This is a genomic window from Gardnerella sp. c23Ub_4 (assembly GCF_055804115.1).
The window spans coordinates 1-56793 of the sequence record NZ_JANUYO010000001.1 but is presented as its reverse complement, the minus strand read 5'-3'; the positions used below and the strand labels follow the sequence as shown (position 1 = coordinate 56793).

The window sequence follows — 56793 nt, the reverse complement described above, 5'->3', positions numbered from 1 at the left end:
TTTCAGGGAGCCCACGGATTATGAGTAGAGTATCTTCTATAAACCAAGAAGATATAAAGCTCGAAACACAATAGAGAAAAGGTACGATTGTGAAGACTTTCACACCGAAACCAGCAGATTTAACTCATGACTGGTACATTATCGACGCCACTGATGTGGTGCTTGGTCGCTTGGCTTCCCAGGTAGCTATTTTGCTTCGTGGCAAGAATAAGCCAACGTATGCTCCTCACGCCGATTCTGGCAATCACGTTATTATTATTAACGCAGATAAGATTGCTTTGACTGGCAATAAGTTGAGCAAGGAATTGTATTCCCACTCTGGCCGTCCAGGCGGACTTCGCCGCGATAGCTATGCTGAGCTTTTGGAGAAGAATCCAAAGCGCATCATTGTTTCCGCTGTTAGGGGAATGCTTCCAAAGAATCGTCTTGCTAAGGTTCAGCTTGATCGCCTTCGTGTGTTCACTGGCGCTGAGCATCCTCATATTTCGCAAAAGCCACAGGTCTTCGAGATCTCTCAGGTTAGCCAGCAGGCTAAGTGAATCGTAAGGAGAATATGATTATGGTAGATAACAACAACTCCGCGGTTCTTGAGAACGAAGAAGAACTGACTAGCTACACCACCGAAACCAACGCTGGTGCAGGCACTGGTACTTCCGCTATCGCTCCAGGCTATGGCACTGGTCGTCGTAAGGAAGCCGTTGCTCGCGTTCGCTTGGTTCCAGGTTCTGGTAAGTGGACTATTAATGGCCGCACTCTTGAGGAATACTTCCCATCTCGCTTATTGCAGCGTGAAGTTAATTCCCCAATCGTGCTTCTAAAGCTTGAAGGTAAGTTCGACGTTGTCGTTTTGGTAGACGGCGGCGGCACCACTGGTCAGGCTGGCGCAATCCGCTTGGGCGTTGCCCGCGCTTTGAACGCTATTGACCGCGATGCAAACCGTGCTTCCTTGAAGAAGGCTGGCTTCTTGACTCGCGACGCTCGCGTTGTGGAACGCAAGAAGGCTGGTTTGCACAAGGCACGTCGTGCACCTCAGTTCTCGAAGCGTTAAGCTGCGAAGAATTACAACTTCAATGGCTCCTGGCTTATGCTGGGAGCCATTTTTTATTCGTGTGTAATCTAGAATCAAGTTAAATGTTATTAATCGTTTGTAAGTAACAGCTAAATCTAACATTCTAGAAAATTTTTCAGCAAATCGCACATAAATCATTACAAATAAGAACAAATAACGAACATTAGGGGATAAACCTCGCTCATAAATAGCGCAACTCGCTGCAAACTCAAAATAGTACAGTAATTCAAGTAAATTGTGAAATGTATCACATACCAGCATTATGATGCGTCTTTCATAGAAGATTATGCATGTAAATGTTGATGTGCCAAAAGCGTAGAAGTACGTAAGGAATCTAAAGATCAAGGAGGACCAAATGGCGCAAGCGCAAGAAACAGCGCAAGAAAATGTGCTCGATGAAAAAGAGCAAGCGGCATTAGTTGCAAAGCAAGAAGTTGACGAGTTAGCTAAAAAAGCAAAAGTCGCTTTAGATGAATTTGAAAAGTTAAATCAAACTCAAGTAGACCGAATCGTAGCAAAAGCATCGATTGCAGCTCTAAACAAGCATTTAGTCTTAGCAAAAATGGCTGTTGAAGAAACAGGCAGAGGATTAGTTGAAGATAAAGCTACAAAAAACATCTTTGCATGCGAACATATTACGCATTATCTTGCAGGCCAGCGCACAGTAGGCATTATTAGAGAAGACGACGTTCTTGGAATCGACGAAATCGCTGAGCCAGTTGGCATTGTAGCAGGCGTTACGCCAGTCACAAATCCAACGTCTACAGCCATTTTTAAGTCGCTAATCGCGCTTAAAACTCGTTGCCCAATTATTTTTGGCTTCCATCCATTTGCCCAAAAGTGCTCTGCAGAAGCGGCAAGAATTGTGCGCGATGCTGCAATAGAAGCAGGAGCGCCAGAAAATTGCATTCAGTGGATTGAGCATCCATCAATCGAAGCTACGGGAGCTTTAATGAAGCACCCAGATGTTGCAACAATTCTTGCAACGGGTGGTCCTGGAATGGTTAAAGCTGCTTATTCTTCTGGTAAGCCAGCATTGGGCGTTGGTGCAGGAAACGCTCCAGCATATGTTGATGCAGACGTAGATGTTGAGCGCGCTGCAAACGATTTAGTGCTTTCAAAGCATTTTGACTACGGCATGATTTGTGCAACAGAGCAGGCGATTATTGCTCATAAAGACGTATACGATCCTTTGAAGCTCGAATTAAAGCGCCGTAAAGCTTACTTTGTAAACGAAGAAGAAAAAGCAAAGCTCGAGAAGTACATGTTTGGTTGCACGTCTTATAGTGGCCAAACTCCAAAGCTTAATTCTGTTGTTCCTGGAAAGTCGCCTCAATTTATTGCGCAACAGGCTGGATTTGAGATTCCAGAAGATGCTGTGATTCTTATTGCTGAGTGCAAAGAAGTTGGCGAGATGGAGCCTCTAACAATGGAAAAGTTGGCTCCTGTTCACGCTTTACTGCGCGCAGATAACAAGGAACAAGGCTTTGAAATGTGCGAGAAGATGCTTGTGCACGGAGCTGGTCACACTGCTGTGATTCATACCAACAATCAGCAGCTTGCTCGCGAATATGGTAGCCGCATGCATGCTTGCCGAATCATTTGGAACTCTCCAGGATCTTTGGGTGGCGTTGGAGACATCTACAACGCAATCGCGCCTTCTTTAACTTTGGGATGCGGTTCTTATGGTGGAAACTCTGTTTCTGGAAACGTTCAAGCGGTAAATCTTATTAATATAAAGCGCATAGCGCGAAGGAATAACAATATGCAATGGTTCAAGATTCCGGCCAAAACGTATTTTGAGCCGAATGCTGTTCGCTATTTGCGAGACATGTATGGCATTGAGCGCGCAGTTATTGTGTGCGATAAAGTGATGGAACAGCTTGGCATTATAGACAAGGTGATTGATCAGCTTCGTGCTAGAGACAACCGCGTAACGTTTAGGATTATTGATTACGTTGAGCCAGAGCCAAGCGTTGAAACTGTTGAGCGCGGCGCGGAAATGATGCGCGAAGAGTTCCAGCCAGACACGATTATTGCTGTTGGCGGCGGATCTCCTATGGATGCTGCAAAGATTATGTGGCTTCTTTACGAGCATCCAGAAATTTCCTTCGCTGATTTGCGCGAAAAGTTCTTCGATATTAGAAAGCGCGCGTTTAAGATTCCGCCTCTTGGCAAAAAAGCTTGCTTGATTTGCGTACCAACGTCTTCTGGAACAGGATCGGAAGTTACTCCGTTTGCTGTTATTACAGACCATAAGACTGGCTATAAGTACCCGATTACGGATTACGCGATTACGCCTTCGGTTGCAATCGTGGATCCAGTTTTGGCGCGTACGCAGCCTAGAAAGCTTGCTTGCGATTCTGGTTTTGACGCTTTGACGCACTCTATGGAAGCTTTTGCTTCTGTTTATGCTAACGACTTTACGGACGCAATGGCATTGCATGCAGCAAAGTTGATTTGGGAGAATCTTAACGATTCTGTGAACGCTAATGACCCTGAGCGCAAGATTCAAGCTCAAGAGAAGATGCATAATGCAGCTACGATGGCTGGAATGGCGTTTGGCTCGGCGTTCCTTGGAATGTGCCACGCAATGGCACATACAATCGGGGCTTTGTGCCACGTTGCGCACGGCCACACAAATGCGATTTTGCTTCCATATGTAATTCGCTACAATGGTCAAATTCCACAAGAGCCTACAAGCTGGCCAAAGTACAATCGCTATATCGCTCCAGAGCGCTACCAGCAGCTTGCTAAGAATCTTGGTGTAAATCCTGGTAAAACTCCTCAAGAGGGCGTAGAGAATTTGGCGCGCGCTGTTGAAAACTACAGGGATAATCTTCTTGGCATGGACGCATCGTTTAAGGCGTGCGGTGTGGACGAGGAATACTATTGGTCTTTGTTGGATCAGATTGGCATGCGTGCTTACGAAGATCAGTGCGCTCCTGCAAATCCGCGTATTCCTCAAATCGAAGATATGAAGGATATTGCGATTGCAGCGTATTATGGTGTTTCTCAAGAAGAAGGACATCGTATGCGCCTACAGCGTGAATCGAAGTAGAATTTAAGCAAAATTTATTGCATGATTATTTGAGTGGTTATCTAAGTGGTTATCTAAGTGATTATCTAGGTAATTATTGAATGATTATTGCATATTTAGTTACAAATGGCAGAGGCTGCACTAGCTGTAGTTTCTGCCATTTTTCGTTGGAAAATAGCCGACACGCCCGATTTTTGTTAATCCAAGGTTGATGGTTTAATTACTTAGTTGCCTGTTTTTAAGGCTCGCATATTGTAATTCAAAAAAGCGAGCGCAGAAGCAGAAATCGCAGTTTTTTGTTGATTTTTGTAGGCTGCGCACTGATGTGGAATGGCCTTTAGTGTCTATTCTCCCGGTGCCCTTTGATACAGGTTGGTAAACAGTAAACGAATCGCTAGAAAGGGCGGACGGCAATGGCGGGACAGAAAATCCGCATCAGGCTTAAGTCCTATGACCATGAGGTCATCGACCAATCGGCGAAGAAAATCGTCGAGACGGTGACGAACGCGGGCGCCACAGTAGTGGGTCCGGTTCCTCTGCCGACCGAGAAGAACGTGTTTGTTGTTATCCGTTCTCCTCATAAATATAAGGATTCTCGCGAGCATTTCGAGATGCGCACTCATAAGCGCCTCATTGACATCGTTGATCCAACGCCAAAGGCTGTGGATTCTTTGATGCACATTGACCTGCCTGCGGATGTAAATATCGAGATTAAGCTGTAGGAAGGGGGGTAAATAATGTCGCAAAATAAGAATCGCACTGCTTTGCTCGGCCGTAAGCTGGGCATGAGCCAGGTTTGGGATGAAAACGGCCTTTTTGTCCCCGTAACTCTGGTTGAGGTTGCTACCAACGTAGTTACCGCTGTTAAGACCGAAGAAACTGACGGTTATTGCGCCGTACAGCTCGGTTATGGCCAGATTGATCCTACCAAGGTTACCAAGCCATTGGCTGGTCACTTTGCAAAGGCTGGCGTGACTCCTCGTCGTCACCTCGCTGAGGTGCGCACTGAAAATGCAGCAGATTACAAGCCAGGTCAGGAATTGACCGCTGAAGTATTTGCTGAAGGTGCAGAAGTTGACGTAACGGGTACTACAAAGGGTAAAGGCTTTGCTGGCACAATCAAGCGTTGGGGCTTCAAGTCTTACCGTCGTACTCACGGCTCGCACAAGAATGAACGTCGTCCAGGTTCTGTGGGCGCATGTGCAACTCCAAGCCGCATTTTGAAGGGCAAGCGTATGGCTGGTCGCATGGGTCATGTGACTTCTACTGCGCTCAACCTCACAATCGTTTCTTCGGATGTTGAGAACGGTATTTTAGCTATCAAGGGTGCTATTCCAGGACCTAAGGGTGCTATCGTTCTAGTCCGTTCGGCAGTGAAGGGAGCCTGATTTAAATGGCAAACGTAACTCTGAACGTAACTGACACCAAGGGTAATGCAAACGGTACTGTTGAAGCTCCTGCCGAGATTTTCGGCATCTCCAACGAAGACGTTTTGGCTCACGGCCCATTGGTTCATCAGGTCGTTATTGCTCAGCTTGCTGCTGCTCGCCAGGGTACTCACGCGGTTAAGAATCGCGCTAACGTATCTGGTGGCGGTAAGAAGCCATGGAAGCAAAAGGGCACTGGTCGTGCTCGTCAAGGCTCCATTCGTGCTCCACAGTGGGTACATGGTGGCGTTGTACACGGTCCAGTTCCTCGCAAGTACGATCAGCGTACTCCAAAGAAGATGAAGGCAGCTGCTCTTCGTTATGCTCTTTCGGATCGTGCAAATGCTGGTCGCATTGCAATTGTGGACTTTGGCATTAAGGATGTTCCATCCACAAAGGCAGCTGTTGCAGCACTTACACCAGTAACTAAGGATCAGTTCACCACTGTTGTTCTCTCTCGCGAGAACATCAACGAGTGGATGTCTGTTCGTAACATTCCTACGGTGCATGTGATCTTCGCTGATCAGCTCAACACCTACGATGTCATCACCGCTCAGTACGTCGTCTTCTCCAAGGAAGGTTTCGAAGCCTTCGTTGCAGCTAAGACCGAGCCTGAAGTTAAGGAGGCCTGATTCAAATGGTCGCAGTCCATAACCCAGCACATGACATCATCTTAAAGCCAGTTGTTTCTGAAAAAAGCTATGCAGCTTCCGATCGTGGCCAGTACACCTTCGTCGTAGCTCCAAACGCTAACAAGGTTCAGATCAAGCAGGCTATCGAAGAAATCTTCAAAGTCAAGGTAACGAATGTTAACACCTTGAATCGCGCTGGCAAGCTCAAGCGCTCTCGCACCGGCTTCGGTCGTCGTGTGAATCAAAAGCGCGCTATTGTCACCGTGGCACAAGGCCAGACAATCGATATCTTTGGTAACTGAAGGCTAGCCGAGAAAAGTAAAGGAATACTATATTATGGCTATCCGCGTTTATAAGCCTACGACTGCAGGACGTCGTAACGCTTCGGTTTCGGACTTCTCCGAGATTACGCGTTCTACTCCTGAAAAGTCGTTGGTACGCAAACTCAGCAAAACTGGCGGTCGTAACTCTTACGGTCGCATGACTTCCCGCCATCGCGGCGGCGGACACAAGCGTCAGTATCGTCTCATCGATTTTAAGCGTTGGGACAAGGATGGCGTGCCAGCAAAGGTCGCTCATATTGAGTATGACCCTAATCGTTCCGCTCGCATCGCATTGTTGCATTATGCAGATGGTGAGAAGCGCTACATTATCGCTCCTGAAGGCATTTCCCAGGGAGATGTTATTGAGACTGGCGCCCAGGCTGATATTAAGCCAGGCAACAACTTGCCTCTTAAGAACATCCCAACTGGTACCGTGGTTCACGCAATCGAGCTTCGTCCACTTGGTGGCGCAAAGATTGCACGCTCCGCAGGTGCTGCCGTTCAGCTCGTAGCTAAGGATGGCGCTTACGCCCAGTTGCGTATGCCATCTGGCGAAATTCGTAACGTGGACGCTCGTTGCCGCGCTACAATCGGCGAGGTTGGCAACTCCGACCACGCTAACATCGAGCTTGGTAAGGCAGGTCGTGCTCGTTGGCTTGGTCGCAGGCCAATCACCCGAGGCGAATCTATGAACCCTGTTGATCACCCTCATGGTGGTCGTACCCGTGGTGGTAAACCACCTGTTTCTCCATGGGGCAAGGGCGAGGTTCGTACCCGCCGTCCGAAGAAGGCTTCGAACAAGATGATTGTTCGTCGTCGTCCGAATGGTAAGAACCGCAAGTAAGGGAGTGTCGAACAGATGACTCGTAGCATCAAGAAGGGCCCTTTCGTCGACGCCCACTTACAGAAGAAAGTCGATGAACAAAACGACAAGGGCACGCATAACGTCATCAAGACGTGGTCGCGTCGTTCGATGATCACTCCTGATTTCATTGGACACACCTTTGCCGTACACGATGGCCGCAAGCATGTGCCGGTATTCGTTACCGAAGCAATGGTTGGTCATAAGCTCGGTGAATTCGCCCCAACCAAGACCTTCAAGGGTCATGTGAAGGACGACAAGAAAGCACGCCGCTAAAGGAGAGTTAGGACACATGGAAGCTAAAGCAATCGCTCGTCACGTACGTGTGACGCCGCGCAAGGCTCGCCGCATGGTCGACCTCATCCGAGGCAAGCGTGCAAGCGAAGCCATTACCATTTTGAAGTTTGCTCCTCAAGACGCATCGTTGCCGGTGCGCAAGGTTCTTGAAAGCGCGATTGCTAATGCTCGCGTTAAGGCTGAGAAAGCTGGAGAACCATTCCGCGAGCAAAACTTGGTCATCAAGGAAACTTATGTGGATGAGGGTGTAACGCTTAAGCGTTTCCGCGCTCGTGCACAGGGTCGCGCTGCGCGCATTAACAAGCGCACAAGCCATATCACTGTTATCGTCTCGCTTAAGGAAGGGGATCGCTAAAGATGGGTCAGAAGATCAATCCTTTCGGCTATCGCCTGGGCATTACCGAGAATCATCGCTCTAGGTGGTTCTCCGATTCTACTAAAGCCGGCGAGCGTTACCGTGACTTCGTCCTTGAGGATGACAAGATTCGCAAGGAAATGAGCCATGACCTCGAACGTGCAGGCGTGTCCCGCATTGTTATCGAGCGTACCCGTGACCGCGTTCGTGTGGATATTCACACCGCTCGTCCAGGTATTATTATCGGTCGTCGTGGCGCAGAAGCCGAGCGTGTTCGTGCAAAGCTTGAGAAGCTCACTGGTAAGCAAGTACAGCTCAACATCTTTGAAGTAAAGAACGCTGCACTTGACGCTCAATTAGTTGCTCAGGGAATTGCGGAACAGTTGACTAACCGCGTTACATTCCGTCGCGCTATGCGTAAGGCACAGCAAGACGCAATGCGCGCAGGTGCCAAGGGTATCCGTATTAAGCTCTCTGGTCGCCTTGGTGGCGCCGAAATGAGCCGTTCTGAGTTCTACCGCGAAGGTCGCGTTCCACTGCAGACCTTGCGCGCCCTTATTGATTACGGCTTCTTTGAAGCCAAGACCACTTACGGCCGTATTGGCGTAAAGGTTTGGATTTACAAGGGCGATATGACTGAGCGTGAGTTTGAAGAGCAGCAGGCTCAGCAGGGTAAGCGTGAAGGTCGCCGTGGCGATCGTCGTCCACGTCGTGGCGCACGCTCTGCCAATCAGCAGAAGGCTACCGAGGCACAGGCCGAAAAGCCAGCCGAGGCTGTAGCTGCTGAAGCTCCTGCCGCAACGGAAACGAAGGAGTGAGCAGATGCTTATCCCAAAAAGGACTAAATATCGCAAGCAGCACCGTCCTACCCGTAGCGGCATGTCTAAGGGTGGAACCGCTATCGCTTTCGGCGATTTCGGTATTCAGGCGCTGGCTCCGGCGTACATCACTAACCGTCAGATCGAGGCAGCCCGTATCGCAATGACCCGCTATATTAAGCGTGGTGGTCGCGTGTGGATTACGGTTTTCCCTGATCGTCCATTAACCAAGCACCCGCTTGGTGCACGAATGGGTTCCGGTAAAGGTGCTCCAGAATTCTGGATTGCCAACATTCACCCAGGTCGTGTAATGTTCGAGATCGGTGGTGTTTCTGAGGACGTCGCTCGCGAGGCTTTGCGCCGCGCTATCGACAAGCTCCCAATGAAATGCCGTGTTATTGCGCGTGAAGGCGGTGACATCTGATGCCAGTCGGAACTGCAGACTACACCATCAAGAATTTAAACGAGAAGACTAATGCTGAAATCGAAGGCTTCTTAAAGAAGTCTAAGGAAGAGCTTTTTAACTTGCGCTTCCAGGCAGCAACTGGTCAACTTGAAAACAGCGCTCGCCTCAAGGCGGTCAAGCACGACATAGCCAGGATGTATACTATCCTGCGTGAGCGTGAACTCGGCATCAGCCAAGAGCCTGGCGCCACTGAGGTCAAGGAGAAGTAAGCATGGCTGAGAACCAAGAGCGCAACTTCCGCAAGGTTCGTCGCGGCTACGTCGTGTCCGAGGCCATGGACAAGACGATTGCCGTGGAGTTGGAGCAGCGTTCGACACACCCACTTTACGGTAAAGTCGTCCGCTCCACCCGCAAGGTCAAGGCCCATGATGAACACAATGAGGCGCATATTGGCGACCTCGTGAGTATTATGGAAACTCGGCCTTTGAGCAAGACCAAGCGTTGGCGTCTCGACTCGATTATCGAGCGCGCCAAGTAAACAAGTTCAGCAAGGCTCCGCGCTTCACCTGTGCTGCTTATTTGAGCGGTACGGGTGAGCGGGGAGAACCAGCTCGACTAAGGAGAATCAATGATTCAGCAGGAAACGCGGCTTCATGTCGCCGACAACACGGGTGCTAAGGAATTACTTGCCATCCGCGTGCTCGGTGGATCGAAGCGACGCTATGCCGGCATCGGCGACATCATCGTCGCCTCCGTTAAGGATGCTATTCCTGGCGGGTCGGTCAAGAAAGGCGACGTAGTTAAGGCTGTCGTCGTCCGTACTGTCAAGGAACATCGTCGTGTTGATGGTTCCTATATTAAGTTCGACGAGAACGCCGCTGTTATTCTCGGCTCCGGCCGTGAACCAAAGGGCACTCGTATCTTTGGACCAGTCGGTCGTGAATTGCGCGATAAGCGCTTCATGAAGATTGTGTCCCTCGCCCCGGAGGTGATCTGAGATGGTAGCCAAGATTAAGTCCGGCGACCAGGTAAAGGTTATCCGCGGCAAGGATCGCGGTAAGGAAGGCAAAGTACTTCGTGTACTCGCCGAAGACCGTTTGATCGTCGAGGGTGTTCAGGTTGTTAAGAAGCACGTGCGTGCTACCCAGCAGGGTCAGCAGGCAGGCATCGTCTCTGTTGAGGCTCCAATTCACCGTTCTAACGTTATGGTGATTGACCCAGAGACCAAGCAACCAACCCGCGTGGGCGTGATTGTTAAGCAAGAAGCTCGCGACGGCAAAGTAAAGACCGTGCGCGTGCGTGTAGCTAAGAAGTCCGGAAAGGAGCTGGCATGACCGATACTACAGTTGAAGCGCCGGCAACTCCGCGCTTAAAGCAACAATACAATGATCAAATCGTTCCAGCTTTGGAAAAGGAATTTGGCCACACTAATCCTATGCAGGTGGCTCGTTTGCAGAAGGTCGTCGTCTCTATGGGCGTTGGCGCTGCAGCTCGCGATTCCAAGCTTATCGAAGGTGCGATTAAGGATCTCACTTTAATCACTGGTCAGAAGCCAAAGGTTACTAAGGCTAAGAAGTCTGTTGCGCAGTTCCATTTGCGCGAAGGCCAGGCTATTGGCGCTTACGTAACTCTTCGTGGTGATCGTATGTGGGAATTCTTGGATCGTTTGCTCACTCTGGCTTTGCCACGTATCCGCGATTTCCGTGGTATTAATGGCAACCAGTTCGACGGTCAGGGTAACTACAACTTCGGTCTTACGGAGCAGTCAATGTTCCACGAGATTGATCCTGATTCGATTGATCATCAGCGTGGTATGGACATCACCGTGGTGACCACCACCAAGGACGATGTGGAAGCGAAGTCGCTACTTAAGCACCTCGGTTTCCCATTCAAGGAGAACTGATATGGCAAAAACCGCTCTGAAAAACAAGGCGGCCGCTAAGCCGAAGTTCAAGGTGCGCGCTTATACGCGTTGCCAGGTTTGTGGTCGTCCTCACTCCGTGTATCGCAAGTTCGGTCTGTGCCGTGTATGCCTTCGTGAAAAGGCACATCGCGGTGAGTTGCCGGGTGTTACGAAGTCCAGTTGGTAAATATCGACGCTGAAGGTCCACTGCTTTATAAATAACAAACAGGCGGTGGAAACCACGGCGAGAAAGGGCGTTAGCCCAACATGACAATGACAGATCCTATCGCAGACATGTTGACACGTCTGCGTAATGCGAGCGCGGCAAAGCACGATATCGTGGAAATGCCGTACTCCAAATTCAAGGCGAATATCGCCGAGATTCTTAAGCGCGAAGGCTACATTAAAGACTTTGCTGCTAAAGAAGCTAAGGTTGGACAGACTTTGGAAGTTACGTTAAAGTACGGCTCCAATGGTCAGCGTTCCATCCAGGGCATTAAGCGCATCTCTAAGCCAGGCTTGCGTCGTTACGCAAAGTCTGATTCTTTGCCTATGCCTCTTGGCGGTCTCGGTATCGCTATTATCTCGACCAGCTCGGGATTGTTGACTCAGAAGGAATGCCTCGATCGAGGCATTGGCGGCGAAATCGTCGCCTACGTATGGTGAGAAAGGAGAGCTGAAAATGGCATCGCATATTGGTAAGCTCCCCGTCGACATTCCTGCAGGCGTGGAAGTTAAGATTGAAGGTCAGTCCTTTAGCGCTAAGGGTGCTAAGGGCTCTGATTCCTATGTAATTCCAGAAGGTATTACCGCTGAAGTTGCTGATGGCAAGATCGTTTTGACCCCAGTTGACGATTTGCGTCCAACTCGTGCAAAGCACGGCTTGGCTCGCGCAATCGTGGCGTCTATGGTTAAGGGTGTGCACGAAGGCTACGCCAAGACTCTAGACATTGTTGGAACTGGTTATCGTGCTGTAATGAAGGGCAAGGGCATTGAGTTCTCGCTCGGCTATTCGCACACTATTACCGTTCAGCCACCTGAGGGCATTGAGTTTGAATTGCCAAACGCAAATCAGGTAATCGTCAAGGGTACTGACAAGCAGGCCGTTGGTCAGGCTGCCGCTAACATTCGCAAGCTTCGTGCTCCAGAACCTTATAAGGGCAAGGGCATTAAGTACAGCGATGAGCGTATTTTGCGCAAGGCTGGAAAGGCTGGTAAGTGATATGAGCGTTAAGATTTTCGGTAAGGGTACCAAAGTCGCACGTTTGCGTCGTCACGCCCGCCTTCGTAAGCGCATCTCTGGCACTCCAGAGCGCCCACGTTTGGTAGTTTCTCGTTCTAACCGTCACATGGTTGCTCAGATTGTGGATGACACTAAGGGTCTTACCCTTGTAAGCGCTTCCACCTTGACTTCTGACTTCGCTGGTTTTACTGGTACGAAGACTGAAGCTGCTACCAAGGTTGGCGAGTTAATCGCAGCCAAGGCGAAGGAAGCGGGAATCACCGCTGTTATCTTCGATCGTGGCGGTAATAAGTATCATGGTCGCGTCGCAGCCGTAGCTGAAGGCGCCCGTCAGGGAGGTCTAGCACTGTGAGCGATAACGAAAAGGAAACCCAAGTGGCTGAAGAAACTCAGAACACTCAGGCATCCGCTGAGGAGCGTACCGACGATCGTCGTTCCCGTCGTTCTAAGGGCGAAGGTAAGCGTAGCGAACGTCGTAGCCGTCGTGAAGAAAACCGCGGCGAAGAGCTTTTGGATCGTGTAGTTACTATTAACCGTGTTTCCAAGACCCACAAGGGTGGCCGTACCTTTAGCTTTGCAGCACTTGTTGTTGTTGGCGACGGTAAGGGCACTGTTGGTGTTGGTTACGGTAAGTCTCGCGAAGTTCCAGCAGCTATCGCTAAGGGTCAGCTTGACGCTAAGAAGCATATGTTTACTGTTCCACGCATTCGTGGTACCGTGACTCACCCTGTGTTGGGTCACGATGCTGCTGGTACAGTTTTGCTTCGTCCAGCTGCTCCAGGTACTGGTGTAATCGCTGGTGGCGCTGTGCGTGCTGTTATGGAGTGCGCTGGCATTACCGATATCCTCACCAAGTCCATGGGCTCCGCAACCGCTGTTAACGTGGTTCGCGCTACTGTGGATGCTTTGAAGAAGCTTGAAGAGCCAGAAGAAATTTGCGCTCGTCGTGGACTTTCCCTCGAGGAAGTTGCACCAGACGCATTGCTTCGTGAGCGCGCTGCTGGCATTGCCGAAGCACGCAAGGCTCGTGAAGAAGCTCAGGCTGCTAAGGCTGCCCAGGCAAAGGATGGTGAGTGATGGCTAACTTAAAGATCACTCTGGTGCACGGTTTGGTTCATTCCACCGAGCGTCAGCGCGCTAACGTTAAGACTCTTGGCCTTCACAAGATTGGTCAAAGCGTTGTTCGCGAGGACAATTCAGTCAATCGTGGCTTGGTTATGGCCGTTCGCCACTTGCTGAGCGTTGAGGAGGTTGACTGATTATGGCTAATGAAGAACCAATGTTGCACATGCACACGTTGCGTCCAGCTCCAGGAGCTAAGAAGGATCGCATCCGCGTGGGTCGTGGTGAAGGCTCTAAGGGTAAGACTTCGGGTCGTGGAGACAAAGGTACAAAGAAGCGTTACCAAGTTCGTCCAGGCTTTGAAGGCGGCCAGCTTCCACTTTACATGCGCTTGCCTAAGCTTCGTGGCTTTAAGAGCCCATTCAAGAAGGAGTTCCAGGTTGTTAATGTTGCAGCCCTTGCAGAACTCTTCCCAAAGGGTGGCGAAGTCACTGTTGCTGATTTGGTAGTTAAGGGCGCTGTGCGTGATGGTTACCCAGTTAAGGTTTTGGGCGATGGCGATCTTAAGGTTGCTTTGACTCTTAAGGGAGTTAAGGCTTCTGCATCCGCTAAAGCCAAGATCGAAGCTGCTGGTGGCTCTGTTAGCGAAGAGTAGTAATAAGTAGTAATACTTAAGCTAGTAATGCTAATTAACGCAGTGATTTAACTGTTTAATAATCCCCCTAGTTTGCACTGGGGGGATTATTTTATTGCAAAACTCACTCAATTATTGTTTCAGTATGTACCGTGATATAAACTATTGCCTCAGAGTTTGTTTTTTTACTGGTGCGCCTAGATCGTAGCGCAAAAAAGGGAGGAAGACCCAGGTGAAAACGTTAATCCAGGCCTTCAAGACGAAGGAGTTGAGGAATAAGATCCTCTTCGTCTTCGCAATGATTATTATCTACCGAATCGGCTCATTTATTCCGATTCCTGGAGTTGACTACAAAGTTATTCGAGCTTGCACCGCTAAGCTGGCTTCTTCTAGCGAGAACTTTATTGGGTTGGTGAATCTGTTCTCTGGCGGTTCTCTTTTGCAGCTTTCGATTTTTGCATTAGGCGTTATGCCATACATTACGGCGTCCATTGTTATTCAGTTGCTTAGAGTTGTGATTCCACGCTTTGAGGCTCTTCACAAAGAAGGTCAGTCTGGAGAAACGAAACTTACTCAGTACACCCGTTACTTAACCATCGGTTTGGCTGTTTTGCAATCAACTACCATTTTGGTTACGGCTCGTTCTGGCGCGCTATTTAACTATCAATGCGGCCAGGTTATTCCAGACGGTTCTATGTGGAGCCTTATTGTAATGGTCTTAATCATGACTGGTGGCACTGGCCTCATAATGTGGATGGCAGAGCTTATTACAGATAAGGGTATTGGCCAGGGTATGTCTGTATTAATCTTTATGTCTATTTGCTCTGGATTCCTTCCAAAGTTGTGGGAAATCGGTTGGGGTACGAATGGCCTTAATGGAGATTGGACTAAGTTCTCCATTGTTGCTGGCGTTTTCCTTGTGATTCTTATTTTCGTTGACTTTGTGGAGCTTGCTCAGCGTAGAATCCCTGTTCAGTACACGCGTCGAATGATTGGCCGCAAAATGTACGGCGGCTCTTCCACATACTTGCCTCTTAAGGTGAATATGAGTGGCGTTATTCCACCAATCTTTGCGTCTTCGATTCTTGCTATTCCAACACTTCTTGCTCAATTTGGAGATAGTCGTAAGGATTGGGTGCGTTGGATTAATGCCAATTTAGCAAACTCTACTTCTGTTTGGTACATAGCGTTGTACACCGTTATGATCGTGTTCTTCTGCTTCTTCTACACCGAGATTACTTTTAATCCAGATGAGACTGCAGACAACATGAAGGAATACGGCGGATTTATTCCTGGTATTCGCGCTGGTAGCGCTACAAGCCGTTATCTTAGCTACGTTATGAATAGGCTTAACACAGTTGGTGCTATTTACTTGCTGTTTGTGGCTTTGATTCCAACGGTTTTGATTATGTCTTTGCATCTTAATATGAAGCTTCCATTTGGTGGTACAACAATTCTGATTATTGCTGGTGTTGGCTTGGATACTTTGCGTCAAGCTAAGGCTCAAACTGAGCAATTCCAGTATGCTGGATTCCTGTTTGATCACAGCAATAATAAGCAGGTTGCTAAGTAGTATTTCAGATAGGTTTTGTTTAATATTTGTATTGGATTTGCATTGGCATAAAACTAGGAGATTAATATGCGATTGTTAATTATGGGTCCGCAAGGAGTAGGTAAAGGCACTCAAGCCGCTTTGCTTGCAGAGCATTACAATATTCCTGCTATTTCTACTGGCGACATTTTCCGTTATAACTTAAAGAATAAAACGGAACTTGGCAAGAAGGTTCAAGGTTATCTCGATAAGGGAGAGCTTGTTCCAGATGAATTGACAAATAGCATTGTTAAAGATCGTCTTGCTCAAGATGATGCAAAGAATGGCTGGATTCTAGATGGCTATCCTCGCAACGCTTCTCAAGTTCAGGCTCTTGATCGCATGTTGGAAGAGCTTGGTACTCCACTAGATCATGTTGTTGCTTTAGAGGCGGAGCGTGAGGTTTTGCTTGAGCGCATGCAAAAGCGTGCTGTAGAGCAGGGTCGTTCCGACGATACTCCAGAAGTTATTGCTAAGCGTTTGGAAACTTACGAGAAGGAAACAGCTCCTTTGCTGGATATTTATGAAAGCCGCGGTCAGCTTGTTGAAGTTGATGGCGTTGGAGATATTGCCGAAATCAACAATCGCATAGTTGAATCCTTGGTATGAGATTTATTTAAGATTTAGATTTTCTCATATTTGTAATGCGCCCTTGCGACACGCCGAGTGTTGTATTGGGCGCATTTACTGTATCATAGAAGATTGGCGTGTCTTCGGATGCGCAAAGTAGTATATCCAAGGAACGGAACGAGGCTCATGGCAAAAGACGGTGTGATTGAAGTCGAAGGCACGGTAGTAGAAGCACTACCTAACGCGATGTTTCGCGTTCAGCTTGAGAACGAGCACATTGTACTGGCTACGATTTCGGGAAAAATGCGTAAGAATTACATTCGCATTCTTCCGCAAGATCGTGTTGTGCTGGAGATGAGTCCTTACGATTTGAACCGCGGACGTATTACGTACCGTTATAAGTAAAGGTACAAGCAAAGGAAAACCATGAAGGTCAGCCCTAGCGTGAAGAGGATCTGCGAAAACTGCCGCGTGATCCGCCGTCACGGTCGCGTCATGGTGATTTGCATCAACCCACGTCATAAGCAGCGTCAGGGCTGAGTGGATCTCCACCGCGAATATAAAGGAATAAGGCGCTAAGTCGCAGCTTAAGCTGAACCCTGGGTGCGCAGGCCCAGGCCGCAAATAATCGATATTATTGCGGGAGACTTGGTGCACGACCTGCGTAATAGTAAAGGAATTACAATGGCACGTCTTGCCGGAGTAGATATTCCCAATGAGAAGCGCATTGAGATTGCCCTCACCTATATTTTTGGTGTAGGTCGTACTCGCGCTAAGGAAACGCTTGCCGCGACCGGTGTTAATCCGGATACCCGCGTCAAGGATCTTACGGATGAACAGTTAATCACTTTGCGTGATTATCTTGAGGCCAACTATAAGATTGAAGGCGATTTGCGTCGTGAAATCGACGCCGACATCCGTCGTAAGATTCAGATCAACTGCTATCAAGGCCAGCGTCATCGCAAGGGTCTTCCTGTGCGTGGTCAGCGTACTAAGACTAATGCTCGTACTCGTAAGGGTCCAAAGCGTACTGTCGCCGGGAAGAAGAAGGCCACCCGATAGTCGGTGGTCGGCTCTAGGCCACGAGTTAATTCTCATCGCCTAGACATACCAACTAATTCGTCATAGGAAACGAGGGTCAATGGCAGCTGCAAAGCAAGCCTCGCGCAAGCCGCGTCGCCGGGACCGCAAGTCGGTACCGGTTGGGCAGGCGCATATTAAATCAACATTCAATAACACGATTATTTCCATCACCGATCCATCGGGTGCAGTCCTCTCTTGGGCTTCTGGTGGCGATGTCGGCTTTAAGGGTTCCCGTAAGTCGACTCCTTACGCTGCAGGTATGGCCGCTGAGTCTGCTGCTCGTAAGGCAATGGAACATGGCCTTAAAAAGGTCGACGTGTTTGTTAAGGGTCCAGGTTCCGGTCGCGAAACCGCTATCCGTTCCCTTCAGTCCGCGGGTCTTGAGGTCGGTTCTATTACCGACGTCACCCCACAAGCGCATAACGGCGTTCGCCCACCAAAGCGTCGCCGCGTCTGAGCACTCTTACGAATCCATCCATCCAACCCGCTTATGGGCGGCGAGTGCACCACCGACCAGAAGCTGAAAGGATACAAAAGTGCTTATCGCACAGCGTCCAACACTTACCGAGGAATCACTGAATCCCCAGCGTTCTCGCTTTACTATTGAGCCGTTGGAACCAGGTTTCGGATACACGCTCGGCAATTCGCTGCGTCGTACCTTGTTGAGCTCCATTCCAGGTGCGGCCGTTACTTCGGTACGCATCTCTGGTGCTTTACATGAGTTCACGACTCTGCCAGGTGTTGAAGAGGATGTCACTGAAATCCTGCTGAACATCAAGGGCATCGTACTTACAAGTGAGTATGACGAGCCAGTAGTGATGTATCTACGCAAGAGCGGCAAGGGTGAGGCAACAGCTGGAGATATTACTCCTCCTGCTGGCGTCACTATTGCCAACCCACAGATGCATATCGCTACACTTGCTGAAGATGGCGAGCTCGAAATTGAGTTCACTGTGGAGCGTGGTCGTGGCTACGTGCCTGCTCAAATGAATAAGCAGGAAAACAGCGAAATCGGTCGCATTCCAGTGGATTCGATCTACTCGCCAGTTTTGAAGGTGAGCTATAAGGTCGAAGCTACCCGCGTGGAACAGCGCACGGACTTCGATAAGCTTATCCTGGATGTGGAAACTAAGCCAGCTATTACACCACGAGACGCAGTTGCGTCCGCAGGTTCGACTTTGGTTGAGCTTTTCGGTCTTTGCCGTGAGCTTAACGTCGATGCTGAAGGTGTTGAAGTTGGTCCAGCTCCAGTCATGGCGGAAGCTGATTCCCAAATGGCCACTCCAATTGAGGATTTGAACCTAACGCAGCGCAGCTACAACTGCTTGAAGCGTGAAGGAATCCACACAGTTGGTGAGCTGGTAGTTCACACTGAGCAGGATTTGCTCGATATTCGTAATTTCGGCATGAAATCCATCGATGAGGTTAAAGAAAAGTTGCAATCCATGGGATTGTCTCTTAAGCCTTCACCGCTTGGCTTTGACGCCAATAATCTCGAAGGTGGCACATTCTTCTCGCCAGAAGACGAGTAAACAACCACCGCAAATCGTCGCGGTTTTTGGATGTTCGGGTTTTTGCCCACCTGAATTCCGCGGCAATAAGGAGTAATAATGCCTACACCGAAACAAGGGCCTCGTCTGGCTTCTAGCCCAGCGCATGAGCGCCTGATGCTGGCCAATATGGCTACAAGCCTCTTCCAGCACGGTCGTATTGTGACTACTTTGCCAAAGGCAAAGCGTCTTCGTCCACTTGCTGAGCGTTTGGTAACATTCGCTAAGCGTGGCGATTTGCATTCGCGCCGCCGCGTGTTGCGCGTAATTCGCAATAAGTCCGTTGTTCACATGCTTTTCACTCAGATTGCTGAGCAGATGAAGCAGCGTGAAGGTGGCTATACTCGCATCGTTAAGATGGCCCCTCGTCGTGGTGATACTGCTCCACAGGCTATTATCGAGCTTGTTGTTGAGCCAGTAAGCCCAAAGAAGGCTGTTGTTAAGGAAGCTGAGTCCGCTACTAAGGTTGCTGCTAAAGAAGAAGCAGCCGAGTAGTTGAGATTAGCATCTTGATGCATCGGTAAGTAAATCTTTTTGCGATTAATCGCAAGTATAAAGGTTTATTAAACGGGTTGGAGATATCTCCAGCCCGTTTTTCTATATCTGACATATATTTTCTATATCTGGTATCAATTATTATTGAACTATGTCAAATATTCTCGATTTACTGAATAATGATTTTACTAATTTTAAAGAGCGAAAATTCAACGCCGTAGATTCGCTTATTTTATGCGAGTTGGCGTATATTTGCATGCCTGAATCGATTCCAAAATATAATGACGATTCTAACTCACTAGCAACCGTTCCTTTAAGCGAATTGCTTCGCGGTGAGGATTTTTCTTCAATGTTTAGCTCTGGTTCTACTAAGGTAGATGAGTTTCGCAAGAATCTACTTTTGGCTGTTGAGTCTAGCCCGCGTTATAGGGGCATGCGTGTTGGTGAGGTTCTTGAACGTTTTGATGAGTCGAATATTGATGACTCTTGCGAACAGCAATTTGCGGCTGTTACTTTTGATTTAACAGATTGCATTGGGTCTAGCTGCTTTGTTGTTGCTTTTAGAGGAACAGATAACACGCTTGTTGGCTGGAAGGAAGACTTTAACATGGCATTTCGCTGCCCAGTGCCAGCGCAGGAGTCGGCGGCGGAGTATTTGCTCTCTATATCTAGGCGCGCATGTAAAGATTCTTGCAAAAGTGGCGGTATTCGTGGGATTTTTAGCAGTGTTGGTGATTATTTTGCGAATTTGTTTAATAAGAAGAGTGATTTTAAGAATAGTGATTTAGATAAGAGCAATCTAGAAAATAGCAATGATTGCGATTTAAATGATTGCGATCTAAGTGATAATCCTAAAATATTTGTTGTGGGCCATTCAAAAGGCGGGAATATGGCTGCATACGCGGCAATGCGATTAGACGCGCAAGATCGAAGCCTTGGAAATCATATTAGTAAAATCTATTCAATGGACGGCCCTAGTTTTGGCTCGGATGTTGTTGATCCAAAGGTTTTTTCTCGCGTTGTTTCCAGAATCGAAAAAGTTGTTCCGCAATCTGCCTTTATTGGATTGATTATGGATACGGGAGTGCCGTATAAGGTTACAGCTGCCGATTCAATTGGATTAATGCAACATCTTGGCATATATTGGCAAGTTAAAGATGGTGATTTTGACTACTGCGATTGTGTAACTCCGCGCGCTCTAGCAGTTTCTAAAGCTGCAAACGAGTGGATGATGAGTTTGCCATTTGAAGAGCGAAAACGCAGAATTGATAGTGTTTACAGCATGTTTAGCAGTTTAGGGTACTCGAATTTCGACGAGATGTCTTCGCATTGGTCGGAGGTTGTTCCTGCATTATTGAAGATTGCAATGCATATGGATTCAAAAACATATGAGTTGATTCGTAGCGTTATGAGTGCTTTTGCGCTCGCTGGCGGTTCAGATAAGAAAAACTAGTGGAAGTCTGTTTGTAAGTCTGTTTGTAAGTCTGTTTGGAAAGGTTTTGAATGCGTCTTCGTTTGGATTTAGCGTATGATGGCGGCGATTTTTATGGTTGGGCAAAGCAACCTACTTTGCGCACCGTTCAAGGTGTTTTAGAAGACGCATTGCACAAGGTTTTGCGCGTGAATAAAAGCGATGCTAGCGAACCTTTGCGCCTTAGCGTTGCTGGCCGCACAGATACGGGCGTTCACGCATCTTACCAAGTTTGCCATTTAGACGTTTCGGAATCCGTTTTGCAAAATTGCGTCGGTCACACAAATCTGACTCCAGTAAAAGCCTTGGAATATAGGCTTTGTGGCGTTTTGCCTAAAGACATTTCGATTCACAGCGTAAGCATTGCGCCAAGCGGTTTTGATGCGCGTTTTTCTGCGTTGGATCGCACATACGTGTATAGGATTAGTGATGCTGCGAATCGCGCGAATTTGGATCCGCGCATGCGTGGCTTTGTGTTGCAGCTTGACTACGACTTAAACGTTGATGCCATGAATCAGGCGGCGTCTTTGATTGTTGGTTTGCACGATTTTGGCTCTTTTGCGCGGCCAAATCCTGGTGGAACTACGATTCGCTGCGTTAAAAAGGCTGTTTGGAATCGCGTTTGCGTGGGGAGCTGTTTATCTAAATCAACTGGAAAAATTCCTTGCATTGAGAACGGTTTGCTTGAGTTTACTATTGTTGCAGACGCGTTTGCGCATAACATGGTTCGTTCGCTTGTTGGGGCGTGCGTGCAAGTTGGGTGTGCAAAGCGTTCTGTTGATTGGTTCAAAAATAAGATTGAAAATCCGATTCGAGAAGGCTCTACTGGGCCGATTGCAGCTAACGGTTTGACTTTGGAATATGTTGAATACCCTAAAGACGAGGAGCTTGGTGTGCGAGCAAACGCGATTCGTGCTAAGCGCACGATCGAGGAGCTTGGGTGAGTGTCAACGCGCCATGCGTCTTATATATTCTAGGGTTGTTTTACAATTGAAAAGTTGCGTTTCTTTTTGCATTTGCGTTTTGCGTATTTGCGATTGGCGCAAAGGATGAATGTCCGAGCGGTCTAAGGAGCACGCCTCGAAAGCGTGTGAGGGCTACACCCTCCGCGAGTTCAAATCTCGCTTCATCCGCAAGCAGGGTTTCTGGCGATTAGCCAGAAGCCCTTTTTACTTACGCGAGTGATTTCATACTTAATGTTGCGCGAGGTTTGAGTATTTCTCTCCTCGCAAATCCCGTCGCTATGCTCCTCTTTTATTGCTCGTAGAGAAATACATCAAACCTTCTGAATAGCTAGAACTTATGCGTATCTTTAATCACTGCATTTGCGTAGTCCTGTAGTGCGATTGTACCTAAAACACGGCGTGTCGTCATACAATCGCACTACAAAAACACGCAGAACTGTAGTGCGTCTGTATCAAAAAATGCCGAAATTCGGTACAATCACACTACACTCTAAGTGCAAGGCAGGTTTTAGCGCATTACATAAATCGCAGTGGGCTATTGCTCAAAAATCATGGAAGAATCGCTAGGATATCCATAAGCATACGCGCTCATAATATGCGAAATAGCAATGTTTGCAAGAATCTCAATAAACTCTTGATTTGTGTTGCTAGAAAGTGCGCTATGATTTACGCTACCGTCTTTGTTTGTAGGGAAAATAGCTTGATTTAGCGCATCTAGTTCTCCTCGCGCACAATCCATATACGCTATTGCAACTATCGGCAACTCTTTTTCACTCGCTGCGTCTTTTGCAACGCCAGAGTCCAGATTCTTTTGCGGTATTTCGTATACTTTTTGTCGCAAGTCGCTTCCGCTTGAAGCAAAGTGCATAAGCATGTTAGCAATCGTAGCTGTAATATCGCTTTGTCTTAAGGAAACATTATCAACATCTTTTGCAGCTAAAGTTTGTAACATAAAAGCTAGTTTGTCTTGTTCTAATGCCGCTTTTGCAAGTGGGTCGTGATTCCAATACAAGTTACTAGTACTATTTGCAAAGTCATACAATTTTTTGTAAACGCTTGATTCCATTTGATTTGCGATTTTAGGGGCGTTTGCTGCTCCACTTTCGTTGCCTTGACTTAAGTTGGCCAATCTCCAGGTGTTTTGCGCGCTAAAAACAACGCCTTGAGCAAATCGTGCGTTGCATTGTATTGCAACGTTTTTCCAAGAATCCGCAGCATTTTGCAAGTTGTTTCTAGTTACGTTTGCTTCTTGTTGATCTACGATTTTTTGATTGTGCTTTGCGCTTTGTAGAACTTGGTAGCACTCATTATTGCTTTTAGATGAACGAACCGCAGTGTTGTTAACGTTATTAAATTGCCCTGATCCCGAGCAAGCGCTAGAAGCCATTAATACAGCAATAAGTGATGCAAATACTAGAACAAACTTTTTTTTGTGCATTGGAACACCTTTTGCTACGCGTTTGATAATATTTTGCACGCCTTGCAAGGCTTTAGAACAAAACAAAACGTGTCTGCATAATCTACTAAAATAGTCCGTGACTGTGACCAATGTTGGCTTGCTTTGTGTCTAACATTTTATGCTTAACATTTTTAATCATAGTCATAAAATTTTGCGCTTTACATACTTGTTAAAATTAGATTTTAGCGTTTTGTTATGCGTAAAACGTATAAAAGAAGAATAAGTTAATTTTATAAGTGAAAATTTATAAATGAATCACAGGAGGACGTGCACGATGGAATTGGATTTGGCGGGAATGCATCAGCTTGCGGCTCAGCAGGGGATTAATGCCGACGAGCTGGACGAGGCACTCGCCGAGGCTTTGCGTCTTGCATACATGAAGACTTCCCACCCAGCAAGGCATGCTCGAGTTGAGCTAGATGAGCGTGCTGGTTGCTTTACTGTATGGGCACGAGATGAGATTCCAGGTGTTCCTACAGAAGATAATCCTCACCCAGCATTTACTTTGGGCGAGGAGTATGACGATACGCCTAGAGATTTTGGACGTCTTGCTGCAGCAACAGCTCGCCAAGTTATTACTCAACTTTTCCGCAAAGTGGAAGATGACCGCGTATTTGGAGCTTTTTCGGGTCAAAAAGGAAAGCTTATTAACGGCATTGTGCAGCAGGATTCTAAAGATCCTTCTAATATTCACGTTGCTGTTGGAGATGTTGAAGCCATTTTGCCTAGAAGAGAGCAAGTTCCTGGCGAAAGGTATCGTCACGGCGAGCGTATTCGCGTTTATGTTGTAAACGTTGCTCGCGGCTTGCGCGGACCAGAAATAGTTGTTTCTAGGTCTCACCCAGATCTTGTTCGCAGACTTTTTGAGCGAGAAGTTCCAGAACTTGTTTCGGGAGCTGTTTCGATTATGGCAATTGCTCGAGAAGCTGGCGCTCGTACTAAGATTGCTGTTCGCGCTAACACAGATGGCGTTAATCCAAAGGGTGCTTTGATTGGTCCTGGTGGTTCGCGCGTTCGTGCTGTATTGGAAAATCTTGGTCAAGAAAAAATCGATATTGTTGATTGGTCGCAAGATCCAGCACAGTTTGTTTCCGCTGCATTGTCTCCAGCAGTAGTAACTGAAGTTCATGTTGTTAGTGAGAAAAGTCAGACTGCTGTTGCTTTTATTCACGATTCTCAGCTTTCGCTTGCAATTGGCAAGGAGGGACAGAACGCGCGACTTGCAGCAAAGTTGACTGGTTGGAAGATTGGAATTGAGTCTGCGGAAGAGCATGCTAAAAAGCAAGAAGCTATGAACGCTGATTCTAATTCGGCGGAATAAGATTTTTGCTAGTATTTAGCAAACTTGCGACACTCCCGAGAATCCAACGTTTCGAGTAAGCTGAAAGCTGCAATCTGGGCTTATTAGCAGCTTTTTGCCTAGGGAACGAGGTACAAAATCATGGTTGAAATCATGGTTACACGATGAGATATCGCATTATGAGATATCTAAATAAAAAGCATAAGAGTAAGAATCTTATAACAATATAAAGTGGTTGCGTTCGTTTTACGCTGCCACAGACTGAGGAGAACACTGAGTGGTAAAAAAGCGCGTATACGAACTGGCCAAAGAATTTGGTGTAGATAGTAAAACCGTATTGGAACGTTTGAAGAGTATGGGCGAATTCGTAAAGTCCGCTTCTTCAACTGTTGAAGCTCCTGTAGTGCGTCGTCTAAAGACGGAATTTGTGCCTGCGGATTCTGCTGCAAAGAGCGAATCGAAGCCTTCTGCGTCTAAGAATGTTGATCATGCGTCTAATAAATCTGCGGATTCTGCGTCTAATAGCAAGCCAGAATCTCATGGTCAAAATGCAGAAAAGAAGGCTAATCAAAAGCCAGAACAAAAGTCTTTTGCAAAGCAGAATTCTGCGCAAAAAGTGCATGAAAATCACGAATCTAAGACTTCTAATGCGCATGCTGCTAACAATGCAACTCCTAAGCCTTCGGCTGGAAACGCAAAGCCTAATAATGCTTCTAGGTCTGGCGATTCAAAGCGCAACGCAGAAAAGCGCAGTGGTGCAGAATCTAAATCTGCTAAGCAAGAGCGTTCTGCGCAAATGCCTCCACGCCCTAGACCACACCAAGGCTCTGGCTCGGGAGCCGCTCCTCGTCCAGGAAACAATCCGTTTAGTCGAAAGCAGGGTATGCGCGCGCCAACACCTGGAGACATTCCACGCCCACATCCAATGTCGCGGCCAGGCGCTGCTGCAGAGAATGCTCGTGGCTCAAAACCAGGATCTGGTAATGGTAATGGCGGCAACGGCGGTGGTCGTGGTCGCGGTGGTCGCGGCGGAAACCGTCAAGGCGGCGGCAATGGCAATGGTGGTAACGGAGCAAATCGTTCCCAATGGCAAGGCTCGCATCGTTCAGGCGGCGGCAATGGTGGCGCAGGATCGCGCCCATCGGCAGAGTCGCGCTTTAACGCAAACCAAGCTGCAAGCTTCCAAGCAGCGGCTGCAGGTGCTCCAAACGCAGGCCCATCCAGGGGTGGTCGTGGTCGCGCAGGAGCTGCAGGTGCATTCGGTCGCCAAGGTGGAAAGTCCTCTAAGGCTCGCAAGAATCGTCTTGCAAAGCGCAGGGAATACGAAGAGCTTAAAGCACCAGTTATTGGCGGCGTGCGTATTCCTTCGGGTAACGGCGCTACGATTCGCCTTCGTCAGGGAGCAACGCTTTCGGATTTGGCAGAAAAGATTGATGTAAATCCAGCAGCTTTGGTTACTGTTTTGTTCCATCTTGGAGAGATGGCAACAGCTACGCAGTCTTTGGATGAAACAACATTCCAGATTCTTGGCGAAGAAATCGGCTGGAATATTAGCCTTGTTTCTGCAGAAGAGGAAGATAAAGAGCTTCTTCAGCAGTTCGATATTGACTTAGACGAAGAAGAGCTTCAAGAAGACGATAATCTTGTAACTCGCCCTCCAGTTGTTACTGTTATGGGCCACGTTGATCACGGTAAAACTCGCTTGCTCGATACAATCCGTAAGTCGAATGTTGTAGCGCGCGAAGCTGGCGGCATTACGCAGCGCATCGGCGCTTACCAAGTTACAGTCACCTTAGACGGCGACAAGCGCAAGATTACGTTCTTGGATACACCAGGCCACGAAGCGTTTACAGCTATGCGTGCTCGTGGTGCGGAGCTTACAGACGTTGCAATTCTTGTTGTTGCAGCAGACGACGGCGTTATGCCTCAGACTGTTGAAGCAATCAACCACGCACAGGCTGCTCACGTGCCTATTGTTGTTGCAGTAAACAAGATTGATGTTGCTGGAGCAAACCCAGATAAGGTGCGCGGTCAGCTTACAGAGTACGGTCTTGTGCCAGAAGAATACGGCGGCGACACCATGTTTGTGAATATTTCCGCAAAGCAGGGGACCAACGTAGATAAGCTTCTTGAGGCTGTTCTTTTGACTACAGATGCGGAGCTTGATCCTAAGGCGAATCCAAACATGGACGCTCGTGGCGCAACTGTTGAAGCTCGCTTGGATAAGGGTCGCGGTGCTGTTGCAACCGTTCTTGTTCAGCAAGGTACGCTTAAAGTCGGAGATTCCATTGTTGCAGGCACGTCTTATGGTCGCGTTCGCGCAATGCTCGACGAAAATGGCAACCACTTGCAAGAGGCAGGTCCTTCCACTCCAGTTCAGGTGCTTGGTTTGACTTCTGTTCCAACTGCAGGCGACTTGTTCTTGGTTACTTCCGACGATCGTTCTGCTCGTCAAATTGCCGAAAAGCGCCAGGCTACAGAACGTGCGGCTCAGCTTGCAAAGCGTCGTAAGGTTGTGTCTCTTGAAAGCCTTAAGGAACAGTTTGCTAAGTCCGAAGTGGATATGCTTAACATTGTTATTAAGGGTGATTCTTCTGGCTCCGTTGAAGCTTTGGAAGACTCCTTAATGAAGATTGAGGTTTCCGACGAAGTTGGAATTCAGGTTATTCACCGCGGCGTTGGCGCGATTACTCAAAACGATGTGAACCTTGCAACAGTTGATAAGGCCGTTATTATTGGCTTCAACGTGCGTCCAAATCGCCAGGTTGCAGACTTGGCAGATCGCGAAGGCGTGGAAGTTAAGTACTACTCTGTTATTTACAAGGCAATCGAAGATATTGAAGCTGCTTTGAAGGGTATGCTTAAGCCAGAGTTTGAAGAGGTTGTTACATCTCATTCCGAGATTCGCGAAATCTTCCGCTCGTCCAAGTTTGGCAATATTGCTGGCGTTATGGTTCAAGATGGTGAGGTTAAGCGCGGAACCAAGTGCCGTATTTTGCGTAACGGTGTTGCAACTGTTAACGATCTTGAAATCTCCACTTTGCGTAGGTTTAAGGATGATGTGCAATCCGTTAGTGAAGGCTACGAGGCAGGCATTAACCTTGGAAGCTTTAACGACATTGAGCTTGGCGACGTAATCGAAACCTTTGAAATGAAGCAGATCGAGCGCAAATAATATGGCTGGAACAAACCCTAGAGCCGCGCGAATTGCGGCTTTGATTCACAGAGTGATTGCGTCCAATATGGAATCGCATTTGCACGATAAGCGACTTGCTAACGTAACGATTACAGAAGTGAGAGTTACTAACGATTTGCAAATAGCTAAAGTGTATTGGACGCAGCTTGGTACTGCTGGAAAAGAGCAGGGCGAGCGTATGCGCGCAAACCAGGCTTTGCAGCAGGCTAAGGGTCGTTTGCGCACTTTAGTTGGAGCTAAAGCAGGCTTGCGATTAACGCCTCAAATCCAATTTGTTTACGATGAAGTTCCTAGCGAAGCTCACGAGATTGAAGACATTTTGGTTGCGGCTCGCAAGCGTGACGAGGAGCTAGCTAAAGCGCGAGAAACAGCGCAATATGCTGGGGAAGCGGATCCGTATAAAAAGCCTCGTGAAGATGAGGATTTTGACGACGATGAATTTGGCGAAGACGACGACTTTGAAGAGGACGACTTTGCTGATTCTAGCGACTCTGCGGATTCTGGCGACTTTGATAGCGATGTAAATAGCGATCGATTTTAGCGAGGGCAATGAGTAGTCCTGAATTACCATCTTCTGGCATTTTGCTAGTAGATAAGCCAAAAGGCGTTACCAGTCACGATGTTGTATCTTTTGCACGCGGACTGTTGCACACTAAACGAGTGGGTCATGCTGGCACTCTTGACCCAATGGCAACGGGCTTGCTGATTCTTGGCTTTGGTAACGCCACGCGCTTGCTCAACTATTTGCTTGGTCACAATAAAACGTACGAAGCTGTGATTCGTCTTGGCGAGTCAACCAATACAGACGACGCGGATGGAAATATTATTGCAAGCGCTAAGAGCGAAAATACTATTCTAAGCTCTTCAAATAATGCAAATATTGATGAAATTCTTAAAGAATTGCGCGTTGTAATCAAAAAGAATTTTACTGGCTCGATTATGCAAACGCCAACATCTTTTTCTGCTATAAAAGTAAACGGCGTTCGCGCTTACGACTTAGCGCGTGAAGGTAAAGATGTTCATTTAGAGCCTAGAGAAGTTTTTATTTACGATTTTTCTTTGCTAGATGCGCATTTTAGTGTGGGCGTAAGCGGCGCAAAGGTTATTGATGTACGCGCAAGCGTTTCTTGCTCTAGTGGCACATATATTCGCGCTCTAGCTCGCGATTTGGGGCGTATTCTTGGAGTTGGAGGACACTTAGTGAGCCTTAGAAGAACGCGTATTGGCGATTTTTCTATAGAAGATAGTCGCGTACTTAAGCTTAAAAGTGTTATTCGCACATTTACAAACAAAAATGGAGTGACTCAAACTCGCGCGAAGGCTGTTTTAGACGATTCATACTATTCACAAGGTTCATGCGAATCGCAAGCTGCTGGCGATTCGTCGGTTGCTGGCGATTCGCCATCTGCTTTGCCAGCCTCGTCGCCTCTAGAAAACACTCTTAATCAACGCTTGCTAAGCATGTTTGAATCTGCAAAATTAACAATGCAAACAGTAGAAGTAAGTGAAAATCAAGCTAAAGACTTGCGATTTGGCAGAAAAATCACGATTTCTGCTATTAGTGCAAAAAACGCTACAAAAAACGCTACAAAAAACGCGATTGCATACGTAAAAGCCACAAAAGATGAGCAAAACGACGTTGTTGCAGTTCTGGAAACCGCTGAAAAATCGCAAGCAACCGCAAGCTCAAGCAGCACGCTGTTTAAATCTCAAGAAAAAATAGAAAAAATCGAAAAAAATACAAATCAAATAGAAGCTAAACCAATTGTAGTATTTGTACAAAGCTAGTTTGCTGGTAAAATAGATATTAGTGTGAAAATGGGGTTGCGGCAAAGTGGCGTCTAAAATAAAGCGATACCAATATTTGCAGCTCTTGCGAACAGTAAGGATATAATGAAGGTCATCGACATTCGACCAGATGCCAACGGTATGATTAGTTGGCCAACGTTGAGCGCTCAACGTAAGTCAGTTGTTACAATAGGCGTATTTGACGGAATGCATCTTGGGCATCGTAAAGTTATTGAGCGAACAGTGGAGATTGCGCGTAAAAACAATGCGTTCTCGGTTGTTATAATGTTTGATCCTCGTCCAAGCGTTGTGCACGAAAATCCAGATTTATTCGACGATTTTGGCGATGACGCGCAAATTCCAGTAGATTCGCAAGCTCTAACAAGCGTTCGCCAGCGGCTTAGGGTTTTACAGCAGTTAGACGTTGATCACGTTATTATAGTTCGATATAGCCTTGCTTTTGCGGCAAAATCGTACAGATTCTTCCTTGGGCAGCTGGTTGGTAAGCTAGGTATGCGCGCGCTTGTTTTGGGGTCGGATGCAGCTTTGGGCGCTAAAAGAGCTGGAAACGTTCATGCTATTAAAGAGCTTGCGCAAGCTACAGGCGTTTTTAATCTTGTTGTTGTAGATGATTTTGGGCCGGGAGACGTTCGCGTTCCAGACCCGATTGTTCCAGAGGTTCCTTTAGAAGGCGGAGAGCCAAAAGATCCTGCAAGTAGCATGAATAAGGCGGAATATCGTGCTTGGAGCAAGGGCATGCCGAATAAAAAGGTTCGTGCTTGGAGCTCTACAAATGTGCGATGGATGCTTGCAAATGGCAGGGTTCGAGATGCTGGAGATATTCTTGGACAGCCGCATAGAGTAGAAGGCATTGTTGTTCACGGAGCTGGTCGCGGCCATCAAATTGGATTCCCAACTGTGAATCTTGGTGAGCGAATTGACGGATATATTCCTGTTGATGGTGTGTATGCTGGTTGGATTATTGATTTAGATGCAGACGAGCAAAATGGCGCTTCTTCTGGCAGAAACATTCCTAGCGTAGGTGTTTTGCGTAAAGATGAGCTTCATCTTGGATCGCATTCGCCTTGGCGTTGGGCTGCTGCAATTTCAGTTGGCACTAATCCTACTTTTGAAGATGACGCAGCAAATCGCGCGGATGCTTACGACGATACTCTAGAAGAGCAATCGTCTAATGCATATAATCCGTCTGATTCTTCTAATGCATCTAATACGTCTAATCGAACTGTTGAAGCATATGCATTAACAGATAAGATTCAAGACTTGTACGGGCATAGGGTTTGCATTGAGTTTGCGCGCTTCTTGCGCCCTCAGCAAGCATTTGACTCGCAAGAGCAGCTTAAAGACGCTATTAGCAAAGACGTTGAGCAAACGCGCGCGCTAGTGTCGGAATGATTTAAAGAAGTTTTGCGTTTCTGGGTCGCTGCAAGCGTCCATAACTTCGTACGGCGTGCCGTTTTCTGCAACAACGCCGTTTCTAAGCAAAACTACTCTGTCGGCAGCTTCGTGAGCAAAATGCATCTCGTGAGTGGCCATTAAAATGGTTGTTCCTTGCTGCTTTAGCTCTGCAACCATGTCTAGAACTTCGCCAACAAGCATTGGGTCTAGCGCGGAAGTAATCTCGTCTAGAAGCAGAAGTTGTGGGCTTGTCATAAGCGCGCGAGCAATCGCCACTCGCTGCTGCTGTCCGCCCGAAAGCTGATCTGGGTAGGATTTTGCTTTATTTTCTAGCTTAATCCTAGATAGAAGCTCCATTGCGCGGCTTTCTGCGCGATCTTTGCTCCAATGATGAACTTTTCGCGCAGCAAGAGTTACGTTATCTAAAACACTCATATGCGTAAAAAGATTGAATTGCTGGAACACAACTCCGATTTGAGATCTAATTTGATCTTGATTTATGCGTGGGTCTGTAATATCTGTGTTTCCAAGCCAAACTTGACCGTCGTCTACTCGCTCAAGCAAATTAATGCACTTCATAAGAGTAGATTTGCCACTTCCAGAAGGCCCTAAAAGAGCCACCACTTCGTGAGGCGCAATATCAAAAGAAATACCTTTAAGAACAGGCGTTGAGTTATACGATTTTCGAATATTGCTTAAGCGCAAAACTGGGGTTGAATCCGTGTTATCGCTTGCATTTGTTTGATTGCTTGTGTTTGTGTAATCACTCATTTGTTGATTTACCTTTTGATTTGTTACGTTACTCATCACACAGTTCCTCCGTTTAGCTCGCGCTTGCGAAGTCTTGCTGTATACCAATCGTTTAGAACAATAAACGGAATGCTTAGCGCTATAAACACAACGCTTGCTACAACGTATGGAGTGAAGTTATAAGAAGTTGCAACAGATATTTGAGCGGCTCGAACAGCGTCTACAGCGCCCAAAACCGATATAAGTCCTGCATCTTTTTGCATAGATATAAAGTCGTTCATTAATGCAGGAGCCACTTTTCTTAAGCCAAGAGGAATTACCACTAATCGCACAGTTTGACCAGATGTTAAGCCAAGAGACCTTGCAGATGCTCGCATAGAAGGGTGTACGTCTTCAAATCCTGCGCGCAATACCTCTCCAACGTATGCTGAGTAGCTCATAACAATGGCGATTGTGCCGAGTATTGCTGGTGGAATGCGCCCAAAAAGCTGTAATCCTGGTATGCCAAAGCCGATTAAGTAAAGCACAACAAGCATTGGTATGCCGCGCATAATAGTTGTGTAGAATTGCGCTATAGCGCGCAATGGAAAAAGCATTGGGCTTACGCTTGTGCGAATAACTGCGATTAAAGTTCCAAGTATTGCAACTCCTATTACAGCAAACACAAGCACTTGCAAATTAAGCATTAAGCCTTGCAAAACAGATGGCAAAGATAGCATAAAGTATTTGCCAGAAAAGAACGTTTCGCGCACTCTTGGCCAACCAGGGCTCATTGCAAGCGCCGCAATGCACACGCCAAGCAATACTAAAGTGCTTATTATGCTTGTTAAAACAGATTTAAGATTCTGTTTTTTGCGTATTGCTCTGCGCTCAAGCTCGATATTGCTTAAAGCGCACGTTCCTTCATCTAATGCCGTATTAGCGCTAGATAGTGACGACGCATTAGTGAGTAACTTATTTGATTCGTTGCTTGCAGAATCTGTTGTACTGCCGTTAAGTACTGTCATTGGCGGTAGCCTGAGCCTTTCGACATAATGAATGATACGCACTATTGTAAGCACTTTTATGTGACGATTGGGTTACAAATTGCTTACAATAATGCGTATTGGTAATGACGTTGGTACGATTTTTATTTATTTTGATCTATTTTTAATCTATTTTGTTTGATTTAATTTAGATCAATTTACTTAAGAACTGGCACATCAGTTGTGTACTCTGCAAGCCACTTTTCTTGAAGCTTCTTCAAAGTGCCATCTTTTTCTAGAGCATTCACAGCCTTAGTAACGTCTGCAGTAAGCTTAGATCCTTTTGGAAGAACAAGGCCAGTTCCTTCCTTATCTTCCGATCCTGCAATCTGTCCAAGAACAACACCATCCTTAACTTGCTTACTGCGAACAATGTTCACAGAAGATGGAGTATCTATAACAAGTGCGTCGATTTGCTTAGAGTCAAGAGCCTGAACCAAAGCGTCGTTATCGTTAAAGGTTTGAATATCGCTCTTAATCTTGTCTTTAGCAAAGCTGTAGCTTGTTGTTCCAACCATTGCGCCAATCTGCGCGGTTTTAAGATCTGCTAAAGTCTTTGCGTTAGCAAACTTGCTGTCTTTTTTAACAACAACGCCTTGAGTTGCGTTGTAGTAGCTTGGCGAAAAGTCTACTGCCTTCTTGCGTTCCTCGGTAATAGAGAACTGCTGAAGGTTAAAATCAAAGTCCTTTGGGCCTGGAGTTACTGCGGAGTCGAAGGTTGTGCGAACCCACTTAACCTTGTCTTTGCCGTAGCCAAGTTTCTTTGCAACAGCGTATGCTACTGCGGATTCGTATCCCTTGCCGTTTTCTGGCTTGTTATCGTACATCCAAGGTGTGTAAGTTGGCTGAGCTGTGCCGATTGTCAAAACGCCTGGAGTGATCGTCTTTTGATTTGGATCTTGTGCGTTTTGGCTTCCGCATGCCGCTGTGCTAACCATTGATGCAACGGCTAATGCTGCTGCAGCGATTTTAGTAGCTGCGATTGCTACGCGGTTAGTGTGCAAGTTGTTATGTACGAAAATAGCCATTTTTTCTCCTTGTTTTTGCTAAAACCTTAAATTTTTTCGCTTATTCGTTTTTTAAGCGATTTAAGTAGGTTTTGCGGCCGTACATTTGATAGTTTATAAGACGATAGATGCATTTAAGGCTTAATTGTTACAGAATTGTTATCGTGATTGTTTATAACGTGCTATATTTTGTTGATTTAATGGCGTAAATTTGCTCTACTTATGTTCAATTTTGTAAATGTTAAGTAACGGTTACAATCGGTGTGTTGCGGCGTGTTGTGTTGTTGCAGCGTGTCTTTACGATTTTAGAATCATAAGTATTTGACTGTATTTGGTTGTATTTGATTATGTTTGACTATATTTGATTTTGTTAGATTTTATTAGATTAGACTTATCGAACTTATTTTAGGGGAGACTATGCAAAAGGAATTTTCAATCGGTAATTCTGGCGATTTTAGTAATCTTTCAAAACTTGCGATTATAGTGGCACTTCAAAAAGAAGCTCAGCCTATTTTGCAAGCGTTTAGTGGCGAATATAAGTCTTGGCAAGATTACGGTGTTACTTTTATTCAAGGTAAAATCGCGTCTAATAACAAATGCAATAAAGCAGTTCTTACAATATGCATTGCTGGAATGGGAAAGTGTGCTGCAGCTGCAGCAGCTCAGGCTCTTATAATCGAAGCTAAGCCACAAGTGTTGATTTTTAGCGGAATCGCAGGCGCATTAAATCCGCGTCTTAATGTTGGAGACATTGTTATAGGCAAGAATCTTCACTATCTAGAAACAAATACACAAATTATTGCAGATTGTGCTCCATACAAAGAAGTTTTTGAATCGGACTCAAAGTTATGCGATTTAGCGGCAAATCAAGCGAAGTTATTAGGCTTTAGGCTTGAAAAGTCTTTGCAAGAATCATCTTCGGCTGCTTGCGATTTTTCCGCGGAATCTAAGCAAAGCGCGTCTAATAAGAGCGAAAATGGCGTTGCATACGTTTGCGGAAACATAGCAACAAGCGACCAATTTAACACAGATCCAAAGGTTCTAGATGCAGTTCGCGAAGAGGTTTTTGGCGATTGCGAAGAGATGGAAGGCGCTGCAGTAGCGCATATTGCAGCTAAAAATAGCGTGCCGTTCCTTGCGATTCGCGCAATGAGTAATCGTTGCGGAGAATCTTACGAATCGCTTGATGCGCATAAAGACGATTTAGTTCTTGCTGCAAATCGCGCTGGAAGCTTGACTTTGAGCGTTTTGAACGCGCTTGTTAAATAGCTTACGCCTTCAAAGTAGCATACTAGTTTTTAGACGCTAAATTAAATCCGCTAAAAGTAAAGCCAGGGCTTACAACGCAAGACACCAATACATCTGCGTTGCTAGGTACAGTTCGCTGCCATGTTCCAGCAGGAATCACAAGATGACCGCGCGTAAGTAAATCGTTACCATCTTTAGTGTTTCCCAGAGTAAAACGTTGCAAATCAGCCTCTGCGCAAGGATTTTGGCTGCATCCGCCAAGTTCAATCGTAAGATTTGCTGGGCCATGCCAAAACCAAATCTCGTCTGCATCAACTTTATGCCACGCGCTTGAATCGCCAGCTGGTAAAAGAAAATAAATAAGCGATGCTAGTGGTCTTGGAGCGCTGGCTGCGGAGTTTTCGTCAACTTGTGTATTAGTCGCGTTTGCGCTCGCGTCTGCGCTCGCGTCTGTGCTGTTATTTGCGCTATATAACTGTGCTGCTTGCCAATCGCGAGCGTACCATCCGCCTTCTGGGTGTGCTTCTAAGTGCAATTCTTTAACAAGATTTTTTGCGTAATCGCTCATATCTTCTAATTTAATGCTCATAATATCTCCTGATATTTTCTGATTTATTTTGCGAGACTTATTAGTCAAGACTTATTGCGCAAAAGCGCCATTATTGTACACAAGATTTCCAGATATTACAGTTGCTTTTGCGCTTCCTGCGCCGTGACGAACAAAATTGTGCAAAGTCTCTTCAACTCCTTGCGGCGAGCTTGTGTCTGTTGGAATGTTAAAGAACGCCAGGTCTGCTGTTGCACCAGCATTAATTTGGCCAATTCTGTGCGGCCCTACGTGCAAGCCCATAACGCTTGCGCCGCCTAAAGTAAGCATGCGGATAATTCGATGTGTTAAATCATCTTTTCTATATCCTTGTGCTGTTGCTAGGTCGTAGATTTTTGCAGCATCGTCTAAAACGTCTAAAGATGGGGAAGAAGATAGGGAATCTGTACCAATTGCAAGTAAGTTTCCTTCTTCCATGTAATCGCGAATCGGCGCGTCTCGCTCTGTAACAGTAATGCGATTGGACCTTGGGCAAAGTGCCACTCCAACTCCGCGCTGGCGTAAAATCCTGCGGTCTTCGCCGTCCGCCCAAACGCCGTGCGCAATATGCACGTCTGGCCCTAAAGATCCAAGCTGATCCAAAAACTGAATTGCAGATGCAGTCATTCCGTGCGATTTAAGTTCGCTATAGCTTTCCCAAACATTGCTATTCCAATCTGGTGCAGAATACGTAGTTAGCGTATCTGCGTGATTTCCAGCTTCCATTGGTGTTTCCGCTAAGTGTATGTGCAAGCGCATGTTTAGCTGGCGCGCAATGTCTGGCAAATCCACAAACGGCTCTGTTTCTAGACTATAAGGCGCATGTGGGCTAATACCTATGCTCGGTATGCTGCCGTTGTGCATCATTTGCCCAAGCATTTCTAGCAGCTTAGCGTAGCCTTCTTCCTTCCAATCAACGTTTTTCCAGCCCATTACCTCCCAATAGGCAATTCCGTGCATTCCCTGGCTTGCAAGCGCTCCAACCGCTTCAATATCGGTTACAATATCGGCAGCTGCGCTAGTGCCAGCTTCCACCATCATTCTTGCGCCTTGGTATGCAGAAGTCTTCCAAGTTGTTAGCGATGGATTTTTTTGTTTATCTTCTTGCAACTTGTCGTAAACAACGTTAAATCCTTGCTCCCAATCGTGGAAATTTCTATATTCTCCGCGTCCTACGCTTGCCATATTTGTGTATTGCAAATGCGTATGTGCGTTTATAAGACCTGGTGTCATAAGGCCGTGCCAATGTTTCTCATTTCTAAACATTTGCATATAAGAATCGCTTGGCATCTCGTCTTTTAGAATATTAAGAACCCATTGACGTGTTCCAACGTGAACAACGTGTCCGTTAGATACAGCAACGGCACCTTCGGGGATTATTGGCCCCGTTACTGGAATAACCATTGATGCACTGTATAGTGTGACTTCGCTAAGTGGTGTTGGGTGTGCAAGTTTGCGTATTGGGTCTGTAAGCATTGTGTTCCTTAAGGAATTACGTTGTACTACTTTTTGCTTTATTTATTCTATTATTGCTTAGATTTATTATGATTTGGTTAATTGATTTATGCTAACTATTTGCTTCTTCCGCAAATCGCGTTAAATCCCACTTGTAGCCGTTGTTTTTATTGGATTCGCTTGCGCTATATCCGCGTTTTGCTAGTGCGATTCTTGCTATTTGATTATCGGAGCTTTCTGGCAATTGGTAGATTCCAGAATCAAGGCGATTATCGTTATTTTTATTGCCATTTTTATTGCCGTCTTTATTGCCATTGTGCTCTAGCAAATACGCAACCGCGCTTACTTGAACAGCAAAACTAAAGTCCATAATCTCAATAGGATTTCCGCCGCCTGTAGTGTAATTTGTGCCGTCTCCTTCGCTTATTAGCGTAATTTGAGGACCGCGCGGAACTTGGATTTTTCTTTGTGCTGTTCCAACAACTGGCTTAAAATCAGGGATTTCGTCTAGTGCAATCTCGTTTGCAATTCCACCAATAACAGCCAAAATTGCGTTTTCTTGCATGTTTTGCATATTTTGCAATGTAATAGTGTGACGAACTCCAGTCGCAGAAACAATTATATTGCTTTCTTTAACAGCGCATTCAAGATTTTTAGCTTCAAATCCGTCGAAAACTGCGCGTAAGGATTGAACAGGATTTGTATCGCAAATCGTAACTTTTGCACCCAATGCGCGTATTCTTAATGCAAATCCGCGGCCAACTGGTCCATATCCAACAACAGTTACTTTAGCGTTTTCAAAGCATTCGCTTCCAAGAATTTGTTGCATTGTTGTAACGCATGTTTCGCCAGTTCCATGACGATTGTCAAAATCGGTTTTTAGAGCGCTATTATTTACTGCGATTACGGGGTAGTGCAAGTGCCCAGCTTTTTGCATTGCTTCAAAAGCGCGCACTCCACTTGTTGTTTCTTCGGCAACGCCTATTAGATTTGCTGCGATTTGTGGGCGTTCTAGGCTTGCTAGTCGCGCAAAACTTGCACCATCGTCGATTATTATGTCTGGCTGTATTTCGTCTAGAAGTTTTAGAGCGCCTTCGTGCGTTTGCTCGGGAGACCAATCGCGGTTTGCTTGCACTAAAATGCCCTCTTTTTTAAGTTGATCTGCCACTCTCTGGTCGGTTTCGTCTGGGCCGCAAAATACGCCAACAATCGCTCCGTGAGCGTGTAGCTCCCTTAGCAGCACGGCTGTTTTTGGCTCTAAAACAAGGCAAACAGCTATTCTAACGCCTTCTAAATTAAGACCGTTTTCTTGTAAATTGTTAAGTAGCGTGCGCATTACTGGCATGTGGCTTTGCGCGTAGTCAATGGCATCTTTTCCGCTTAAATTAGGTGCGTCTACGGTGGTCTCTAGGTTTTTTGCGCATATTTTTACGCAAAAATCAGCATCTTCCTTAGAATTTACGGGAATTATTCCCCAGGATTGCGCGTTTTGCAGGAATTTTTGCACATTGCTATTGTTGCCGTTGTTGCCGCTGTTGATGTTATTGCTGTTGTTGTTTTCTTTATTTTCATCTTCGATAAACACTCGTGAACCTGCAAGCGAGCGATTAGTTTTTTGCGAAGTAAACGAAGCCCATTTACTAAAGTCAACCATATTAATCTCCATTAATCTCCTACAATCCCAGCGCTTTCAACGCTTCTTTAAGATTATTTACTTCAACTACATCAATTCCTGCAACGTGAATCTTTTTTTGCAAATGGCAAACAATCGCACGTTTATAGCCAATTCTTGCAGCTTCTTTAAGTCTAGTTTCCATTCTAGAAGCCGATCGAACTTGGCCAGTCAAGCTAATCTCGCCAATTGCGCATGTAAAAGGCAAAACTGGCTTATTTTTTGCAGCGCTTGCAAGAGATGCAACTATTGCTAAATCGCAAGAAGGCTCTTTTGCCTTAGCGCCAGCAATCGTAGAGACGTAAATGTCTTTAGCAAGAAGATTCAATCCGCCATGCCTATACAAAACAGCTGTAAGCATAGCGATTCTGTTTGCATCTACTCCCGAAACCGCACGTCTAGGAGCAGGTAGAACAGAGTCTGTAACAAGCGCTTGAACCTCAATAGCAAGGCTTCGATTGCCCTCTAAAGTAAGCGTTACGCATGTGCCTTCGTTTTTGCAATCCTCGTTAGAAGACAAAAACAGTCCAGAAGGGTCGGGGACTTCTTCAATTCCACATCCACTCATATCGAAGCATCCAACTTCGTCTGTAGGTCCAAAACGATTTTTAACAGCGCGAAGCATGCGCAATGCAGTTTGACTATCTCCTTCAAATTGGCAAACTGTGTCTACAAGATGCTCAAGCGTGCGCGGGCCTGCAATCGAGCCGTCTTTTGTAACGTGACCAACTAAAAGCACTGGAATATTACAAGTTTTAGCAACGTCAATAAGCGCGCTAGCTACTTCTCTAACTTGAGTGGAGCCTCCTGTAATGCCATCAACATCGCTAGAAACAATAGTTTGTGCTGAATCAACAATTGCAAGTGTTGGCTTATACTTTTCGATTAATGCTAAAGCTGTGTTTAAGTCTGTTGTAGAAGCAAGAAGAAGATTTTGACTTATAGCGTTTATGCGTGACGCGCGCAATTTTACTTGCGACTTTGATTCTTCGCCAGAAATATATAAGACTAAATTTGTTGCAGACTCGTTGCTTTGAGTGGATTCGCCGCCATTTTTAGCTACTTTTCCAGCGGTTTCTAAAAGCAGAGTAGACTTTCCGATTCCTGGCTCGCCTGCTATAAGCGTTACGGACCCTGGAACAAGCCCTCCTCCTAAAACGCGGTCAAATTCGCTAAATCCCGTGTGTATTCTAATTCCATTATCTGCTTGAATGCTGCTAATCGGCTGTGCGTCTACGCTGGAATCGATGTTTAACGCAGCAATCGCGTTAGCTTTTGCGCTTCTTGAATTTCTAGACGATCTTAAAGCTTTAGAAACGCCACTTTGCAACTTTGGCTCGCTAAACTCGCTTAGTGTACCCCATTCGCCGCATTCTGGGCAGCGGCCGTACCATTTTGACCCACTCCAACCACATTCGGAGCACAAGTAATAAGTAGAAGATTTTGCAGCCATGATTTGACGCTAGCTGCATTTATAGACATTTTGCCGTCATACTTTTGTGAGATAATCCAAGTATGTTTAACAGTGTTATGTGGGGTAAAAAATGAATTCTTATACAAATAATTCTTCTACTTCTTCGCAAGGATTTTCTGCGTCTCATAACAATTTACGAAAAGTGCTTATTGTTGCATTAATAGTTGTTGTTTTGGCAATTGTTTCCGCGTTTGTTTGGCCAGGTTGGGCGTTAAATCACCAGCAAAATGCGCAATCTGCTAAAACGCATGTGCCTTCTGCAAAAACGCCATCTATTAAGGCTAAAGATTTGCCTAGCACTTCTACTGCTCTGTTAAAAGCTATGCCAGATACTGTTCTTGATTTTGCTCGTGTTGATGCTTCTGCTAGTGCAAAATGGTCTTCGGCTTCTCCTTTAGAAGAATACACAGTTAAGTATTCAACAGGAGAATCTGGAAGCGATGTTTCGCTTGTTGTTGCTCAATGGAGCAGTCGCGACCTAGCGAATAAGCAATATGAGCTTTTGCTAGATGGATTAAGTGGGGTAGATGTTGCTTCTGGAAAAATTCAAGTTTCTGGGAAAACCACTGGCAGCTATGTGTTAAAGACTGAGTCGGGCAATAAAGCTAAAGCTAGTGCCATTTGGCAAAACGACACAGCTGTGTTTGAGTTAACTGGATCAAAGCAATCTGTTGAAAGATTCTATAAGCAATTCCCAATGTAAACTTTGCAAAATATAAGCTGTTTTGTATGTGTTTTGTATGTGTTTAACGTATGGTTTTGCGCATGTTTTGCATGTGTTTTTGTAAAACTTTGCTTTAGGATTTTCCAAAGTCGTCAAAACGGTGTAACATTAGGCAAGTTGCACACTTTACATATGAATGGAGGCTTCAGATGGGTTCTGTCATCAAGAAGCGCCGCAAGCGGATGAGCAAGAAGAAGCACCGCAAACTGCTGCGTAAGACTCGTCATCAGCGTAAGTAATGCTGTTTGGCGCGCCTGCCCGTTTGGGCACGTAACACTTTTGAAAGCGTTGGATTTTCCAGCGCTTTTTTATTTCGATTGACTTATTGCGATTGAAGATTGTAAAAAATTTCCCGAAAACGTATGCAAATTAACTAATTTTACATACATTCTCGGGAAATGATTGGTTAAATATTAGATTATGACTGGATTATGCAGCTTACTTATTTGGATTTGTAAGCGTGCGAGGACCGTTTGGATCTCCAACAATCACAGTATCAACCATGTTCAAGAACAGGCCGTGTTCAACAACGCCAACAGTTTCAATCAAGTCTTTAGCAAGCTCTTGTGGGTGGTCAATGCGCTCCAAATGCAAGTCAACAACAAAGTTGTTCTCGTCTGTGCGCACTTCTTTGCCGTTTGCATCCAAGCGCAAAACTGGCTTGTATCCGCGCTTCTCGAACTTGCGAATCACTTGAGCAGAACCAAATGGAATCACTTCAACAGGCAGTGGGAACTTGCCGATTGTGTCTACAACCTTGCTTGCGTCTACAATCCACACAATGCGATCGGAGTTGATTGCAACAATCTTTTCCCAAAGAAGAGCCGCGCCGCCGCCCTTAATGCCGTTAAAGTTCTTATCAACTTCGTCTGATCCGTCAATCGTAACGTCAATATGGTCAACATCGTTAATGTCAAGAATCTTAATGCCGTAGCCTTCTGCCTGCTCTTGCGTGCGGCGAGAAGTTGTAACTCCAGTAAAGCTTAAGCCTTCTTCCTTAACTCTGCGACCAAGCTCGTCTACCAAGAATCGCACTGTAGAGCCAGTTCCAAGTCCAACCATCATGCCATTTTGTACGATTTTTGCGGCCTCAATGCCAGCTGCTTTCTTTAGCGCGTCTTGTTGTGCTTTATCCATGTGTGCCTACTTTCTTGCTTTTGCAGGTTGTTACCGCGCTGTTTTGCGCGATTATGTGCGATTTTTAGTGATTGCTAATCGCATCTGTTTCATACATATTACATATTAGTCTGCTTTAAGAATTTTGTTCTGTTATTTCTTAGCATTTGTTTGCATATAAAATTCAGTTGGTTCTAAGTTAAAAGTGCCATCTGGCATAACGTATCCGCTTAACTGTATTGTGCCTGTTATAAATCGTGGATTTCCGTTAAAACTTGGGCTTGTGTTTGGAGCAGGCGTAAATTGCAATGTTCCGCATACGCGCAATCCTGGAACTGCTTTATATTTTTGCTCTGATTTATTTTGGGATTCGCTATTTTTGGATTCGTTATTTTCATGCGAATCTTCATCGGCTTTCGATTCATCATTTGCTGGCGATTCATCATTTGTATTAATGATTTGCGTAGATGAGTCGCAAGCAGCGTTGTTATTTGCGTATTTAGTGGTATCGCTAAATGTTTCACGCTCTGTTTCACGCGTATTATTGCCATTAAAATCAGGATTAATATCTTCTCCAACGCATCTGCCAATGTGGTATTCGCTACTAGAAATTTTTCCATCCAATAGCATTTTTGCGTCTTGCGGAACGTCAACGCCATCTGAATATGAGGAAGAAATCAACGATTTCCACCCTTCTAGTGGCAAATATCCATCCTTCAATTTGCTGCGGCAATCTTCGGCATAAGTTCTAGCAAGCTCGTCAACTTTCTCGTTTCCAGCGTTTCCAGCATGACCCTTAACCCAAACGAACTTAACGGAGCCTTTGCGCTTGCAAATCTCCGAATCGATTGCGCGAATAAGTTCTGCATTTTTTACAGGCTCTTTTTTGGAGTTTTTCCAACCGTTCTTTTTCCAACCATGAATCCAAGTTGTTGCACAATTAATCGCATATTGCGAGTCGCTTTCGATTGTTAAAGGCTCGCTTCCAGGATGTGCTCGCAAAGCTTCTAGAACTGCGCATAATTCGCCTATTTGATTCGTGCCGTTAGTAGCTCCGCCTGCATCCGCGTTACCAGTGTGATTGTGCTCGTGAGCGTTGCCCGCTTCGTCTATGTGGTCTGCCCAAGCCCAGCCCATTGATCCGTTTGGATTTCCTAGAGCAGATCCGTCTGTAGAAACAACAATCATTGCAAAACCTTTCAAAAATGCGCTGGCAGCATCAGCAACCAGCGCATATAGAAGCTGTTAACTTTAACTAATCGCAATTAAAGCGTTACGCTAAAGCCTTGTCAACTACAGCAGTAGCTTCCTCAAGCACCTTATCTAGCGCTTCTGGAGAAACGAAGGACTCAGCGTAAACCTTGTAAATGTTCTCGGTACCAGATGGGCGAGCAGCGAACCAATTGTTCTTAGTTGTAACCTTCAAGCCGCCAATCTTAGCGCCGTTTCCAGGAGCCTCAGTGAGCTTTGCAGTAATATCTTCGCCAGCAAGCTTAGTCGCTTCAACGTCGTTTCCGCTTAGAGCTGCAAACTTTTGCTTTTGCTCAAGAGTGGTTGGAGTATCTACGCGCTTGTACCAGCTTTCGCCAAAGCGAGCAACCTGGTCTTGATGAAGCTGAGCAGGATTCTTGCCAGTCTTTGCAGTGATTTCTGCAGCGAGCAAATCAGGAATCAAGCCATCCTTATCGGTTGTCCACACGCGGCCATCCTTGCGCAAGAAGCTCATGCCAGAGCTTTCCTCGCCGCCGAAAGCAACTTCGCCACTAAAGAGTGGGTCAACAAACCACTTAAAGCCAACAGGAACTTCCACAAGCTTAGCGTTAATAGAAGCAGCTACGCGGTCAATCAAAGAAGAAGACACAAGCGTCTTGCCGATAGCAGTATTCTTTGGCCAATCTGGGCGAGCGCCGCCGAACAAGTACTCCACGCACACTGCAATGTAGTGGTTCGGGTTCATAACGCCCCAGTTAGGGCACACAATTCCGTGGCGGTCAGCATCTGGATCGGTGCCGCCAACTAAATCGTACTTATCCCAAGCGCCAGCGTTAAGCTGATCAACTAAGCCCTTCATTGCGTAAGGGGAGCTTGGATCCATACGAATCTTGCCATCGTGGTCAATTGTCATGAATCGCCAAGTTGGGTCAACATCTGGGCGCACAACGCCAATGTTTAAGCCGTACTTTTCGTTCATAAGTGGCCAGTAGTTTACGCTTGCGCCGCCGAGTGGGTCAATTCCCAAGCGCACACCGCTAGAGCGAATTACATCGAAGTCAATAACGTTTGCTAAATCGCTAACGTAGTGTTCGCGGTAATCGAAGCCTTCAACCAAATCAGACTTGATTGCTTCCTCGAAAGGCACGCGCTTAACGGACTTGTAATTGTCGAGCAATTCGTTTGCGCGGTTTGCAATCGCATTAGTTACGTCTGCTGGGGCAGGGCCGCCAGTTACAGGGTCGTACTTAAAACCGCCGTCGGTTGGAGGATTGTGTGAAGGAGTTACTACGATGCCATCTGCCAAACCTTCGCCGCTAAAACGCTGAGTGCCATCAGCTGCGCGATTATGCGTCAAAATAGCTTGCGACACAACAGGCGTTGGAACAAAGTCGCCGCGCGAGTCCACACGAACGTGAACGCCGTTAGCAACCAAAACCTCAATAGCGGTTTTTTGAGCAGGCTCGGAAAGAGCGTGCGTATCTCTACCAATATAAAGTGGGCCAGTTACGCCAGCCTTCTTGCGATATTCGGCAATGGCTTGTGTGATTGCAACAATGTGAGCTTCGTTAAACGAAGTTTTTAACGCAGAACCACGGTGACCAGACGTGCCGAAAATAACGCGCTGTTCTGGAATATTGGAATTTGGAACTTCATCGTAGTAAGCGCCAATCAAAGCGTCAACGTCTACTAGATCTTCTGGGGTGGCGGGCATTCCCGCATTTTTTGCTACCATAATTTTTTATTTTGCCACGGCGGCGGTATTTTAACGTAAGTCGGCGGTATTTTGAGTTAAAGAAGATTGCAAACTCTCTGGCACGCGCACGCATAATGCTCGTTTATCTACACTAAAACGCAAGTGTTTTGTGTAGCCTAAAATATCTCCATCAACCTGCACGGGAGCAGGCCGTTCTAGCTTAACTTCGGCTTCAACACCCTGCGATTGGTCAATCTTGGAGTTTGTAGAAAGTGGGCTTTGTTGCGCTTTTCCTGTAACGGTTTGGTGCACAACATCTCCAAACAAGTTAGCCCATCCAATTAATCCGCCAGAAGTGTCAATAATCTCAAAGTCGAGTATGCCATCGTCGTAAGCTGCATCTGGCATAAGTGAAAACATTGGAATCTGGCCGCAATTTCCAGCCATAAGCGTGCGGAAAGATATTGCACTAGATGTGTAATCCGTTCCATCTTTGCGCGTAAAAGTAACGTCTCCGCGGTATTTTGGCGCAAATAAGTGTTTAACACCTGCAACAAAGTATGCAAGCCAGCTTATGTTCTTTTTAAGTGCAGGATTAGTGTCGTCTATCATAAGCGCGTCGAATCCAATTCCCGCAATAATCAAAAACGCGTGACCGTGGTCTTCGTACGGCTTATCGAGTATAAAAACGCGACCAACGTCAACAAACCTAGATCCATGGCTAGTGGCCACCCTTAGCGCAGCTTGAACATTGTCTACAGGAATCCCCATGTTTCGCGCAAACAAATTTCCCGTTCCAATTGGAATTATCCCCATTGCGTGGTTCGTTCCGCTAACTGCGCTCGCAACCGTTCTAACAGTGCCATCTCCGCCAACTGCAACAACAACGTTTGCGCCATTTTTCAAAGCTTCTAGCGCGCATTCGCGCCCGTCTTTATTAAGCTGTGTATCTATTATTTCGTAAGTAAGATTGTTAGAAGCACAGTAATCTTTAATGCTTTTTCGGTATTCTTCGGCTTGCGGTTTAGAAGGATTTAGTATAAAAGCATAGTGAACGCTGTCTCCATGCCTTTCTGCCAGTTTTTCTGCTAAATGATGCTTCTTCAGGGTACGCGTAACTATCATGATGACGAATGGCGCAAAAACTAGCGCAAAAACAATCACCATTAACGCAATTGTTGCTTGAATTGGCATATCTGGCATATTTATTATTCTTGCACACATCTTTAATATATGGACATTATTTTGACAATATTTATAAAATTTGATTATTTCTTTACATTTTCATCACTTATTGCGTTATTTAGCGCGTTGCGGCATTTGATTAGCGCATTGATTATGAGCTTGATTATGCGCTTAATTACATTTTGACGTTGGCATGTTTGCTTAGTTAGTGCCATTTATATGATTTTTATATGCTAAGCAAGTGATAAGCTTGCACCATGCGTTTTGCGCGTAGAACTAGCAGGGGTTTAAAGTTATGTCTGAATCGCAAGAAAATAATATGAGCGTTTTTGAATCCGACGATACTGAACAATTTGAAGTATCGAAAAAACGTGTTAAAGGCAATAAGTCTGCGCTTGTATTGCTTTACTCGTTTATTATTTTCTTAATACTTGTAGTTGCGGCTTTTGTAGGGTCGCAAGCATACTTCCATAACCGTGTTGCTCCTGGAGTGCATTTTGCTGGCAGCAGTGAAGTTTCGGGCGCGCAGATTGAAAAAGTCACAGATGCTGTAAATAGGGCGATTGAAAACACAAAGATTGAGATTAAAGACGATTCTGGAAAAAGCTCTGTTGAAACACTTAAAGACTTATCGGTAAGTGTAGATAAAAGCGCAACTGTGCAAAACGTTATGCGCGCAAAGCACAATAACGTGTTTACAATGCTTATGCCTTGGTTGCAAGAAAACGTTGGGCTTAAAGCCAAGTTAGACAACGAAAGCATGGACGCGTACATTGTTAAAAAGTTTGTTAGCGAAAAAGATAGGGCAATGCCGTATACAGCTAAGTTCGATTCTTCTTCTAACTCTTATGTTGTAGAAGATGGTGTTCCAGGCCGTACGATTATAACTTTGCCAGTTCGTGAGGCAATTAAGCGCGTTCTAGAAAATCCTGGTAAAACAGTAAAAGTTACGGTTGGCTCTCGTAAGGTAGAAGCTCCAATTAAGCGTGATGTAGCGCAGAAAACTGTTGATCAACTCAATAATTTGCTATCTAAAAAAATTACGTTAGATAATGGCGATTCAAAAGATTTTACGCTTTCAAAGGCTGTTTTAGCATCTTGGATTAAGATTGATGCAGATTGTGCAAAAAAGAAGATTTCGTACAAGGTTGATTCGTCTGCTGCCAACGCATGGCTTTCTAAAGAGCTTGCTAAGAATCTTAATCAACAAAAAGTAGACCAAGAAGATACATACAACAAGCAAGGAAAGTTTATATTAACAACGCTTAAGGGTGAAAACGGCATAGAAGTTAAGTATTCTAAAGACTTTGCAAATAAAGTTGTTCAAGCTGTAGAAAAGTCGGCAGATGCAAAGCTTAGTGTTCCAACAAACGTTGTTAAGTTTGGAATCGAAAAAAAGACTGTTGACATGCGCGTTGTTGTTAACAAGTCAAACCAAACAATAAGCGTTTACAAAGACGATCAGCTTCTTAAAACATTCCCAGTTTGCAGTGGCTCAAACGGTTATTACGAAACGCCAAACGGAACGTACTTTATTTACTTGCGCTACCGAGTGCAAGATATGCGCGGATTTAACCGAAACGGCTCTAGGTATTTCTTGCCTGGAATTACTTGGGTTAGCTACTTTAACGGCGGAATCTCATTCCACACAGCTCTTTGGAACAATGTTGGTATATCTCAAGGATATCCTGCAAAGTACGGTTCTCATGGATGCATAAACATGTATGAGCAAGATGCAAAGTGGGTGTTTGAAAACTGCCCTCGCGGAACAGTTGTGGAAGTTGTTGGAGAACAACCAGATGGACCAGTACGCTAATAAAGCAGCAAATTTGAAGGGCGATTTGCCTGCTGCATCTAGAAGAGTTAGTAGCACTCCGATTCAGGTTCGTGTTACAGAAACGCTGTTTGATGCTCCTTCTAGCGAAGAGCGCTTAGATAAAAAACCTCCGATTGTTCAATTTGCTAGAAAGTTTGCAACGTCTAGCTTTGGACTTTGGGTGCGCATAAGTGGCAAAATCGCTCGGCATTTTGGATGGTTTCCTAGCGTTGAGCCATACATTGGTTACGGTACAGATCGCTACGCGCGCTTGATTTGCCGAACTGTTCTAGCGCCTAAAGCTGGTCATCATTCCGCTTTAAAGCGCGGTATTTACGCGATGCTTGTTGTTCCTGCAATTCGTGTTAAGGTTGCTCTAAGTATTGATAACGTTGCTGTTGAATGGGCGCAAGTTGGCGATTCTTCCGTGTACGATAAGCCAGATTCTGCGTATAACAGTAGCGCAGAATATTGCGTTTCGGATTGTTCGGGTTACTTGGATTTGGTTACCGAAAGGTCGCTTTTGCCAGGTGAACACAAGGTTTCGTACAAGGTTGATAATCGCAATCCTGTTGAAGCAAGCATGTTTGTTATATCGGAGCAAACGCCTTTAGGTATTATTTCCGACGTTGACGATACTATTATGGTCACTCAAGCGCCTTCTCCTCTTAGAGCTGCTTACAATTTGCTTATTATGAATCCTGAACATAGGCATGCTGTTGATGGAATGAGTCACTTTTTTAGGCGTATTAAGGATTCAATTCCTAGCACCCCTTTCTTCTACCTTTCCAATTCTCCTTGGAATGTGGAAGCTTCAATTCGACACTTTATTTTGCGCGAAGGTTTTCCTGCAGGACCTCTTCTTCTTAGGGATTTAGACCCGCGTCCTAAGACTTTTGTTCCAACTGGACCACAGCACAAGCTCGAGTTTGCTCAACAGCTTATGGATGATTTTCCAGACATGCGATTTGTTCTTATTGGAGATGACGGTCAAAAAGACCCTTCGACTTATGCAAAAATCATTGAAAAATTCCCAAATCGCGTTCTTGCTGTTGGCATACGTCAGCTTAAAAAAGACGCAACTTTGGTTGATTTTAGGCGAAGCATGTCTAAGAATTTTGGTGTGACTCTTGCATCTTCTAGAGTTGCTAAAACTTGCAATGATATTTTTGTTGAAGCTAAGGGTGCAGCTGGTACTTTTGAAGGTGTTCCATTCTTTGCTGCTCAAAATGGCAATTTGCTAGAAGATATTATGATTCCGTTTATTATGGATTCTGTTAATAGCAAAGAATGATTTTAATCAAAGACTGATTTTAAGTGTTCTAAGTGTTGTAAATATTTTAAGTGTTGTAAGTGTTGTAAAGATCATAAAGATTGTAAAGGTTATAAATGGAAGATAATTCGCTAAAAGTTGGTGATTTTAATACTGCTAAAAAGCCACTTCTTGCAAAACGAGTTGACTACGTTCGTAAGTTCCACAACGATGTGTTTGTAGACGAATATGCGTGGATGAGTAACACTAAATCCAAGGAGTTGCGCGAGTATATTGATGCTCAAAATGAGTACACTAGCAAACGCGTTTCTAGTTTAGAGCCTTTACGTAAACATTTGTTCAGCGAGCTAAAAAGTCGTGTTCAAGAAACAGATATGTCGGTTCCAACTCGCATGGATGGCTATTGGTATTACGTTAGAACAGAAGAAGGAAAGCAATATGGCGTTCAATGCCGTATGAAAATTAAGAGCGAAGATGATTGGAATCCACCTGTTATAGATGAGCGCGCTCATGCTGGTCAAACGCCATGCGAAGAGGTTATTTTTGACGCAAATATAGAAGCTAACCGTTTTAATGGCGGATTCTTTCAGCTTGGCGGAATGGATATTAGCTTAGACGGTAAGCGAATGCTGTTTGGAGTTGATTCTAAGGGCGATGAAAGATTTGACTTTTATATTCGCGATTTTTGCGCGGAGAAAAGTGGCGATTTTGATTGCAAAAATGGCGAAAATATCGAAGAAAATGGTAGCGAAAGTGCCGATTACATCACTCGCTATAACAATAGTTTTGTAACACTTTCGGATTGCATAAAAGGCATATCTTCTGCGCTTTTAACACCAGATGGAAAATGGGTTTTCTACGTAACTTTAGATAGTGCTTGGAGGCCATACCAAGTGTTTAGGCATAAGGTTGGAACAAGTGTAGAAAATGACGTTAAAGTTTTTGAAGATTTAGACGAACGCTTTTTTGTTAGCGTGTACGAAAGCTTCGACGAGCGAAGCGTTATTATAAACAGCAGCTCTAAAACCACTTCACGCGTGTTAATGTTGCCTCTAAGCACTCCAGAAGGCGATTTTAGAATGGTGCTTAAGCCTATAGAAAACGTAGAATACGACGTTTCGTTTGCGTGCTTTGAAAATGCTGGGCAAGATGGCAAAGATATTCCACTAATGTTTGTAAGCCACAATCTTAAAAATCCTAATTTTCAAATTGATGTTATAGATTTGCGAAAATACTCTGCAGATTCGATGCCATTTAACATTGGCGAAGGTTATTGCATTGCGCAAGGGTCTCCATACGGATGCCAAAATGGCGATTTAATAGAAAAAGGCGCGAGTAAAAAGGCCATTAGTGCGCCGTATTACAACAGCAAAAATCCTAAGATTTTGCAAGGATTGCGCGGCTTGAGCGTAGATGGTTTAAGCGTTTATAAAAATTACGTTGCTCTTTCTTTCCGCGCGAATGGCTTGCCTCAGCTTGCTGTTATGACTAAAAGCAATGCTGTTGAAGATTTTAAGGCAGGCTGCCCATGGAGATTCCGCCTTGTAAAAGAAGACGGGTTTGTAGAAGATTCTTGCGAGTCTGCGGCTTCTTGCGATTCGTTAGTTTCTTGCGATTCTTGCGCAAAAGTCGCAAGCTTCCGTTCCACTAGCGCTCGCAAAGAATTGTCTAAAATAAGTCTTGAACAAGCAAAAAATAGTCGAATCAGCCTTATTGGAGCAACGGGAAATCCGTGTTATGAAGCGCCAAAAATACGTTATTCTTGCTCAAGTTACGCAACTCTTGGAGCGTTAAAAGAACTAGACCCAGCAACAGGTAAAAGTGTTTTACTTAAGCGCGGGAAAATTTTAGGCGATTTTAACGAAAACGACTACGCAGAAAAACGAGTGTGGGTTAAAGTTCGAGACGGCGAGAGCGTGCCAGTTTCGCTAGTTTGGAAAAAAGACGCTGTTGCAAAAACGAACGCAATGTTTATAACCGCTTACGGAGCGTACGAGATTAGCAGCGATCCGTATTTTTCTGTTGCGCGTTTAAGCATGCTAGACAGAGGCGTGCTTTTTGCGCAAGTTCATGTGCGAGGCGGCGGAGAAATGGGTCGCGCGTGGTATGAGAATGGCAGACGGCGCAATAAAAAACACACTTTTGAAGATTTTGTAGATGTTACGCGCGCTTTGCAACAAGCAGGTTATGCTGATGCGAATCAGACTGTTGCAAATGGTGGTTCCGCAGGCGGCCTTCTTATGGGAGCTGTGGCAAATATGGCTCCGCAATGCTACGCAGGAATCGAAGCGGACGTTCCTTTTGTAGACGCGCTTACATCTATGTTAGACGAATCGCTGCCGCTTACTGTTACCGAGTGGGACGAGTGGGGAGATCCGTTGCACAATGCGCAAGATTACGCGTATCTAAAGTCGTATACGCCTTACGAGAATGTGCCTGAGCATATTGAGCAAGGAGATTTTCCAAAGATTCTTATAACGTCTTCGATTAACGACACTCGCGTTCTTGTTACGGAGCCGCTTAAGTGGCTTGCGCGATTGCAAGCGGCTGGAGCGGATGCGATTGCGCGCATTGAAACAGAAGGTGGCCACGGCGGAGGCTCTGGCAGATATAAAAAGTGGGAAGAAGTTTGCTACGAAAACGCGTGGTGTTTAGATGCCATGGGTATTTCGTAGAATATCCTTAAAACACATTGGAGGCTGATTGTGGTAAGAATTAAGCCAGATAAGCCCTATGCGGAAGACCTTCCGTTAACGCATACAGCGTTATTTAAGCAAGTGCCACTAGATCAAGCGAGGGAGCTGCTAGAACACTTGCATGAGTCGGTTTTTTCTAAGGGGCAGGCGATTTTTAACGAAGGAGATACGGATCGCCGCATGTATCTTTTGGAGCGCGGACGCGTTAAGCTTGTTCGTCATTCTAGAGATAATCGTGTGCAATTGCTTAGCATTCACACGCATGGAGAAATTCTTGGGGAGATTCCTGTTTTTGACCCGTATGGTGGGCCGCGCACGGCATCTGCGATTGCTATTACAGATAAAACTCGCGTGCTGTGGCTAGAAAATGAAGTACTTTTTAACTGGTTAGGTCATCATCCGCGAGTTGCTGTAGATATGCTTCAAGTTTTAGCTGCTCGCTTAAGAGCAAACAACGAGCATATTTCTGATCTTGTTTTTATGGACGTTCCAGCAAGATTAGCAAAAACGCTTTTGAACCTTGCTTCTAGATTTGGAGAGCCTGTTAGAGAAGGCGTGCTTGTTCCTCACGATTTAACTCAAGAAGAGCTTGCGCAATTGGTTGGATCTTCTAGAGAAACAGTTAATAAAGCGTTGATGGATTTTGCGCAAAGAGGTTGGATTAAAAGGCACGGAAGGTCGATTATTATTTACGAGCCTGGAATGTTGATTCGCCGAGCAGAAAGATAAATCGTGCAAATCATGCAAATCGTGCAAATCGCGTAAATCTTGTAAATCGCGATTTTTGCGTGCCGCAACGTAGAGGCAAGCCTCTAGAATAGTACGCATGCCTAAAAAGAAATCCCTAACAACTCGTAGAGTACTCGCACTGTTTCTTACGTACATCACTTTGTGTGTTGCAGGTGGTGTAGCTTCTAGTATTCTATTTGTTCCAGGGGTAATGAGCATAAACAGCGTTGTTAAGTCTGTTGTGCCTTCTCTTAGGGTAGATGGTATTGATTTTGACGTTACTGCTTTGCCTCAAAAATCGCGATTATACGCTTCCGATGGCAAAACTGTTATTGCCACTTTTTATGCTCAAAACCGCACTGTTGTGCCGCTTAGGCGAATATCGCAATATATGCAACAAGCAATGGTTGCTCGAGAAGATCGACGATTCTTTGAACATTCTGGCGTAGATGTTCAAGGCGTTATGCGTGCGTTTGTGCAAACGTTTATTAAAAAGTCAGATATGCAAGGTGGTTCTTCCTTAACGCAGCAGTACGTTAAAAACGTTCTTATGATTAAAGCTAGGGAAGATAACGATCCTATATCGGAATATCATGCTGCAGAAAGTACTGTTGCTAGAAAATTGCGAGAAATGCTAATCGCAATTCAAATGGAGAAAAAATACTCAAAGTTAGAGATTTTGCAGGGTTACTTAAACGTTGCGCAATTCGGTAGTAATAATCTTTATGGTGTAGAAACAGCTGCAAAGCGCTACTTTAACACTACTGCAGCAAAGCTTAATCTTGTTCAAGCGGCAACGATTGCATCAATCACAAAAAATCCTTCTAGGTATGATCCTTCTATAGAAGAAAATTGGCCAGAATCGCAAAAGCAAAGGAATATTGTTCTTGATTTAATGCTTAGGCAGAATTTTATAAGCCAAAAAGAGCATGATGATGCTGCAAAAATTCCAATTAAAGATACGCTTAATATTCAGCATGAAGTTGCAAATGTTGGATGCCAAGCTGCTGGAGACGCTGCATTCTTCTGCGATTACGTTACTAAAAAAATATTGAATTCTCGCGAGTTTGGTAAAACCACTGTTGCGCGTCAAAAGCTTCTTAACGAAGGCGGATTAGACATTTACACAACAATGGATATTCTTGCAAACTCTTCTGCAATGGACACAGCTAGGGCTACTGTTCCAATCAACGATCCAAGCGGTTTTGAAGTTTCGATTGCTGCGATTAAGCCTGGAACTGGAGAAGTACTTGGATTTGGAAGCAACCGTATTTACGACGCTACAGATGCAGCAAAATCAGACCCTACGCACACTGCGATTAACTACGCTGTAGACGAGCGAGACGGCGGAGGTTTAGGTTGGCAGATTGGTTCTACGTGGAAGCCAATTAACATTGTTGCTTGGCTGCTTGCTGGAAAGTCGATTAATCAGCCTCTAAGAACAAGCATGCTTTATAACAACACTGATTTTTCTTGCGCAAGGTACCGTGGAATTGGGCGCTGGTCTGTTCAAAATTCTGGCGGCGGTAGTGTTAGCCCAGAAACGCCTTTAATGGGTCTTGTTCATTCTCATAACACTATTCAGGCAGCAATGGGAACCCAGCTTAAGCTTTGCGCTGTTGCGGAAGCAGCTAAAACGTTGGGGTATCACAATTCGCCATTGGGTCAAGAAGATGTGTTTTCTAAGAACTCGTTCAATCCTCCTATGCTGATTGGTGCTGTGCAAGCTTCGCCGCTTACAATGGCAAATGTTTATGCAACAATCGCAGCTGATGGCGTTCAATGCGATCCTATAGCCATTAAGCGTGTAGTAGACAAGAATGGTAAGCGTTTGCGTGTTCCTAGCGCTAATTGCCATCAAGCAATACCAAAGAAGGTTGCTCAAACGGCAGCATACGCTATTAATCAAGGCGTTGTTCAGCCAACTGGTGTTGCGCATATGGCTCAGCTAGAAGGTGGACGAAAAACGTTTACTAAAACTGGTACTAACGAAGAGTTTTACATGGCAACAGCTGGATTTGTGCCAAACAAGGTATCTGCGTTTATTGCGGTTGGAAATGCGGAAGTTCAAAAAAGCTTTAACAACATGCGCATTAATGGCGTCTACCACAGCACATGGTATGGTACCTACATTGCTATGCCTGCTTGGAAAAAGTTTATGGATACGTACCTAAAGGCATCTAACACGCCTATGGATAACGATTACGGAAAGCCAGATCCAAAGTATATGGCTGGCGGAAAAATGCCGTTGACTAGCGAGCAGATGCGCAGGCAATATGAGTTGCAACAACAGCGCGATAGGGAAGAAGAAGCGCGCAGGCAGGCAGCTCAAGAGCAAAGCCAGGGTTCGCAAAGCGATCAGAGTGCGCAAGGTGATCAAAACTCGCAACAAGATGCTGCTACAAACGGACGCTACGCAACGGGCGACGGAAGGCAAGACCAATATTCTGGTGACTCCAGCAGTGGAGATACCTCCAGCTCGTATTCTGGCGGAACTCGTTAGTGTGTTGTTGCTAGTGTGATGTCACTAGTGTGACTCGACTAGAGCGCGTCTACTCCAACAGCATCCTTAACACTATTAAAGCCGTCTTTTCTAAGCATCTTTGCAAGACCGCGCTTTAGCGTTGTAATTTGTTGAGGGCCTCTGTACATAAGAGAAGAAACGAACATAACTAAGTCGGCGCCGTTTCTAATCTTTTGATATGCTTGTTCAGCGGTAAATACTCCGCCGATTCCAGCAATTGCAAAGCGGGATCCAAACTCGCTTCTAGTGCGCTTAATAAGCTCATTGCTTGCGGCAAATGTTGGAGCCCCTGAGATTCCACCTTTCCAATCTGCTGGAATATCTAGTCCATCTCGATTCTTGCGCAAATTTGCAATGCTCACGCCATCAACCTTATGTGCGCTTAAAACGTCTAACAAAGACTTAAATTGAGGCCATCCGCCCTTTAAGTTCAAAGGCATTTTTACAAGAGTTGGCTGAGGTCTGCTTACTTTATCTAAAACACTAAAAAGCTTATCTAAAGCATCTGGATTACTAAAAGGTTCGCCAGCCATAGTGTTTGGGCAAGAAATATTAACCTCAATCATCGAGCTTTTGCCACTTGCGCGCTCCATAGATATGCGATAATCTTCAATGCCTTCGTCTAAATCGCCAACAAGATTATCGTTAGTTCGCGCAATGCTTATAGAAATTTGCATGCTTTTAGCATTCGTCCATGCTTTTTCTACTCTAGGAATCACAAATTCGCTGCCATCGTTTGCAAGACCTGCATGAACAAGAAGTGAATCATATTGCGGAAGCCTATGATACCAAGGTTTAGCGTTTCCTGCACATGGACGAGCGGTTGTGGAGCCAACTGTTTCAAATCCAAAACCAGCGTTGTCTAGAACTGTGCACAAATCGCAGTTTTTATCGAGTCCTGCGCTTAAGCCAAATGGATTCGCAAAATCTACTCCCATAACTTGCGTTTGTAAAATTGGATCTGTGTAGTCAAGCATTTGTCGCAAAAGCCACATTAATCCAGGAATGCGCTCGCTTATTTTGCAAAATGCAATCATGCGGTCGTGTGCTTCGTCTGGCGGAATGTTAAACACTAAGTGCGGCTTAATAATGTGCTTGTAGCTAAAAGTAAAGAGGTCTGTTGCAGCAAGATTCACAGCATTGTGTAAAGAATTTTCAGATACGTAACTCATGATTCAATACTATACGACATTAAGCATTTTGCAATTTTTGGTGCAAAGCGAATCATATAGATAGCGAGCTTATATAGCGCTAACGATTTTCCTATTTGGTATTGCGCGAGGTTTGAGTATTTCTCTCCTCGCAAGTCCCGTCTCTACGCTCCTCTTTTATTGCTCGTAGAGAAATACATCAAACCTTCTGAATATCTAGAACAATTGCGTGTCTTTAATCACCGAGATTCTCGATTTTTCTTGCTGCTTCAGCGAATCACCATTTCATGCTGAGGTTCGCTTCATCCGCTGCGAAAAATCTCGAATCTCTACCTAGCTTGCGCGCCAACCTGCCCGAGCGCTTAAAGCGTAGCGCGCGAAGGCAATTTGGCGCGCTGAGCAGCTCAGCGCAGAAGCACTGCTTCTGCGCTGCGGAGACGTTCGCACGGCTAATCCGTGCGAACGACGACCTGCCTTCGCGAATGGTATAGCAGCACAG

60 protein-coding genes and 1 tRNA gene are annotated in these 56793 nt (G+C 45.6%); 48 read left to right on the top strand and 13 right to left on the bottom strand.

From position 1 onward, the window contains the following. Positions 1 to 89 precede the first annotated feature (89 nt). The 35 genes from rplM to NYP67_RS00135 all read left to right on the top strand — a co-directional run bounded on the left by rplM (position 90) and on the right by NYP67_RS00135 (position 21964). Positions 90 to 539: a 50S ribosomal protein L13 gene (gene rplM, locus NYP67_RS00305; protein ID WP_004131693.1), complete on the top strand. Its 450-nt coding sequence runs from the start codon at positions 90 to 92 to the stop codon at positions 537 to 539. 20 nt (positions 540 to 559) lie between these two features. After that, positions 560 to 1048, top strand: a complete 489-nt coding sequence (rpsI, locus tag NYP67_RS00300) for a 30S ribosomal protein S9 (protein ID WP_004131694.1) — start codon at positions 560 to 562, stop codon at positions 1046 to 1048. 376 nt (positions 1049 to 1424) lie between these two features. Further along, entirely contained in the window at positions 1425 to 4130 is a 2706-nt protein-coding gene (gene adhE, locus NYP67_RS00295) for a bifunctional acetaldehyde-CoA/alcohol dehydrogenase (RefSeq protein WP_102704758.1), read from the top strand. Positions 4131 to 4522: 392 nt separating this feature from the next. After that, on the top strand, positions 4523 to 4831 hold the full coding sequence (gene rpsJ, locus NYP67_RS00290; RefSeq protein WP_003808013.1) for a 30S ribosomal protein S10: 309 nt from the start codon (positions 4523 to 4525) through the stop codon (positions 4829 to 4831). 15 nt (positions 4832 to 4846) lie between these two features. Then, positions 4847 to 5497 (top strand): 50S ribosomal protein L3, encoded by a 651-nt coding sequence (gene rplC / locus NYP67_RS00285; RefSeq protein WP_004116043.1) that lies wholly within the window; start codon positions 4847 to 4849, stop codon positions 5495 to 5497. Positions 5498 to 5502: 5 nt separating this feature from the next. Then, complete coding sequence (rplD, locus tag NYP67_RS00280; protein ID WP_004133440.1) at positions 5503 to 6168, top strand: 50S ribosomal protein L4; 666 nt, start codon at positions 5503 to 5505, stop codon at positions 6166 to 6168. A 5-nt stretch (positions 6169 to 6173) separates the two neighbouring features. Next, on the top strand, positions 6174 to 6470 hold the full coding sequence (rplW, locus tag NYP67_RS00275; protein ID WP_004114354.1) for a 50S ribosomal protein L23: 297 nt from the start codon (positions 6174 to 6176) through the stop codon (positions 6468 to 6470). 34 nt (positions 6471 to 6504) lie between these two features. Then, positions 6505 to 7335: a 50S ribosomal protein L2 gene (gene rplB, locus NYP67_RS00270; protein WP_004114355.1), complete on the top strand. Its 831-nt coding sequence runs from the start codon at positions 6505 to 6507 to the stop codon at positions 7333 to 7335. Between the two features lie 15 nt (positions 7336 to 7350). Then, complete coding sequence (gene rpsS / locus NYP67_RS00265; protein WP_004114357.1) at positions 7351 to 7629, top strand: 30S ribosomal protein S19; 279 nt, start codon at positions 7351 to 7353, stop codon at positions 7627 to 7629. 16 nt (positions 7630 to 7645) lie between these two features. Beyond that, on the top strand, positions 7646 to 8005 hold the full coding sequence (rplV, locus tag NYP67_RS00260; protein ID WP_004131697.1) for a 50S ribosomal protein L22: 360 nt from the start codon (positions 7646 to 7648) through the stop codon (positions 8003 to 8005). A 2-nt stretch (positions 8006 to 8007) separates the two neighbouring features. Beyond that, complete coding sequence (rpsC, locus tag NYP67_RS00255) at positions 8008 to 8823, top strand: 30S ribosomal protein S3 (protein ID WP_004131698.1); 816 nt, start codon at positions 8008 to 8010, stop codon at positions 8821 to 8823. Between the two features lie 4 nt (positions 8824 to 8827). Continuing rightward, positions 8828 to 9247 carry a 50S ribosomal protein L16 gene (gene rplP, locus NYP67_RS00250; protein ID WP_004114362.1) on the top strand — a complete coding sequence of 140 codons (420 nt, stop codon included), beginning with the start codon at positions 8828 to 8830 and terminating at the stop codon, positions 9245 to 9247. Beyond that, positions 9247 to 9498 carry a 50S ribosomal protein L29 gene (gene rpmC, locus NYP67_RS00245; protein ID WP_004105502.1) on the top strand — a complete coding sequence of 84 codons (252 nt, stop codon included), beginning with the start codon at positions 9247 to 9249 and terminating at the stop codon, positions 9496 to 9498. Before rplP ends, rpmC begins: the two co-directional genes overlap by 1 nt. A 2-nt stretch (positions 9499 to 9500) precedes the next feature. After that, positions 9501 to 9767, top strand: a complete 267-nt coding sequence (rpsQ, locus tag NYP67_RS00240) for a 30S ribosomal protein S17 (RefSeq protein WP_004114365.1) — start codon at positions 9501 to 9503, stop codon at positions 9765 to 9767. A gap of 90 nt (positions 9768 to 9857) precedes the next feature. Beyond that, positions 9858 to 10226 (top strand): 50S ribosomal protein L14, encoded by a 369-nt coding sequence (rplN, locus tag NYP67_RS00235; protein WP_004114366.1) that lies wholly within the window; start codon positions 9858 to 9860, stop codon positions 10224 to 10226. 1 nt (position 10227) lies between these two features. After that, positions 10228 to 10563 (top strand): 50S ribosomal protein L24, encoded by a 336-nt coding sequence (gene rplX, locus NYP67_RS00230; RefSeq protein ID WP_004114367.1) that lies wholly within the window; start codon positions 10228 to 10230, stop codon positions 10561 to 10563. Beyond that, the gene (gene rplE, locus NYP67_RS00225) at positions 10560 to 11132 is read left to right on the top strand and encodes a 50S ribosomal protein L5 (protein WP_004114368.1); all 573 of its coding nucleotides are present in this window, start codon (positions 10560 to 10562) and stop codon (positions 11130 to 11132) included. Before rplX ends, rplE begins: the two co-directional genes overlap by 4 nt. Before the next feature lies 1 nt (position 11133). Then, on the top strand, positions 11134 to 11319 hold the full coding sequence (locus NYP67_RS00220; protein WP_004114370.1) for a type Z 30S ribosomal protein S14: 186 nt from the start codon (positions 11134 to 11136) through the stop codon (positions 11317 to 11319). A gap of 80 nt (positions 11320 to 11399) precedes the next feature. After that, a complete protein-coding gene (gene rpsH / locus NYP67_RS00215; protein ID WP_004131699.1) occupies positions 11400 to 11798 on the top strand; it encodes a 30S ribosomal protein S8 in 399 nt (132 codons plus the stop codon). A gap of 16 nt (positions 11799 to 11814) precedes the next feature. Then, positions 11815 to 12354, top strand: coding sequence for a 50S ribosomal protein L6 (rplF, locus tag NYP67_RS00210; protein ID WP_004133436.1), 540 nt, complete (start codon positions 11815 to 11817; stop codon positions 12352 to 12354). Between the two features lies 1 nt (position 12355). Then, positions 12356 to 12727 carry a 50S ribosomal protein L18 gene (gene rplR / locus NYP67_RS00205; RefSeq protein ID WP_004114376.1) on the top strand — a complete coding sequence of 124 codons (372 nt, stop codon included), beginning with the start codon at positions 12356 to 12358 and terminating at the stop codon, positions 12725 to 12727. Continuing rightward, the gene (rpsE, locus tag NYP67_RS00200) at positions 12724 to 13452 is read left to right on the top strand and encodes a 30S ribosomal protein S5 (protein WP_004131701.1); all 729 of its coding nucleotides are present in this window, start codon (positions 12724 to 12726) and stop codon (positions 13450 to 13452) included. Before rplR ends, rpsE begins: the two co-directional genes overlap by 4 nt. Next, the gene (gene rpmD, locus NYP67_RS00195; protein WP_004131702.1) at positions 13452 to 13634 is read left to right on the top strand and encodes a 50S ribosomal protein L30; all 183 of its coding nucleotides are present in this window, start codon (positions 13452 to 13454) and stop codon (positions 13632 to 13634) included. The genes rpsE and rpmD overlap by 1 nt, the downstream gene beginning before the upstream one ends. Before the next feature lie 2 nt (positions 13635 to 13636). Beyond that, positions 13637 to 14092 (top strand): 50S ribosomal protein L15, encoded by a 456-nt coding sequence (gene rplO, locus NYP67_RS00190; protein ID WP_004131703.1) that lies wholly within the window; start codon positions 13637 to 13639, stop codon positions 14090 to 14092. Positions 14093 to 14303: 211 nt separating this feature from the next. After that, positions 14304 to 15644, top strand: a complete 1341-nt coding sequence (gene secY / locus NYP67_RS00185; RefSeq protein ID WP_004131704.1) for a preprotein translocase subunit SecY — start codon at positions 14304 to 14306, stop codon at positions 15642 to 15644. Positions 15645 to 15710: 66 nt separating this feature from the next. Beyond that, complete coding sequence (locus NYP67_RS00180) at positions 15711 to 16271, top strand: adenylate kinase (RefSeq protein ID WP_004131705.1); 561 nt, start codon at positions 15711 to 15713, stop codon at positions 16269 to 16271. Positions 16272 to 16418: 147 nt separating this feature from the next. Then, on the top strand, positions 16419 to 16637 hold the full coding sequence (gene infA, locus NYP67_RS00175; protein ID WP_004105485.1) for a translation initiation factor IF-1: 219 nt from the start codon (positions 16419 to 16421) through the stop codon (positions 16635 to 16637). 21 nt (positions 16638 to 16658) lie between these two features. Then, on the top strand, positions 16659 to 16772 hold the full coding sequence (rpmJ, locus tag NYP67_RS00170) for a 50S ribosomal protein L36 (protein WP_003842636.1): 114 nt from the start codon (positions 16659 to 16661) through the stop codon (positions 16770 to 16772). 144 nt (positions 16773 to 16916) lie between these two features. After that, the gene (gene rpsM / locus NYP67_RS00165) at positions 16917 to 17294 is read left to right on the top strand and encodes a 30S ribosomal protein S13 (protein ID WP_004105472.1); all 378 of its coding nucleotides are present in this window, start codon (positions 16917 to 16919) and stop codon (positions 17292 to 17294) included. Between the two features lie 79 nt (positions 17295 to 17373). Beyond that, entirely contained in the window at positions 17374 to 17772 is a 399-nt protein-coding gene (gene rpsK / locus NYP67_RS00160; protein ID WP_004105468.1) for a 30S ribosomal protein S11, read from the top strand. A 79-nt stretch (positions 17773 to 17851) separates the two neighbouring features. Next, the gene (locus NYP67_RS00155) at positions 17852 to 18847 is read left to right on the top strand and encodes a DNA-directed RNA polymerase subunit alpha (RefSeq protein WP_004131706.1); all 996 of its coding nucleotides are present in this window, start codon (positions 17852 to 17854) and stop codon (positions 18845 to 18847) included. A gap of 78 nt (positions 18848 to 18925) precedes the next feature. After that, a complete protein-coding gene (rplQ, locus tag NYP67_RS00150; RefSeq protein WP_004131707.1) occupies positions 18926 to 19360 on the top strand; it encodes a 50S ribosomal protein L17 in 435 nt (144 codons plus the stop codon). Positions 19361 to 19511: 151 nt separating this feature from the next. After that, positions 19512 to 20813 carry an Mbeg1-like protein gene (locus NYP67_RS00145; RefSeq protein WP_116692308.1) on the top strand — a complete coding sequence of 434 codons (1302 nt, stop codon included), beginning with the start codon at positions 19512 to 19514 and terminating at the stop codon, positions 20811 to 20813. 50 nt (positions 20814 to 20863) lie between these two features. Then, positions 20864 to 21775 carry a tRNA pseudouridine(38-40) synthase TruA gene (truA, locus tag NYP67_RS00140; protein ID WP_020759423.1) on the top strand — a complete coding sequence of 304 codons (912 nt, stop codon included), beginning with the start codon at positions 20864 to 20866 and terminating at the stop codon, positions 21773 to 21775. A 103-nt stretch (positions 21776 to 21878) separates the two neighbouring features. Then, positions 21879 to 21964: transfer RNA gene (locus NYP67_RS00135), tRNA-Ser, on the top strand. A 367-nt stretch (positions 21965 to 22331) separates the two neighbouring features. On the opposite strand, the gene NYP67_RS00130 is transcribed toward NYP67_RS00135, so the two are convergent. After that, complete coding sequence (locus tag NYP67_RS00130) at positions 22332 to 23273, bottom strand: hypothetical protein (protein WP_473411048.1); 942 nt, start codon at positions 23271 to 23273, stop codon at positions 22332 to 22334. Positions 23274 to 23529: 256 nt separating this feature from the next. Here NYP67_RS00130 and nusA point away from each other — a divergent pair, with 256 nt between their 5' ends. The 5 genes from nusA to ribF all read left to right on the top strand — a co-directional run bounded on the left by nusA (position 23530) and on the right by ribF (position 30952). Further along, positions 23530 to 24576: a transcription termination factor NusA gene (gene nusA / locus NYP67_RS00125; protein ID WP_004131711.1), complete on the top strand. Its 1047-nt coding sequence runs from the start codon at positions 23530 to 23532 to the stop codon at positions 24574 to 24576. A gap of 256 nt (positions 24577 to 24832) precedes the next feature. Beyond that, complete coding sequence (infB, locus tag NYP67_RS00120; RefSeq protein ID WP_101889570.1) at positions 24833 to 27730, top strand: translation initiation factor IF-2; 2898 nt, start codon at positions 24833 to 24835, stop codon at positions 27728 to 27730. Position 27731: 1 nt separating this feature from the next. Continuing rightward, positions 27732 to 28292, top strand: a complete 561-nt coding sequence (gene rbfA / locus NYP67_RS00115; RefSeq protein ID WP_020759305.1) for a 30S ribosome-binding factor RbfA — start codon at positions 27732 to 27734, stop codon at positions 28290 to 28292. Between the two features lie 8 nt (positions 28293 to 28300). After that, a complete protein-coding gene (gene truB, locus NYP67_RS00110; protein WP_473411047.1) occupies positions 28301 to 29539 on the top strand; it encodes a tRNA pseudouridine(55) synthase TruB in 1239 nt (412 codons plus the stop codon). A 105-nt stretch (positions 29540 to 29644) separates the two neighbouring features. Further along, a complete protein-coding gene (gene ribF, locus NYP67_RS00105; protein WP_004133428.1) occupies positions 29645 to 30952 on the top strand; it encodes a bifunctional riboflavin kinase/FMN adenylyltransferase in 1308 nt (435 codons plus the stop codon). On the opposite strand, the gene NYP67_RS00100 is transcribed toward ribF, so the two are convergent. From NYP67_RS00100 to NYP67_RS00090, 3 genes are all read right to left on the bottom strand, one after another. Further along, complete coding sequence (locus NYP67_RS00100; RefSeq protein ID WP_004133426.1) at positions 30938 to 31762, bottom strand: amino acid ABC transporter ATP-binding protein; 825 nt, start codon at positions 31760 to 31762, stop codon at positions 30938 to 30940. The genes ribF and NYP67_RS00100 overlap by 15 nt on opposite strands. Further along, positions 31762 to 32712 (bottom strand): amino acid ABC transporter permease, encoded by a 951-nt coding sequence (locus NYP67_RS00095; RefSeq protein ID WP_004131717.1) that lies wholly within the window; start codon positions 32710 to 32712, stop codon positions 31762 to 31764. Before NYP67_RS00095 ends, NYP67_RS00100 begins: the two co-directional genes overlap by 1 nt. 176 nt (positions 32713 to 32888) lie before the next feature. Further along, positions 32889 to 33758, bottom strand: a complete 870-nt coding sequence (locus NYP67_RS00090; protein WP_004131718.1) for an ABC transporter substrate-binding protein — start codon at positions 33756 to 33758, stop codon at positions 32889 to 32891. 396 nt (positions 33759 to 34154) lie between these two features. On the opposite strand from NYP67_RS00090, the gene NYP67_RS00085 reads away from it, so the two are divergent. Continuing rightward, a complete protein-coding gene (locus NYP67_RS00085; RefSeq protein WP_004131719.1) occupies positions 34155 to 35006 on the top strand; it encodes a 5'-methylthioadenosine/S-adenosylhomocysteine nucleosidase family protein in 852 nt (283 codons plus the stop codon). A 22-nt stretch (positions 35007 to 35028) separates the two neighbouring features. On the opposite strand, the gene NYP67_RS00080 is transcribed toward NYP67_RS00085, so the two are convergent. The 4 genes from NYP67_RS00080 to radA all read right to left on the bottom strand — a co-directional run bounded on the left by NYP67_RS00080 (position 35029) and on the right by radA (position 40151). Beyond that, on the bottom strand, positions 35029 to 35574 hold the full coding sequence (locus NYP67_RS00080; protein ID WP_472781576.1) for a cupin domain-containing protein: 546 nt from the start codon (positions 35572 to 35574) through the stop codon (positions 35029 to 35031). 51 nt (positions 35575 to 35625) lie between these two features. Next, complete coding sequence (locus NYP67_RS00075; RefSeq protein WP_004133421.1) at positions 35626 to 37047, bottom strand: amidohydrolase family protein; 1422 nt, start codon at positions 37045 to 37047, stop codon at positions 35626 to 35628. A 91-nt stretch (positions 37048 to 37138) separates the two neighbouring features. Continuing rightward, positions 37139 to 38680, bottom strand: a complete 1542-nt coding sequence (locus tag NYP67_RS00070; RefSeq protein WP_050543310.1) for an adenosylhomocysteinase — start codon at positions 38678 to 38680, stop codon at positions 37139 to 37141. A gap of 19 nt (positions 38681 to 38699) precedes the next feature. Then, the gene (radA, locus tag NYP67_RS00065) at positions 38700 to 40151 is read right to left on the bottom strand and encodes a DNA repair protein RadA (protein ID WP_004133415.1); all 1452 of its coding nucleotides are present in this window, start codon (positions 40149 to 40151) and stop codon (positions 38700 to 38702) included. 91 nt (positions 40152 to 40242) lie between these two features. Here radA and NYP67_RS00060 point away from each other — a divergent pair, with 91 nt between their 5' ends. Next, positions 40243 to 40875 carry a hypothetical protein gene (locus NYP67_RS00060; protein WP_004131724.1) on the top strand — a complete coding sequence of 211 codons (633 nt, stop codon included), beginning with the start codon at positions 40243 to 40245 and terminating at the stop codon, positions 40873 to 40875. Between the two features lie 170 nt (positions 40876 to 41045). Then, a complete protein-coding gene (locus NYP67_RS00055; protein WP_004268639.1) occupies positions 41046 to 41135 on the top strand; it encodes a 30S ribosomal protein bS22 in 90 nt (29 codons plus the stop codon). A 199-nt stretch (positions 41136 to 41334) separates the two neighbouring features. Here the strand turns inward: NYP67_RS00055 and rpiA are convergent, their stop codons facing one another. The 4 genes from rpiA to NYP67_RS00035 form a co-directional block, all read right to left on the bottom strand. After that, positions 41335 to 42033 (bottom strand): ribose-5-phosphate isomerase RpiA, encoded by a 699-nt coding sequence (gene rpiA / locus NYP67_RS00050; RefSeq protein WP_004131725.1) that lies wholly within the window; start codon positions 42031 to 42033, stop codon positions 41335 to 41337. A gap of 132 nt (positions 42034 to 42165) precedes the next feature. Beyond that, positions 42166 to 43200, bottom strand: a complete 1035-nt coding sequence (locus tag NYP67_RS00045) for a ribonuclease H family protein (protein WP_018642970.1) — start codon at positions 43198 to 43200, stop codon at positions 42166 to 42168. An 85-nt stretch (positions 43201 to 43285) separates the two neighbouring features. Next, positions 43286 to 44959 carry a phosphoglucomutase (alpha-D-glucose-1,6-bisphosphate-dependent) gene (gene pgm, locus NYP67_RS00040; protein WP_101896494.1) on the bottom strand — a complete coding sequence of 558 codons (1674 nt, stop codon included), beginning with the start codon at positions 44957 to 44959 and terminating at the stop codon, positions 43286 to 43288. Positions 44960 to 44989: 30 nt separating this feature from the next. Continuing rightward, positions 44990 to 46123 (bottom strand): diacylglycerol/lipid kinase family protein, encoded by a 1134-nt coding sequence (locus NYP67_RS00035; RefSeq protein ID WP_060785873.1) that lies wholly within the window; start codon positions 46121 to 46123, stop codon positions 44990 to 44992. A 277-nt stretch (positions 46124 to 46400) separates the two neighbouring features. Here NYP67_RS00035 and NYP67_RS00030 point away from each other — a divergent pair, with 277 nt between their 5' ends. The 5 genes from NYP67_RS00030 (at position 46401) to NYP67_RS00010 (ending at position 55122) form a co-directional block, all read left to right on the top strand. Beyond that, entirely contained in the window at positions 46401 to 47921 is a 1521-nt protein-coding gene (locus NYP67_RS00030; RefSeq protein WP_004131729.1) for a L,D-transpeptidase, read from the top strand. After that, positions 47905 to 49215: an App1 family protein gene (locus NYP67_RS00025; protein ID WP_421781681.1), complete on the top strand. Its 1311-nt coding sequence runs from the start codon at positions 47905 to 47907 to the stop codon at positions 49213 to 49215. Before NYP67_RS00030 ends, NYP67_RS00025 begins: the two co-directional genes overlap by 17 nt. Before the next feature lie 95 nt (positions 49216 to 49310). Beyond that, on the top strand, positions 49311 to 51869 hold the full coding sequence (locus tag NYP67_RS00020) for a S9 family peptidase (RefSeq protein WP_421781679.1): 2559 nt from the start codon (positions 49311 to 49313) through the stop codon (positions 51867 to 51869). Positions 51870 to 51899: 30 nt separating this feature from the next. Continuing rightward, positions 51900 to 52619 (top strand): Crp/Fnr family transcriptional regulator, encoded by a 720-nt coding sequence (locus tag NYP67_RS00015; RefSeq protein ID WP_004131732.1) that lies wholly within the window; start codon positions 51900 to 51902, stop codon positions 52617 to 52619. A 97-nt stretch (positions 52620 to 52716) separates the two neighbouring features. Beyond that, positions 52717 to 55122 carry a transglycosylase domain-containing protein gene (locus NYP67_RS00010; RefSeq protein WP_115761525.1) on the top strand — a complete coding sequence of 802 codons (2406 nt, stop codon included), beginning with the start codon at positions 52717 to 52719 and terminating at the stop codon, positions 55120 to 55122. Between the two features lie 38 nt (positions 55123 to 55160). Here the strand turns inward: NYP67_RS00010 and NYP67_RS00005 are convergent, their stop codons facing one another. Further along, positions 55161 to 56315, bottom strand: coding sequence for a quinone-dependent dihydroorotate dehydrogenase (locus NYP67_RS00005; RefSeq protein ID WP_115761526.1), 1155 nt, complete (start codon positions 56313 to 56315; stop codon positions 55161 to 55163). Between the last annotated feature and the right edge of the window lie 478 nt (positions 56316 to 56793).

Bases quoted from the DNA above. Each gene is read 5' to 3' on its own strand.
- rpsI (WP_004131694.1), top strand. From the start codon at position 560: ATGGTAGATAACAACAACTCCGCGGTTCTTGAGAACGAAGAAGAACTG.
- adhE (WP_102704758.1), top strand. From the start codon at position 1,425: ATGGCGCAAGCGCAAGAAACAGCGCAAGAAAATGTGCTCGATGAAAAA.
- rpsJ (WP_003808013.1), top strand. From the start codon at position 4,523: ATGGCGGGACAGAAAATCCGCATCAGGCTTAAGTCCTATGACCATGAG.
- rplC (WP_004116043.1), top strand. From the start codon at position 4,847: ATGTCGCAAAATAAGAATCGCACTGCTTTGCTCGGCCGTAAGCTGGGC.
- rplD (WP_004133440.1), top strand. From the start codon at position 5,503: ATGGCAAACGTAACTCTGAACGTAACTGACACCAAGGGTAATGCAAAC.
- rplW (WP_004114354.1), top strand. From the start codon at position 6,174: ATGGTCGCAGTCCATAACCCAGCACATGACATCATCTTAAAGCCAGTT.
- rplB (WP_004114355.1), top strand. From the start codon at position 6,505: ATGGCTATCCGCGTTTATAAGCCTACGACTGCAGGACGTCGTAACGCT.
- rpsS (WP_004114357.1), top strand. From the start codon at position 7,351: ATGACTCGTAGCATCAAGAAGGGCCCTTTCGTCGACGCCCACTTACAG.
- rplV (WP_004131697.1), top strand. From the start codon at position 7,646: ATGGAAGCTAAAGCAATCGCTCGTCACGTACGTGTGACGCCGCGCAAG.
- rpsC (WP_004131698.1), top strand. From the start codon at position 8,008: ATGGGTCAGAAGATCAATCCTTTCGGCTATCGCCTGGGCATTACCGAG.
- rplP (WP_004114362.1), top strand. From the start codon at position 8,828: ATGCTTATCCCAAAAAGGACTAAATATCGCAAGCAGCACCGTCCTACC.
- rpmC (WP_004105502.1), top strand. From the start codon at position 9,247: ATGCCAGTCGGAACTGCAGACTACACCATCAAGAATTTAAACGAGAAG.
- rpsQ (WP_004114365.1), top strand. From the start codon at position 9,501: ATGGCTGAGAACCAAGAGCGCAACTTCCGCAAGGTTCGTCGCGGCTAC.
- rplN (WP_004114366.1), top strand. From the start codon at position 9,858: ATGATTCAGCAGGAAACGCGGCTTCATGTCGCCGACAACACGGGTGCT.
- rplX (WP_004114367.1), top strand. From the start codon at position 10,228: ATGGTAGCCAAGATTAAGTCCGGCGACCAGGTAAAGGTTATCCGCGGC.
- rplE (WP_004114368.1), top strand. From the start codon at position 10,560: ATGACCGATACTACAGTTGAAGCGCCGGCAACTCCGCGCTTAAAGCAA.
- NYP67_RS00220 (WP_004114370.1), top strand. From the start codon at position 11,134: ATGGCAAAAACCGCTCTGAAAAACAAGGCGGCCGCTAAGCCGAAGTTC.
- rpsH (WP_004131699.1), top strand. From the start codon at position 11,400: ATGACAATGACAGATCCTATCGCAGACATGTTGACACGTCTGCGTAAT.
- rplF (WP_004133436.1), top strand. From the start codon at position 11,815: ATGGCATCGCATATTGGTAAGCTCCCCGTCGACATTCCTGCAGGCGTG.
- rplR (WP_004114376.1), top strand. From the start codon at position 12,356: ATGAGCGTTAAGATTTTCGGTAAGGGTACCAAAGTCGCACGTTTGCGT.
- rpmD (WP_004131702.1), top strand. From the start codon at position 13,452: ATGGCTAACTTAAAGATCACTCTGGTGCACGGTTTGGTTCATTCCACC.
- rplO (WP_004131703.1), top strand. From the start codon at position 13,637: ATGGCTAATGAAGAACCAATGTTGCACATGCACACGTTGCGTCCAGCT.
- NYP67_RS00180 (WP_004131705.1), top strand. From the start codon at position 15,711: ATGCGATTGTTAATTATGGGTCCGCAAGGAGTAGGTAAAGGCACTCAA.
- infA (WP_004105485.1), top strand. From the start codon at position 16,419: ATGGCAAAAGACGGTGTGATTGAAGTCGAAGGCACGGTAGTAGAAGCA.
- rpmJ (WP_003842636.1), top strand. From the start codon at position 16,659: ATGAAGGTCAGCCCTAGCGTGAAGAGGATCTGCGAAAACTGCCGCGTG.
- rpsM (WP_004105472.1), top strand. From the start codon at position 16,917: ATGGCACGTCTTGCCGGAGTAGATATTCCCAATGAGAAGCGCATTGAG.
- rpsK (WP_004105468.1), top strand. From the start codon at position 17,374: ATGGCAGCTGCAAAGCAAGCCTCGCGCAAGCCGCGTCGCCGGGACCGC.
- rplQ (WP_004131707.1), top strand. From the start codon at position 18,926: ATGCCTACACCGAAACAAGGGCCTCGTCTGGCTTCTAGCCCAGCGCAT.
- NYP67_RS00145 (WP_116692308.1), top strand. From the start codon at position 19,512: ATGTCAAATATTCTCGATTTACTGAATAATGATTTTACTAATTTTAAA.
- truA (WP_020759423.1), top strand. From the start codon at position 20,864: ATGCGTCTTCGTTTGGATTTAGCGTATGATGGCGGCGATTTTTATGGT.
- nusA (WP_004131711.1), top strand. From the start codon at position 23,530: ATGGAATTGGATTTGGCGGGAATGCATCAGCTTGCGGCTCAGCAGGGG.
- rbfA (WP_020759305.1), top strand. From the start codon at position 27,732: ATGGCTGGAACAAACCCTAGAGCCGCGCGAATTGCGGCTTTGATTCAC.
- truB (WP_473411047.1), top strand. From the start codon at position 28,301: ATGAGTAGTCCTGAATTACCATCTTCTGGCATTTTGCTAGTAGATAAG.
- ribF (WP_004133428.1), top strand. From the start codon at position 29,645: ATGAAGGTCATCGACATTCGACCAGATGCCAACGGTATGATTAGTTGG.
- NYP67_RS00100 (WP_004133426.1), bottom strand. From the start codon at position 31,762: ATGAGTAACGTAACAAATCAAAAGGTAAATCAACAAATGAGTGATTAC.
- NYP67_RS00095 (WP_004131717.1), bottom strand. From the start codon at position 32,712: ATGACAGTACTTAACGGCAGTACAACAGATTCTGCAAGCAACGAATCA.
- NYP67_RS00090 (WP_004131718.1), bottom strand. From the start codon at position 33,758: ATGGCTATTTTCGTACATAACAACTTGCACACTAACCGCGTAGCAATC.
- NYP67_RS00085 (WP_004131719.1), top strand. From the start codon at position 34,155: ATGCAAAAGGAATTTTCAATCGGTAATTCTGGCGATTTTAGTAATCTT.
- NYP67_RS00080 (WP_472781576.1), bottom strand. From the start codon at position 35,574: ATGAGCATTAAATTAGAAGATATGAGCGATTACGCAAAAAATCTTGTT.
- NYP67_RS00075 (WP_004133421.1), bottom strand. From the start codon at position 37,047: ATGCTTACAGACCCAATACGCAAACTTGCACACCCAACACCACTTAGC.
- NYP67_RS00070 (WP_050543310.1), bottom strand. From the start codon at position 38,680: ATGGTTGACTTTAGTAAATGGGCTTCGTTTACTTCGCAAAAAACTAAT.
- radA (WP_004133415.1), bottom strand. From the start codon at position 40,151: ATGGCTGCAAAATCTTCTACTTATTACTTGTGCTCCGAATGTGGTTGG.
- NYP67_RS00060 (WP_004131724.1), top strand. From the start codon at position 40,243: ATGAATTCTTATACAAATAATTCTTCTACTTCTTCGCAAGGATTTTCT.
- NYP67_RS00055 (WP_004268639.1), top strand. From the start codon at position 41,046: ATGGGTTCTGTCATCAAGAAGCGCCGCAAGCGGATGAGCAAGAAGAAG.
- rpiA (WP_004131725.1), bottom strand. From the start codon at position 42,033: ATGGATAAAGCACAACAAGACGCGCTAAAGAAAGCAGCTGGCATTGAG.
- NYP67_RS00045 (WP_018642970.1), bottom strand. From the start codon at position 43,200: ATGATTGTTGTTTCTACAGACGGATCTGCTCTAGGAAATCCAAACGGA.
- pgm (WP_101896494.1), bottom strand. From the start codon at position 44,959: ATGGTAGCAAAAAATGCGGGAATGCCCGCCACCCCAGAAGATCTAGTA.
- NYP67_RS00035 (WP_060785873.1), bottom strand. From the start codon at position 46,123: ATGCCAGATATGCCAATTCAAGCAACAATTGCGTTAATGGTGATTGTT.
- NYP67_RS00030 (WP_004131729.1), top strand. From the start codon at position 46,401: ATGTCTGAATCGCAAGAAAATAATATGAGCGTTTTTGAATCCGACGAT.
- NYP67_RS00025 (WP_421781681.1), top strand. From the start codon at position 47,905: ATGGACCAGTACGCTAATAAAGCAGCAAATTTGAAGGGCGATTTGCCT.
- NYP67_RS00020 (WP_421781679.1), top strand. From the start codon at position 49,311: ATGGAAGATAATTCGCTAAAAGTTGGTGATTTTAATACTGCTAAAAAG.
- NYP67_RS00010 (WP_115761525.1), top strand. From the start codon at position 52,717: ATGCCTAAAAAGAAATCCCTAACAACTCGTAGAGTACTCGCACTGTTT.
- NYP67_RS00005 (WP_115761526.1), bottom strand. From the start codon at position 56,315: ATGAGTTACGTATCTGAAAATTCTTTACACAATGCTGTGAATCTTGCT.